Annotated in this window: 59 protein-coding genes and 1 riboswitch (2 of these 60 running past the window's edge); of the genes, 21 read left to right on the forward strand and 38 right to left on the reverse strand. The window is 69.7% G+C overall.

What is annotated here, in order from left to right:
• Together AB0F44_RS13355 and AB0F44_RS13360 are read right to left on the reverse strand one after the other, a co-directional pair.
• Window positions 1–353: the 5' portion of an ArsA family ATPase gene (locus AB0F44_RS13355; RefSeq protein WP_357356076.1), read on the reverse strand. The gene continues 859 nt to the left of window position 1, outside the view; the window shows 353 of its 1212 coding nt (coding positions 1–353); the start codon lies at window positions 351–353; its stop codon lies beyond the left edge, outside the window.
• Window positions 350–796, reverse strand: coding sequence for an SRPBCC family protein (locus tag AB0F44_RS13360; protein ID WP_357356078.1), 447 nt, complete (start codon window positions 794–796; stop codon window positions 350–352). Before AB0F44_RS13360 ends, AB0F44_RS13355 begins: the two co-directional genes overlap by 4 nt.
• Window positions 797–928: 132 nt before the next feature.
• Here AB0F44_RS13360 and AB0F44_RS13365 point away from each other — a divergent pair, with 132 nt between their 5' ends.
• On the forward strand, window positions 929–2722 hold the full coding sequence (locus AB0F44_RS13365; protein ID WP_357356080.1) for an AMP-dependent synthetase/ligase: 1794 nt from the start codon (window positions 929–931) through the stop codon (window positions 2720–2722).
• A gap of 107 nt (window positions 2723–2829) precedes the next feature.
• On the opposite strand, the gene AB0F44_RS13370 is transcribed toward AB0F44_RS13365, so the two are convergent.
• The 4 genes from AB0F44_RS13370 to AB0F44_RS13385 all read right to left on the reverse strand — a co-directional run bounded on the left by AB0F44_RS13370 (window position 2830) and on the right by AB0F44_RS13385 (window position 6808).
• On the reverse strand, window positions 2830–4083 hold the full coding sequence (locus tag AB0F44_RS13370; protein WP_357356082.1) for a M48 family metalloprotease: 1254 nt from the start codon (window positions 4081–4083) through the stop codon (window positions 2830–2832).
• Complete coding sequence (locus AB0F44_RS13375; protein ID WP_357356084.1) at window positions 4080–5282, reverse strand: hypothetical protein; 1203 nt, start codon at window positions 5280–5282, stop codon at window positions 4080–4082. Before AB0F44_RS13375 ends, AB0F44_RS13370 begins: the two co-directional genes overlap by 4 nt.
• Window positions 5283–5322: 40 nt before the next feature.
• Entirely contained in the window at window positions 5323–6309 is a 987-nt protein-coding gene (locus tag AB0F44_RS13380; protein WP_357356086.1) for an NlpC/P60 family protein, read from the reverse strand.
• Window positions 6310–6324: 15 nt separating this feature from the next.
• A riboswitch (cyclic di-AMP (ydaO/yuaA leader) is annotated at window positions 6325–6529 on the reverse strand.
• A 96-nt stretch (window positions 6530–6625) separates the two neighbouring features.
• Window positions 6626–6808: a hypothetical protein gene (locus AB0F44_RS13385; protein ID WP_091049976.1), complete on the reverse strand. Its 183-nt coding sequence runs from the start codon at window positions 6806–6808 to the stop codon at window positions 6626–6628.
• 122 nt (window positions 6809–6930) lie between these two features.
• Between AB0F44_RS13385 and AB0F44_RS13390 the strand changes: the two genes are divergently transcribed.
• Window positions 6931–8196 carry an NYN domain-containing protein gene (locus AB0F44_RS13390; protein ID WP_357356088.1) on the forward strand — a complete coding sequence of 422 codons (1266 nt, stop codon included), beginning with the start codon at window positions 6931–6933 and terminating at the stop codon, window positions 8194–8196.
• 82 nt (window positions 8197–8278) lie between these two features.
• Window positions 8279–10183: an APC family permease gene (locus AB0F44_RS13395; RefSeq protein ID WP_357356090.1), complete on the forward strand. Its 1905-nt coding sequence runs from the start codon at window positions 8279–8281 to the stop codon at window positions 10181–10183.
• Here the strand turns inward: AB0F44_RS13395 and AB0F44_RS13400 are convergent.
• Window positions 10164–12041, reverse strand: coding sequence for a hypothetical protein (locus tag AB0F44_RS13400; RefSeq protein ID WP_357356092.1), 1878 nt, complete (start codon window positions 12039–12041; stop codon window positions 10164–10166). The genes AB0F44_RS13395 and AB0F44_RS13400 overlap by 20 nt on opposite strands.
• 65 nt (window positions 12042–12106) lie before the next feature.
• On the opposite strand from AB0F44_RS13400, the gene AB0F44_RS13405 reads away from it, so the two are divergent.
• Together AB0F44_RS13405 and AB0F44_RS13410 are read left to right on the forward strand one after the other, a co-directional pair.
• The gene (locus tag AB0F44_RS13405; protein ID WP_357356094.1) at window positions 12107–13870 is read left to right on the forward strand and encodes a DEDD exonuclease domain-containing protein; all 1764 of its coding nucleotides are present in this window, start codon (window positions 12107–12109) and stop codon (window positions 13868–13870) included.
• A 174-nt stretch (window positions 13871–14044) separates the two neighbouring features.
• Window positions 14045–14323 (forward strand): Lrp/AsnC ligand binding domain-containing protein, encoded by a 279-nt coding sequence (locus AB0F44_RS13410; RefSeq protein ID WP_141803873.1) that lies wholly within the window; start codon window positions 14045–14047, stop codon window positions 14321–14323.
• A 111-nt stretch (window positions 14324–14434) separates the two neighbouring features.
• Here AB0F44_RS13410 and trpD read toward each other — a convergent pair whose 3' ends face one another.
• Both trpD and AB0F44_RS13420 read right to left on the reverse strand, forming a co-directional pair.
• Window positions 14435–15472, reverse strand: a complete 1038-nt coding sequence (gene trpD, locus AB0F44_RS13415; protein WP_357356096.1) for an anthranilate phosphoribosyltransferase — start codon at window positions 15470–15472, stop codon at window positions 14435–14437.
• A complete protein-coding gene (locus AB0F44_RS13420; RefSeq protein WP_141803871.1) occupies window positions 15469–15879 on the reverse strand; it encodes a hypothetical protein in 411 nt (136 codons plus the stop codon). Before AB0F44_RS13420 ends, trpD begins: the two co-directional genes overlap by 4 nt.
• Window positions 15880–16017: 138 nt before the next feature.
• Between AB0F44_RS13420 and AB0F44_RS13425 the strand changes: the two genes are divergently transcribed.
• From AB0F44_RS13425 to AB0F44_RS13445, 5 genes are all read left to right on the forward strand, one after another.
• A complete protein-coding gene (locus AB0F44_RS13425; RefSeq protein ID WP_357356098.1) occupies window positions 16018–16683 on the forward strand; it encodes a heme-copper oxidase subunit III in 666 nt (221 codons plus the stop codon).
• 13 nt (window positions 16684–16696) lie between these two features.
• Complete coding sequence (locus AB0F44_RS13430; RefSeq protein ID WP_350661527.1) at window positions 16697–17578, forward strand: c-type cytochrome; 882 nt, start codon at window positions 16697–16699, stop codon at window positions 17576–17578.
• A complete protein-coding gene (locus AB0F44_RS13435) occupies window positions 17575–18738 on the forward strand; it encodes a Rieske 2Fe-2S domain-containing protein (protein WP_357356100.1) in 1164 nt (387 codons plus the stop codon). Before AB0F44_RS13430 ends, AB0F44_RS13435 begins: the two co-directional genes overlap by 4 nt.
• A complete protein-coding gene (locus tag AB0F44_RS13440) occupies window positions 18735–20462 on the forward strand; it encodes a ubiquinol-cytochrome c reductase cytochrome b subunit (protein ID WP_357356102.1) in 1728 nt (575 codons plus the stop codon). The genes AB0F44_RS13435 and AB0F44_RS13440 overlap by 4 nt, the downstream gene beginning before the upstream one ends.
• Before the next feature lie 226 nt (window positions 20463–20688).
• On the forward strand, window positions 20689–21039 hold the full coding sequence (locus tag AB0F44_RS13445) for a hypothetical protein (RefSeq protein ID WP_357356104.1): 351 nt from the start codon (window positions 20689–20691) through the stop codon (window positions 21037–21039).
• A 5-nt stretch (window positions 21040–21044) separates the two neighbouring features.
• Here AB0F44_RS13445 and AB0F44_RS13450 read toward each other — a convergent pair whose 3' ends face one another.
• From AB0F44_RS13450 to AB0F44_RS13495, 10 genes are all read right to left on the reverse strand, one after another.
• Complete coding sequence (locus AB0F44_RS13450) at window positions 21045–21896, reverse strand: MurR/RpiR family transcriptional regulator (protein ID WP_091049949.1); 852 nt, start codon at window positions 21894–21896, stop codon at window positions 21045–21047.
• Window positions 21893–22768 carry a phosphonate ABC transporter, permease protein PhnE gene (gene phnE, locus AB0F44_RS13455; RefSeq protein WP_357356106.1) on the reverse strand — a complete coding sequence of 292 codons (876 nt, stop codon included), beginning with the start codon at window positions 22766–22768 and terminating at the stop codon, window positions 21893–21895. The genes AB0F44_RS13450 and phnE (AB0F44_RS13455) overlap by 4 nt, the downstream gene beginning before the upstream one ends.
• Window positions 22765–23592: a phosphonate ABC transporter, permease protein PhnE gene (gene phnE, locus AB0F44_RS13460; RefSeq protein WP_357356108.1), complete on the reverse strand. Its 828-nt coding sequence runs from the start codon at window positions 23590–23592 to the stop codon at window positions 22765–22767. Before phnE (AB0F44_RS13460) ends, phnE (AB0F44_RS13455) begins: the two co-directional genes overlap by 4 nt.
• Window positions 23589–24392 (reverse strand): phosphonate ABC transporter ATP-binding protein, encoded by an 804-nt coding sequence (phnC, locus tag AB0F44_RS13465; protein WP_357356110.1) that lies wholly within the window; start codon window positions 24390–24392, stop codon window positions 23589–23591. Before phnC ends, phnE (AB0F44_RS13460) begins: the two co-directional genes overlap by 4 nt.
• The gene (gene phnD, locus AB0F44_RS13470) at window positions 24389–25366 is read right to left on the reverse strand and encodes a phosphate/phosphite/phosphonate ABC transporter substrate-binding protein (RefSeq protein ID WP_357356112.1); all 978 of its coding nucleotides are present in this window, start codon (window positions 25364–25366) and stop codon (window positions 24389–24391) included. Before phnD ends, phnC begins: the two co-directional genes overlap by 4 nt.
• On the reverse strand, window positions 25360–26097 hold the full coding sequence (locus AB0F44_RS13475) for a hypothetical protein (RefSeq protein ID WP_357356114.1): 738 nt from the start codon (window positions 26095–26097) through the stop codon (window positions 25360–25362). The genes phnD and AB0F44_RS13475 overlap by 7 nt, the downstream gene beginning before the upstream one ends.
• A 147-nt stretch (window positions 26098–26244) precedes the next feature.
• On the reverse strand, window positions 26245–27453 hold the full coding sequence (locus AB0F44_RS13480) for an Ig-like domain-containing protein (RefSeq protein ID WP_357356116.1): 1209 nt from the start codon (window positions 27451–27453) through the stop codon (window positions 26245–26247).
• 150 nt (window positions 27454–27603) lie between these two features.
• Entirely contained in the window at window positions 27604–28020 is a 417-nt protein-coding gene (locus AB0F44_RS13485; RefSeq protein WP_350661547.1) for a cytochrome c oxidase subunit 4, read from the reverse strand.
• A 5-nt stretch (window positions 28021–28025) separates the two neighbouring features.
• Complete coding sequence (ctaD, locus tag AB0F44_RS13490; protein WP_350661549.1) at window positions 28026–29708, reverse strand: cytochrome c oxidase subunit I; 1683 nt, start codon at window positions 29706–29708, stop codon at window positions 28026–28028.
• Window positions 29705–30595, reverse strand: a complete 891-nt coding sequence (locus tag AB0F44_RS13495; protein ID WP_350661551.1) for a cytochrome c oxidase subunit II — start codon at window positions 30593–30595, stop codon at window positions 29705–29707. The genes ctaD and AB0F44_RS13495 overlap by 4 nt, the downstream gene beginning before the upstream one ends.
• Window positions 30596–30770: 175 nt before the next feature.
• Between AB0F44_RS13495 and AB0F44_RS13500 the strand changes: the two genes are divergently transcribed.
• Both AB0F44_RS13500 and AB0F44_RS13505 read left to right on the forward strand, forming a co-directional pair.
• The gene (locus tag AB0F44_RS13500; RefSeq protein WP_357356119.1) at window positions 30771–31880 is read left to right on the forward strand and encodes an aminotransferase class V-fold PLP-dependent enzyme; all 1110 of its coding nucleotides are present in this window, start codon (window positions 30771–30773) and stop codon (window positions 31878–31880) included.
• Window positions 31877–32113 (forward strand): sulfurtransferase TusA family protein, encoded by a 237-nt coding sequence (locus AB0F44_RS13505; protein WP_350718914.1) that lies wholly within the window; start codon window positions 31877–31879, stop codon window positions 32111–32113. The genes AB0F44_RS13500 and AB0F44_RS13505 overlap by 4 nt, the downstream gene beginning before the upstream one ends.
• A 99-nt stretch (window positions 32114–32212) precedes the next feature.
• Here the strand turns inward: AB0F44_RS13505 and AB0F44_RS13510 are convergent, their stop codons facing one another.
• A complete protein-coding gene (locus tag AB0F44_RS13510) occupies window positions 32213–33196 on the reverse strand; it encodes a carbohydrate kinase family protein (protein WP_357356121.1) in 984 nt (327 codons plus the stop codon).
• Between the two features lie 119 nt (window positions 33197–33315).
• Here AB0F44_RS13510 and AB0F44_RS13515 point away from each other — a divergent pair, with 119 nt between their 5' ends.
• On the forward strand, window positions 33316–33531 hold the full coding sequence (locus tag AB0F44_RS13515; protein ID WP_357356123.1) for a hypothetical protein: 216 nt from the start codon (window positions 33316–33318) through the stop codon (window positions 33529–33531).
• A gap of 91 nt (window positions 33532–33622) precedes the next feature.
• Here AB0F44_RS13515 and AB0F44_RS13520 read toward each other — a convergent pair whose 3' ends face one another.
• A complete protein-coding gene (locus tag AB0F44_RS13520) occupies window positions 33623–34219 on the reverse strand; it encodes a TetR/AcrR family transcriptional regulator (protein WP_357356125.1) in 597 nt (198 codons plus the stop codon).
• An 86-nt stretch (window positions 34220–34305) separates the two neighbouring features.
• On the opposite strand from AB0F44_RS13520, the gene AB0F44_RS13525 reads away from it, so the two are divergent.
• A complete protein-coding gene (locus tag AB0F44_RS13525; protein WP_357356127.1) occupies window positions 34306–35733 on the forward strand; it encodes an MFS transporter in 1428 nt (475 codons plus the stop codon).
• A 76-nt stretch (window positions 35734–35809) separates the two neighbouring features.
• On the opposite strand, the gene erpA is transcribed toward AB0F44_RS13525, so the two are convergent.
• Window positions 35810–36163, reverse strand: coding sequence for an iron-sulfur cluster insertion protein ErpA (gene erpA, locus AB0F44_RS13530; RefSeq protein WP_350661565.1), 354 nt, complete (start codon window positions 36161–36163; stop codon window positions 35810–35812).
• A 64-nt stretch (window positions 36164–36227) separates the two neighbouring features.
• On the reverse strand, window positions 36228–37313 hold the full coding sequence (locus tag AB0F44_RS13535) for a glycerate kinase (RefSeq protein ID WP_357356129.1): 1086 nt from the start codon (window positions 37311–37313) through the stop codon (window positions 36228–36230).
• 94 nt (window positions 37314–37407) lie between these two features.
• Here AB0F44_RS13535 and AB0F44_RS13540 point away from each other — a divergent pair, with 94 nt between their 5' ends.
• Both AB0F44_RS13540 and nadA read left to right on the forward strand, forming a co-directional pair.
• On the forward strand, window positions 37408–38457 hold the full coding sequence (locus tag AB0F44_RS13540) for a DUF695 domain-containing protein (protein WP_357356131.1): 1050 nt from the start codon (window positions 37408–37410) through the stop codon (window positions 38455–38457).
• A gap of 63 nt (window positions 38458–38520) precedes the next feature.
• Window positions 38521–39693, forward strand: a complete 1173-nt coding sequence (gene nadA / locus AB0F44_RS13545; protein WP_357356133.1) for a quinolinate synthase NadA — start codon at window positions 38521–38523, stop codon at window positions 39691–39693.
• A 33-nt stretch (window positions 39694–39726) separates the two neighbouring features.
• Here nadA and AB0F44_RS13550 read toward each other — a convergent pair whose 3' ends face one another.
• The 11 genes from AB0F44_RS13550 to AB0F44_RS13600 form a co-directional block, all read right to left on the reverse strand.
• Window positions 39727–40368: a response regulator transcription factor gene (locus tag AB0F44_RS13550; RefSeq protein ID WP_357356178.1), complete on the reverse strand. Its 642-nt coding sequence runs from the start codon at window positions 40366–40368 to the stop codon at window positions 39727–39729.
• Window positions 40365–41597, reverse strand: coding sequence for a histidine kinase (locus tag AB0F44_RS13555; protein WP_357356135.1), 1233 nt, complete (start codon window positions 41595–41597; stop codon window positions 40365–40367). The genes AB0F44_RS13550 and AB0F44_RS13555 overlap by 4 nt, the downstream gene beginning before the upstream one ends.
• 17 nt (window positions 41598–41614) lie before the next feature.
• Window positions 41615–42964, reverse strand: coding sequence for an FtsX-like permease family protein (locus tag AB0F44_RS13560; protein ID WP_357356137.1), 1350 nt, complete (start codon window positions 42962–42964; stop codon window positions 41615–41617).
• Window positions 42964–43731, reverse strand: a complete 768-nt coding sequence (locus tag AB0F44_RS13565; RefSeq protein ID WP_357356139.1) for an ABC transporter ATP-binding protein — start codon at window positions 43729–43731, stop codon at window positions 42964–42966. The genes AB0F44_RS13560 and AB0F44_RS13565 overlap by 1 nt, the downstream gene beginning before the upstream one ends.
• 110 nt (window positions 43732–43841) lie before the next feature.
• Window positions 43842–45263, reverse strand: coding sequence for an ATP-binding protein (locus tag AB0F44_RS13570; protein ID WP_357356140.1), 1422 nt, complete (start codon window positions 45261–45263; stop codon window positions 43842–43844).
• Entirely contained in the window at window positions 45260–45985 is a 726-nt protein-coding gene (locus tag AB0F44_RS13575; RefSeq protein ID WP_350661580.1) for a response regulator transcription factor, read from the reverse strand. The genes AB0F44_RS13570 and AB0F44_RS13575 overlap by 4 nt, the downstream gene beginning before the upstream one ends.
• Before the next feature lie 60 nt (window positions 45986–46045).
• Window positions 46046–46819 (reverse strand): class I SAM-dependent methyltransferase, encoded by a 774-nt coding sequence (locus tag AB0F44_RS13580; protein ID WP_357356142.1) that lies wholly within the window; start codon window positions 46817–46819, stop codon window positions 46046–46048.
• Between the two features lie 17 nt (window positions 46820–46836).
• Window positions 46837–47436, reverse strand: coding sequence for a hypothetical protein (locus AB0F44_RS13585; protein ID WP_357356144.1), 600 nt, complete (start codon window positions 47434–47436; stop codon window positions 46837–46839).
• A 10-nt stretch (window positions 47437–47446) separates the two neighbouring features.
• On the reverse strand, window positions 47447–48355 hold the full coding sequence (gene htpX, locus AB0F44_RS13590) for a zinc metalloprotease HtpX (RefSeq protein ID WP_357356146.1): 909 nt from the start codon (window positions 48353–48355) through the stop codon (window positions 47447–47449).
• Window positions 48355–48633: a hypothetical protein gene (locus tag AB0F44_RS13595; protein ID WP_357356148.1), complete on the reverse strand. Its 279-nt coding sequence runs from the start codon at window positions 48631–48633 to the stop codon at window positions 48355–48357. The genes htpX and AB0F44_RS13595 overlap by 1 nt, the downstream gene beginning before the upstream one ends.
• Window positions 48630–49412, reverse strand: coding sequence for a PspA/IM30 family protein (locus AB0F44_RS13600; RefSeq protein WP_357356150.1), 783 nt, complete (start codon window positions 49410–49412; stop codon window positions 48630–48632). Before AB0F44_RS13600 ends, AB0F44_RS13595 begins: the two co-directional genes overlap by 4 nt.
• 185 nt (window positions 49413–49597) lie before the next feature.
• Here AB0F44_RS13600 and AB0F44_RS13605 point away from each other — a divergent pair, with 185 nt between their 5' ends.
• Complete coding sequence (locus AB0F44_RS13605; RefSeq protein ID WP_355017994.1) at window positions 49598–50182, forward strand: DUF3043 domain-containing protein; 585 nt, start codon at window positions 49598–49600, stop codon at window positions 50180–50182.
• On the opposite strand, the gene AB0F44_RS13610 is transcribed toward AB0F44_RS13605, so the two are convergent.
• Both AB0F44_RS13610 and AB0F44_RS13615 read right to left on the reverse strand, forming a co-directional pair.
• Window positions 50173–50565, reverse strand: a complete 393-nt coding sequence (locus AB0F44_RS13610; protein ID WP_357356152.1) for a hypothetical protein — start codon at window positions 50563–50565, stop codon at window positions 50173–50175. The genes AB0F44_RS13605 and AB0F44_RS13610 overlap by 10 nt on opposite strands.
• Complete coding sequence (locus AB0F44_RS13615) at window positions 50565–50909, reverse strand: STAS domain-containing protein (RefSeq protein ID WP_357356153.1); 345 nt, start codon at window positions 50907–50909, stop codon at window positions 50565–50567. The genes AB0F44_RS13610 and AB0F44_RS13615 overlap by 1 nt, the downstream gene beginning before the upstream one ends.
• Before the next feature lie 115 nt (window positions 50910–51024).
• Here AB0F44_RS13615 and AB0F44_RS13620 point away from each other — a divergent pair, with 115 nt between their 5' ends.
• The 3 genes from AB0F44_RS13620 to AB0F44_RS13630 are packed head-to-tail and all read left to right on the forward strand — an operon-like array spanning window position 51025 to window position 53803.
• Complete coding sequence (locus AB0F44_RS13620; protein ID WP_357356155.1) at window positions 51025–51759, forward strand: response regulator transcription factor; 735 nt, start codon at window positions 51025–51027, stop codon at window positions 51757–51759.
• Complete coding sequence (locus tag AB0F44_RS13625) at window positions 51756–53147, forward strand: ATP-binding protein (protein ID WP_357356157.1); 1392 nt, start codon at window positions 51756–51758, stop codon at window positions 53145–53147. Before AB0F44_RS13620 ends, AB0F44_RS13625 begins: the two co-directional genes overlap by 4 nt.
• 5 nt (window positions 53148–53152) lie before the next feature.
• Window positions 53153–53803, forward strand: a complete 651-nt coding sequence (locus tag AB0F44_RS13630) for a GerMN domain-containing protein (RefSeq protein ID WP_357356159.1) — start codon at window positions 53153–53155, stop codon at window positions 53801–53803.
• An 11-nt stretch (window positions 53804–53814) separates the two neighbouring features.
• On the opposite strand, the gene dapB is transcribed toward AB0F44_RS13630, so the two are convergent.
• Window positions 53815–54561 (reverse strand): 4-hydroxy-tetrahydrodipicolinate reductase, encoded by a 747-nt coding sequence (gene dapB / locus AB0F44_RS13635; protein ID WP_357356161.1) that lies wholly within the window; start codon window positions 54559–54561, stop codon window positions 53815–53817.
• Between the two features lie 179 nt (window positions 54562–54740).
• On the opposite strand from dapB, the gene AB0F44_RS13640 reads away from it, so the two are divergent.
• Complete coding sequence (locus AB0F44_RS13640) at window positions 54741–55208, forward strand: class I SAM-dependent methyltransferase (protein ID WP_229788274.1); 468 nt, start codon at window positions 54741–54743, stop codon at window positions 55206–55208.
• A gap of 123 nt (window positions 55209–55331) precedes the next feature.
• Here the strand turns inward: AB0F44_RS13640 and AB0F44_RS13645 are convergent, their stop codons facing one another.
• On the reverse strand, window positions 55332–55542 hold the 3' portion of the coding sequence (locus AB0F44_RS13645) for a pitrilysin family protein (RefSeq protein WP_357356163.1). It continues 1151 nt past the right edge of the window; the window shows 211 of its 1362 coding nt (coding positions 1152–1362); its start codon lies beyond the right edge, outside the window; the stop codon is at window positions 55332–55334.

Raw genomic sequence — 55542 nt, forward strand, 5'->3', positions numbered from 1 at the left:
AGCTCCAGGAGCGCGAAGACCTCCTCGGCACCGGGGATGATGGTCAGCTCCTCGGCCGCGATCCGGTCCACGCCGATCGTGTCCAGGACGCTCAGCAGGTAGCCCTGCACCTCCGCCCACGACTCCTCGAAGCGGCGCTGGGCGTCGACGTGCTGGACGTAGAGGTGCTCGGTGACCTGGACCGGCTCCGAACCCAGCGCCCCTTCGACCCCGAAGGCGTCGCCAAGGGAGTGGGCGGCATCGGTCGAGAGGACCAGGGTGCGCAGGCCGCGGGCCGCGGACATCGCCGCGGTGCCGGCCGAGACGGTCGACTTGCCGACGCCGCCCTTGCCGGTGAAGAGAAGGATTCTCACGAAGGCATGCCCTGCTTCTCGACTCTCTGCTTGAGGCCTCGCAGCGCGGTGTCGATCAGGACCTTCTCGCCCTTGCGCTTGAGCATGCCGATCAGCGGGATGCTCAGGTCGAGCGCGAGCCGGTAGGTGACCTCGGTGCGACCGCCGAGGTCGCGCAGCACGTAGGCGCCGTCCATCGACCGCAGCAGGTTGCCCTTGACCAGCGACCAGGTCACCTGGCGGTCGTCGTCCCAGTCGTACGCCAGGGTGTATTCGTCCTTGATCGGCGCGACGTCGAGCACGAAACGGACCTGCTCGGCCCGCCCGTCGACGCCGGTCTCAAGGACGCTGACCTCCTGCATGCCCTTGGCCCAGGCCGGATAGGACTTGAAGTCCGCGATCACCCTCATCACTGCCGAGGGCGCGGCCTCGATCACGATCGTCGAGGTGGTCTGATCGGCCATCGGTGGTGTCCTCACTCCCTGACTTGCTAGGTGCCATGGAGCGTACCGGATAGCATCCCGGTGAAATGGTCGGGCTGTGACGGGGGTAACCTCCGGTTCGTACCCACCTACCATCAGTATGCGGAGGCCCTAGTGCGCGAGTTCTCCACGCCCGCGACGTACGTTGTTCCCCCCACCGGCAGTCTGAGCGACGACGTCGTGCGCAACGCCGCCGAGGCACCCGATGCCGCCGTCCTCAGCCGGCCAGGCGCCGACGGCTCCTGGGTCGACGTGACGTCGTCCGAGTTCCTCGCTGAGGTCTCCGCGGTCGCCAAGGGACTGATCGCGGCGGGTGTCGGCGCTGGGGACCGGGTCGCGCTGCTCTCGAAGACGCGCTACGAGTGGACGCTGATCGACTACGCGATCTGGTTCGCCGGCGCGACGACGGTGCCGATCTACGAGACCTCCTCGGCCGAGCAGATCGAGTGGATCCTCCAGGACTCCGCCGCCGTGGCGATCATCGCCGAGGACGCCGGCCACATGAGCCGGATCAGCGAGGTCCGCGCGAGCTGCGCAGCGCTCAACAGCGTGTGGTCGATCAACGACAACGCCATCGACCTGCTGGTCAAGCTCGGCGCCGACATCACCGACGAGCAACTCGAGGCCCGCCGCAGCGCGGTCACCCCCGACGACGCCGCGACGCTGATCTACACCTCCGGCACCACCGGCCGCCCGAAGGGCTGTGTGCTGACCCACGGCAACTTCATGTTCGAGCTCGGCGTCGTCGTCGACTCGCTCGACGGCCTGTTCAACATCGAGGGCCGCAGCACGCTGCTGTTCCTGCCGCTCGCGCACGTCTTCGCGCGGATCATCCAGATCGGCTGCATCACGTCCCGCACCCGTCTGGGTCACACCCCCGACATCAAGAACCTCGTCGCCGACCTCGGCACCTTCCAGCCGACCTTCGTGCTGGCCGTGCCGCGGGTGTTCGAGAAGGTCTACAACACCGCCTCGCAGAAGGCCGTCGCGGACGGCAAGGGCAAGATCTTCGATATGGCCACCGAGGTCGCGATCGACTACTCCCGCGCCACCGAGACCGGCAAGGCGCCGTTCCTGCTGGCCGCCAAGCACAAGCTGTTCTCCAAGCTCGTCTACGGCAAGCTGCTCGCCGCGCTCGGCGGCAACTGCTCCTACGCGATCTCCGGCGGGGCGCCGCTCGGCGACCGCCTGGGCCACTTCTACCGCGGCATCGGCGTCACCGTCCTGGAGGGCTACGGCCTCACCGAGACGACCGGCGCGCTCACCGTCAACCTGCCCGAGGCGTTCAAGATCGGCACCGTCGGCCGACCGATTCCCGGCACCTCGGTGCGTGTCGCCGATGACGGCGAACTGCTCTTCAAGGGTGGTCAGGTGCTGAAGGAGTACTGGCAGAACCCGGCCGCCACCGCGGACGCGAAGACCGATGACGACTGGTTCCACTCCGGCGACCTCGGCGAGGTCGACGACGAGGGCTTCGTCAAGATCACCGGTCGCAAGAAGGAGATCCTGGTCACCGCCGGCGGCAAGAACGTCGCTCCGGCCGTCCTCGAGGACCGCCTGCGCGCCCACGTGCTCGTCGACCAGTGCATCGTCGTCGGCGACGGCCAGCCGTTCATCGGCGCGATCGTCACCATCGACCCCGAGGCCCTGCCCACCTGGGCCGAGGCCAACGGCAAGTCCGGCAACATCGAGGACCTCGTCGAGGACGAGGACCTGCTCGCCGTGATCCAGAGCGCCGTCGACGACGCCAACAAGGCGGTCTCGAAGGCCGAGTCGATCCGCAAGTTCGTGATCATCCCCGACTCCTGGACCGAGGAGGGTGGCCAGCTCACCCCCAGCCTCAAGCTCAAGCGCAACGTGGTCATGCGCGAGTTCAGCCACGAGGTCGACGCGCTCTACGCAAAGTAGTTTCTGGTGGCGCCGAGTCGGCGCATCCTGACCGAGATCCCCGCCGAGTCGGCTCGTTAGAACGAGCCGACTCGGCGGTGCTTTTGGTCAGTTTGAGCCGACTCGGCCTATTTTCCGTCGAGCACGCGATGCGCGATCGCGATGCGCTGCAGGGTGGTCGGGTGGGAGCCGAACCACCACTGCGACCAGGCCTGCGGAGACGGGTCGGAGAGCGAGCGGGCGCCGAGGTCGTGCTGCAGGCGAGTGAACGACTCCAGGTCGCCGGTGGCGTGGAGCGCGTCGACGTCCGCGCGGGCCTCGACGTGCCGGCTGAGGCCGTTCTGGATGGGCATCGCCAGTACGCTCGCCAGCGCGAAGACCGCCATCAGCATCGGGACGGCTTCGGGGGTGGCGTACTCGTCACGGCGGCGGTAGGACAGCAGCAGGCCCAGCAGACCGACGCCGGCGACCGCGCCGGCGGCGCCGATGACCGTGCCGACCAGGACGTCGTCGTGCTTGGCATGGGCGAGCTCGTGGGCGACGACGGAGAGGACCGCCCCGCGCGCGGCCGCGCCCCGCTGCGAGTCGACGAGGTTGTCGTAGAGGACGACGCGGCGGGTGGAGCCGAAGCCGGTGACGTACGCATTGAGCGAGGTCGTGCGCCGGGAGGCGTCGACCACCAGGACGTCGTCGAGGTCGACGCCTTCACGCTCGGCGATCGCCATCACCTCGGTGCGGAACTGGCCACGCGGCAGCGGCTCGAAGTCGTTGAACAGCGGCTCGATGACGACCGGGTAGACGAACGAGCCGACCACCACCAGGGCGGCGACCAGGGCGGCGGCGACAGCCGGCCACCACCGCCGGCCGAGGCGGATGCAGGCGAAGAGGGCGAGCAACGCAACGCAGGTGGTCACGATGCCGACGACCTGGTTCAGCAGCGAGTCGCCCAGCCAGGGTCCCCACGCCTGCCGGGAGAGCCCGTAGCGCATCTGCAGCCGGTGGATCGCCACCGCGAACGGCAGCGTCGCGATCCAGCCGAGGAGGGTGACGACGGCGACCGCGAGCACCACCCGGAGCAGCCAGGGTCCGCGTATCCGTGCCACCAGACGCCGGCCCAGCGGGGTGAACCCGAGCACGCAGGCGACCACCAGCGAGACGACGAGCGAGGCCCGGCTGATCCAGCGAGCGGTGCCGGAGTAGGCCAGCATCCGCTCGAGCTCCTCGGGCGTGAACACGTCACGCTCGTCGGGCAGGTCGAGCGCGCCGCCCGGGTAGGGATGCCACGGGATCAGCAGCCAGGCGAGCACCACGAATGCGACCGCCCCGAGGACGAGAACCACCCAGGACGTACGCCGCGTTGCATTCACTTCTGCCCCCGTCATCGAGCCGAGTGTGACAGATGGGTCCGCCAGCGCGCGGTCAGTTCGTCCTCCCCGAAGCCGAAGTTGGCCTGCAGCGCCTTCTCCAGGCCGATGCCGCGCCCGGTCTCCTCGTAGAGGTCGACCAGGGCCTGCTCGCCGCCGGCCTCGGCGAGCACCTCGCAGGCGAGCCAGGCGGCTTCGTACTCGGCGCCGAAGTGCTCCGAGCGGGTGTTGAACTCGGCCTTGCCCGGCAGGTGGTCAGGGGCGCCGTTCTCGCGGACCTGGGCGAGGATCTGGCCGGCGGTCTTGGACAGCGGGAGCTTGGTGTCGCGGAGCGCGACGTAGTCGGCGAAGCCCTCGACCAGCCACATCGGCCGGCGGGTGTTGGTCGCGGCGTCGGTGGCCGCGTGGGTGGCCTCATGGCTGATGACGATCTGGGCGCCGGGGGCGTCGAGGTCGCCGATGACGCCCTGGTTGACCCACACGTGCAGCGGGGTCCCGACCTTCGTGGAGCCGTCGACGGTCGCCGTGACCGCCGCGACGGCGGCGTAGGTGCCCGGCTGCGCGCCGAGCGCGGAGTCGAGGCCGGTCGCGGGCACCTCGAGAACCAGGCGCGGGTCCTTCCAGGGGATCACCTTGCGGACCCCGGCGACCGCGGTGGTGGCCAGCTCGGCGTAGCGGTCGGCGACCTCGGCGGAGGCCTGGACGACGACGAGGGTGGAGCCGGTGCGGCGCACCTCGACCGGGCCGCTGAGCCACAGCGGCAGCCGGGTGCCCTGGGCCGCCGAGAACCCGGTGATCGCGCCGTCGGCGTCGAAGCCGACCTTCAGCTCCTCGGTCAGCGCGGGATCGCCGGGCATGCGCCACGACATCTCGACGTCGGCCGTCCAGGAGCCGTCCTGCTCCACGTTGTCCGCCTCGGCGACGTATCTCGCGGTGACGTCCCCGAGGCCGATGGCCTGGGCGTTGCGCACCGCCACCGAGGCGGCGTCATCGCCCTCGGGCTTCGCCCCCTCACGTACGCCGTCGACCAGCTCCGCCAGCGAGGCCCGGGCGCCTTCGGTGTCGGCGCGCACGACCGGCGCGGTGCTCGGTGTCGGCGCGACGTACTCGCCCCCGCCGGTCAGCCGCCAGCCGACGAACCCGGCGAGCAGCATCACCAGCACCAGCCCGGTCCCGATCAGGACCGGGCGGGAAAGAAGAGAGCCGATCGTTCGCACCTGCGAACGATCGGCCCCTTCGGGGTGCTGGGTCAAACTCTCAGCCCGGGCGGACGGCGCCCGTGTAGGGCATCTCGTCCATCGGGGAGACCTTCACACCGGTGCTCGGGTTGGAGGCGTGCACGATCATGCCGTTGCCGATGTAGATGCCGACGTGGCTGATCGGGCTGTAGTAGAAGACCAGGTCACCGGGGGCGAGCTGGTCGCGCGAGACCTGGGGTCCGCTGCTGTACTGCGCCGAGGAGGAGTGCGGGAGCGAGACGCCGGCCTGGCCCCAGGCACCCATGGTGAGACCGGAGCAGTCCCACGACTCGGTGCCGGTGGCGCCGTAGACGTAGGCGTCGCCGACCTGGGCGAGGGCGTAGTCGACGGCCACCTTGGCGCGGCCAGAGGGCGGCGGCAGGTTGGAGGGGATGCTGGTGTCGGTGGACTGGAACTCCTCCAGCTCATCGGCCTCCAGCTCGTCGAGCTCGGCCTGGGCCGCCTCGTACTTCTTGTCGATCTCGCTCTTCTTCTGCTGCATGGTCGACTTGACCTTGGCCATCTGGGACTTGGCGTCCTCGGTGGCCTCGCGGCGAACCTGAAGGGCCTCCGCCTCGGTGTTGTACCGAGCCAGCAGGTCGGCCTGCAGCGCGTTGTAGGACGAGACGGTGGAGAGACCGGCGAGGAACTCCTGCGGGTCCTCGGAGGTGATCACCTGGCCGACGGCAGAGACGTCGGAGCCCTCGAACTGCCGCAGCACGGAGTCACGGAGCTCGGCGCGGATCTTGTCGAGCTCCTTGCTCTGACGCTTCTCGTCGGAGCTGAGGTCGTCGAGCTGGTCCCTGAGGTCCTGAAGCCGCAGCTTGGCGTTGCTGTAGTCCTCGTTGGCCGCCTCGGCCTGGGTGTAGAGCTTGTCGACCTTCTTGCGAACGTCGTCGATGTCGGGCTCTGCCTGGGCGGGGGTCGCTGCGGGAATGATCCCGGCGACACCGATGGCGGCGATGCCGGCTACTCCGGCAATGAGTCGCTTCCGGTCGCGTGTCACGAGCGGACGGTCTCCTTGTGTAGTCGTTGACGCCTACCGGGTGAGCTGACGGGTTCAGGCACGACCTGCCTTACCACCGCTCCTCGATCTGGTCTCCCAGATCGCCCTTGCGGCGGATGCACCCCAGGTGATCGCACTCCGTTTTCGCGGCGTACGACCGGTGTGGTTCCCCGGCTCCTGGCCCGCCCCGAAGCGGGCCTGGACTAAGCGCGACACTCGCGTGGGCCGGTTGACCCACTCCCACGAGCGCCAAGTTCCTGCGCACACTAGCCGACGGCATCCCCCACCTGCCAACCACCCACGCCCAAAAGTTCGGCTACATCCCTTCCACCATGCGCAGCGGCGGGACCAGTCCACCTTCGGCCAGCACGTCGAGCGCCCGGCGCTCGTCGTCCTCGATGGTCAGCTCCGGAGGCGGCCCCAGAAGCACGGTGACCACGCAGTCGTGGCACGCCAGTCCCCGCACGAGGCAGGTGTCACAGTCGATTCTCGTCGTCATGCTGTGACGGTCTCACCGAGCACCGACATTTTTGCTTTCGTCCGGTTGCGTGCGGCGTGTCATCACCATCGCAGCACGGTATTCGAGGCGGCGATCGCGGACCGGGTCCCTACACTTGGAACATGGAGGTCTCCGCGTACGCGACGCTCCCCGACACGGTCCGGGGGCGCATCGTCGCGCTCACGGCCGGGGTGCTTCCCGACGTGGTGCGGCTCCCGCCCGCGCTCAAGCGGATCGCCGACTTCGCGCCCGCCCGGCGCGCCAAGGCCGGCGGCGCGATGATCGCCTCGGTGCTCGAGAGTGACGACGAGGTCCGGGAGAAGGTCGGCAGCCAGCTGCGCCCGGCGTACGTCCCCCAGGGCTCCTCCGACGACGTGGTCCTGCCCGAGGACCCGGCCGAGGCGGCCGCCGTCGTCTGGCTCATCCGCCCCGACGGCTGGGAGGTCTCGCTCAAGGAGGCCCTGGACCGGCTCGACGCCGCCGCGGTGCCCGTGGTCGACGCCGAGGTCGCCCGCCTGCGCAGCAAGCTCGCCGCGGCCGAGGACGAGATCCGCGAGGTCCGTGCCGACCGCAAGGCCCGCCTCGACGACCTCAAGGCCGACAACACCGCCCTGCGACGCAAGCTCGGCGAGGCCCGGGCCGCCGCCCGCGAGGCCGGCACAGGACTGGACGCGGCTCTGACCGAGACCCGCGCGGCGCTCGCCCGTGCCGAGGACGAGCTCGCCGCGCGTGACCGCCAGCTGCGTCAGCTCCGCAGCCAGATCGACAAGCTGGAGCGCGAGGCCGCCGCCGAGCGGCGTACGTCCAAGACGGACCGCGAGGACGCCTCGCTGCGCGCCCGGTTCCTGCTCGACACGCTGCTCGACGCGGCCGGAGGCCTCCGTCGCGAGCTGGCGCTGCCACCGGTCACCGGCACCCCGGGCGAGCGGGTGGAGGCCGAGCTGGCCTCCGCGGACGCCGCCGCCGGTGCCGGGGTCACCAGCAGCGCCCACCTCGAGCAGTTCCTGGCCATGCCACGGGTCCGGCTGATCGTGGACGGCTACAACGTCTCCAAGGCGCTGTGGCCCGACTCGGCGCTCGATGCCCAGCGGCTGCGGCTGCTGCGGGCGATCGCGCCCATCGCCGCCCGCACCGGCGCCGAGACGACCGTCGTCTTCGACGCCCACTCCGCATCCGTACGTCCCACCGCCGTGCCTCCGCGCGGCGTCAAGGTGCTCTTCTCCCCCGAGGGCGTCATCGCCGACGACGTCATCCGCGACCTCGTCGACGCCGAGCCCGCCGGCCGCGTCATCCTGGTCGCCACCGACGACGCCGAGGTCGTCAAGGATGTACGCCGCGCCGGCGCCCGCACCGTCCCGCTCTCCTCGCTCTCGCCGCTGCTGGGTTGATCCAGCAGGCTTCCTGCGCCATACCGCCCTGATTCGATAGGTTCTCTCGACGTTCGAATCATCGGGAGTGGGAGACCAGCGCGTGCGGCACACCCTCAGCGCGATCGGCAGGATGATCCTGTGCGCCGCGGGATTCGTGATGTCCATCTACGGCAGCGTCCAGCTCAACGCTCTCAAGTCGCCGGGATTTCGCGAGCTGCTGCACGAGTCGAGCTTCTGGGTCGCCGCCATCGGTGGCCTGATGACCGCGATCGCTTTCGAGGCGATGCGACGGGCGCAGGTGCCCGCGGCGGCGCCTGCCCAGCCCGTCGAGCCGGCCGAGCCCGTCAAGCCGGTCGAGCCCGCCCCGGCTGAGCCCGAGAAGGACGAGCGACCCGCCGAGGACGGCGACAAGCTGAGCCTGGTCGAGGTCGTCGGTCTCGCCGCGGGCGGCGTCATCGGATCCGGCTGGCTCCTGGCCGTGCCCGGCCTCCACGAGAGCCTGGGCGAGGCCGCGCTCCTCGGCTGGGCGGCCGGCGGCGTACTCATGCTCACCATCGCGGTCGTGATGGTCGAGTTCGGGCTCATCTCCCAGCGCACCGGCGGGCTGCTGTTCCACCCGCACGACGCCTTCGGGCCGCTGGTGGTGATCATCCTGGCGGCATCCCTGTGGATCTCGTACGCCATCAACCCGGCCGCCCAGGCGGCGGCCGCGGTCAACGGGCTGGCCGAGGTCGTCCCCGCCCTGGCCGGCGAGGGCGGGCTCACCGGGGTCGGCTCCGCCCTGGCGGTGGCGGTGACCGCCGCGATCATCGCCTTCGTGCTGCTGCCCCGGCGGTTCGTGCTCCGTACGAACGCGGCCCTGACCCTGCTCAAGATCGCCATCCCGGTGATCTTCGTGGTGTTCCTGGTGCTCGCGGTTCCCGGACGCCCCACGGGCGCAGGACCGGCGCCCGGGCCGACGTCGACCGGCGTGCTGAGCGCCCTCATCACCAGCGGCGTGATCTACGCCTACATCGGCTTCCAGGCGCCCCTGGACGTGACCGGCGAGGTCCGGGGCGGCCGCCGCGAGGTGGCCAGACGCGTGCGCTGGGCGGTCTACGGCACGGTCGTCGGCTCGTTCCTGCTCTACTCCGCCCTCCAACTGGTCTACGCCGAGCACATGTCCGCCTCCGGGGCCGAGCACGGCACCTCCTACGCCCGCCTGACCGACGCAGCCACGCTGGCCGGGGCGCCGATCGACTGGCTGGTCGTGCTGATCCGCATCGCCGCGATCATCGCCCCGATCGGGTCCGGCATCGTGTTCACCTACGCCCTCAGCCGCGAGGTCTACGCGCTCAGCGCGGAGAGGTACGTCCCCAGCGGCCTGCACGAGCCGCGGGCATCACGGCTCCCCGGCCGCACCAGCGACTCCTTCTGGCTGATCCTGCTCGTGAACCTGGTCCTCGCGCTGGTCGTCCTGGTGGCGGTGGGCGGCGACTGGCAGACCCTGGCCGTGCTCAACACGATCCCGATCCTGATCCTGTACGCGGTCACCTGCGTCGTCCTGGCCGTGCGCTCCGACCTGCTCGGGACAGGTGCCCAGCGGCTCCTCCCGTTCGCGGCGTACGCGGCCTTCGTCGTCATCGCGCTGGTCGTCAACGAGTCCGCGTGGGACCGGGTGTGGAAGGGCGTGGCGGTCATCGGCTGGGGATCGCTCGTCCTGCTCGTGCTCCCCTGGCTCCATCATCTCCGGGTTCCCGGCCTGGGCTGGTACGACGCGAAGAACCACGGCGCGCGCCTCGTCTCTCGCGACCCGGCGAACCGCCCGTTCGTCGTGCTCGCGCTGTACCTGGTCGCGCTGACGCTGCTGAGCGCCGTCCGTCACCGGATCGACGACGCCTCCGTGTGGAGCGTGTGGAGCCTGCGTGCCCTGGTGATGATCGTCGCCTCGGGCGCGTTCGTCCTCCTCGTCGGTGCGGGGCGTCGCTACCTCAGGCAGACCCGGCTCACGACGACCCGGCCCTGACCCACTCGGCCTCCTCCTCCTGGCCGGCGGCGACCAGGGCTTCCACGACGGCATCGACCCGGGCCCGGTCCTGCCACCGCCCCACCGAGCGGCGCAGGACGCCGGCGCGGCTCGCCTCCGGGTAGCGGTGCAGGCGCAGCCGCGTGGTGATGCCGACGATGTCGGTGGGCGTGACGCTCTGCGCCTGGTCGAGGTAGCGGATCAGCAGCCTGTCGGCCGTGCCGGCGAGCTCCTTGCGAAGGAGCTGGTGGGCGGTCTCGGCGATCGTGGGTCCGGCGCCCCGGCGGTTGATCGCCTCGTCGGCGAGGTGATGCCAGGACGTACGCACGGCGTCGGTGAAGCCGGCCGCCTCGAGGGCGGCGAGGCACTCGGCGTACCAGGCGACGTACGTCTCCTCGGTCGGCGCCGGATAGACGAGCAGATCCTCGGCCAGCCTCCAGCCGACGTCGGCTGCGACGGCCGATCGGCCGCGTCTCCCGACCCGGGAGGGTACGTGCCCGAGCAGGCCCACGATCTCCTCGGCGGGGCGGAGCCTGACCAGGGTCGCGGCCTGTCGGCGAAGGTCCTCGCCCAGCGTCCGGCCGTGGCCGTCGGCGAGATAGCCGGCGATGCCCTCCACGACAGCGGATCCCATCGGCTCGCGGTCCGCGCCCTCCGGGGTGAGCACCCAGTGGAGCAGGTTCCGCATGGTCTCGGCGGGCGGCTGCGCCCACGACCACCGGTCGAGGAAGTCGCCGAGCCGCTCGATGTGGCCGCCGTGGGCGAGCGCGCGAACCAGCATCGCGGCCTGGGCCTCGTTGCCCTCCTCGATGAGGGTCTCGCAGATGCGCTTCAGGTTCATCGGCGTCGCGTCGCCGGCCATGGCTGCCAGGAGGCTGTCGCGGCCGGGTCCCCGGCTGCCGCGCAGCAGCAGCACCACGTGCTCGCGCGCCTCCTCGGCGTTCTCGCTGCCGTCGAGGCGCACCTTGAACCAGTCCTCGAGCACGCGGCCGCCCGGGCACAGCTCCCAGAACGCCGCGACGAGATCCTGCTGCTGGGCGGGACCGGGTGCCCGGCCGAGGTCACCGATCGAGCCGAGGGTGCGCCAGAGCAGGTCCAGCGCGATCTCGCGCAGCCTCGGACTGGCGTCGAGCGCGACGTACAGCAGGGCCTTGTCGAGGTTCGAGCGACCGCTGGACGGGGCCGCGAACTGCTTCACGGTGTCGTTGACCAGATCCGGCGCGCCGAGCAGGTGCAGCGCGCGGAGGAACCGGGCGATGTCGGGGACGGTCCGCTGACGGAGTACGTCGTGGATGACGGCGTACGCGATGGAGGCGTCGTGCTCGGTCTCGATCGCGAGCCGGGCCGCGTCCTCGGGCGGGCGGTGCAGCGCGGCGGCCGCGATCAGGATCACCCGGTCCGCGGCGGACTCCAGCGAGGTCGCCACGGCAGCCAGGTCACCGTCCGCGAGCCTGCCGTAGGCGTGCAGCGCCTGGACCGCGATCGCCGGATGGCCCTGCGTACGCAGCTCCGCGAGCCAGGCGACGAACCGGTCGACACCTTGGCCGGAGACCCGGGCGAAGGCGTGGTCGATCAGCTTCTGAGTGTTGAGGACCTCGTCGGCCTTGGCGCCGTCGAGCACCGTGACGTACTCGACCAGGCCCGCCAGATCGCCGGTCAGCGTGTCGAGCACGCGTTCGTTGAACCGCAGCGCGGCGGTCTGTCCGTCCTCGCTCAGCAGCGTCCGGGCCTGCTCGCCGGCCTCGGCCGGCTCGACCTGCAACGAGCCCGAGCGAGCGAACCACCTGGCCCAGGGCCGGTCCTCGCTCCCGGACGTCGATCCCTCGGTGCCGCTGTTTCTCGCAGCGATCGCCCACACCTCCCCTGTCGGTGGCCACACCCTAGTGGCGAAGGACTGTCGGCGGCACTCGCTAATGTGTTCGCATGAGCAGTGCGGCGGTGACAGAGGCGCGGAAGGAGATGCGAGCCCGTGCCGTGGCCCGCCGCCAGCGCGAGCAGGCCACCGGAGGCTGGGAGGCCCAGCGCGGCTTCGACGAGCTCGGCAGGCCGCTGCGCGACCTGACCTTCTGCGTGGTGGACCTGGAGACCACCGGCAACAGCCCCGACAACGGCGGCATGATCACCGAGATCGGCGCGGTGAAGGTGCGTGGCGGCGAGGTGCTGGGCGAGTTCCAGACCCTCGTCAACCCCCACACCGGCATCCCGCCCTCGATCGCCGTGCTGACCGGGATCACCAACTCCATGGTCGCCTCCTCCCCCACGATCGAGTCGGTGCTCCCGGCGTTCCTCGAGTTCGCCGAGGGCTGTGTGCTGGTCGCTCACAACGCCCCCTTCGACGTGGGCTTCCTCAAGCACTTCGCCGCGAAGCAGGAGCGGCCCTGGCCACGTTTCGAGGTGCTCGACACGGTGAAGATCGCCCGGCGGGTGGTCACCCGGGACGAGGCGCCCAACCACAAGCTCGGCTCGCTGGCCCGGGTCTTCGGCTCGCCCACGACCCCCAACCACCGAGCCCTCTCCGACGCCCGGGCAACGGTCGACGTGCTCCACGGCATGATGGAGCGCCTCGGCAACATCGGCGTGCAGACGCTGGAGGACCTGGCCGTCTTCTCGGCCAAGGTCACCACCGCCCAGCGCAAGAAGCGTCACCTGGCCGAGGACCTGCCCCACGCCCCCGGCGTCTACCTGTTCAAGGATGACAAGGGCCGGGCGCTCTACATCGGCACCTCCAAGGACCTCCGCACCCGCGTACGCACCTACTTCACCGCCTCCGAGACTCGCTCCCGGATGGGCGAGATGGTGGGGCTGGCCGCGACCGTGCAGGGCATCGAGTGCGCGACGGCGCTGGAGGCGGCGGTGCGCGAGCTGCGGCTCATCGCCGAGCACAAGCCGCCCTACAACCGCCGCTCGCGACGCCCGGAGAAGATGCACTTCGTCAAGCTCACCCAGGAGCCGTGGCCCAGGCTGTCGCTGGTCAAGCAGGTGCTCGACGACGACGCGGACTATCTCGGCCCGTTCGGCTCCAGGAAGGTCGCCGAGAAGGCGCTCCAGGCGCTGCACGACACCTTCCCGATCCGGCAGTGCGCCGACCGGCTCCCGCTGCTGCCGCGCAAGACCCCATGCGTCCTCGCCGAGCTCCACCGCTGCCTGAGCCCGTGCGACCAGAGCGTCCCCGCCGAGACGTACGCGACCCTGGTCTCACGGGTCCGCGAGTCGCTGCTCCACCGGCCCGACGAGGTGGTCGAGACGGTCACCGAGCGGCTCACCGGCCTGGCCGAGCAGGAGCGGTTCGAGGAGGCGGCCGTCCACCGCGACCGGCTCACCTCCTACCTGCGCGCCGCCGCGCGCACCCAGCGGCTCACCGCCCTGACCCGGCTGCCCGATCTCACCGCGATCCGGCGCGAGGACGACGGTCGCTGGGCGGTCCACGTGGTCCGTCACGGGCGCCTCGCCGCGGCCGGAGTGATCCCGCGCGAGGCCAACGCGCACGCCTACGTCGCCGACCTCCAGCTCAGCGCCGAGACGGTCCTGGACGCCCCCGGCCCGGTGCCGGCCGCGAGCGCCGAGGAGACCGAGCTGGTGCTGCGCTGGCTGGAGTCCCCGGGCGTACGCCTCGCCCATGTCGAGGGCGAGTGGACCTGTCCGATCGGCGGTGCGGGCCGGCGGGCAGCGGCGCTCGAGCGGGTTTGAGGACGTGGCATCGAGCTCCGCGTCGTCCAGCGCGTGCTCTCGCAAGGCGACGCTTCGAAGGACTACCGGGCGTAATTCGAGAAGCGTCAACGCCGCGAGAGTGCGTGCTGGGCGGCGCGGAGCCGATGGCGGGTCCTCGAACGCGCTCCAGGACGATCCGCTAACGTGACCTGCGTGATCACAGCGATCGTCTTCATCAATGCCGAGGTCTCCCAGATCCCCGAGGTGGCCGAGGCCGTCGCCGCCATCGACGGCGTCAGCGAGGTCTACTCCGTCACCGGCCAGATCGACCTGATCGCCCTGGTGCGCGTCCGTGCCCACGAGGACGTGGCCAACGTCGTCGCCGACAAGGTCAACAAGGTCCCCGGCGTGCTCGAGACCGAGACCCACATCGCCTTCCGCACCTACTCCCAGGTCGACCTGGAAGCCGCATTCTCCATCGGGCTGGACTAGCCCGGCGTGTAGCCGAGTCGGCGCATCTGCACGCCTTGGAGCGAAGCGAAGCGAGCGAGGCGTGCGGATGCGCCGACTCGGCGCGCAATCATCTACAGCCCCAGGCAACCCTCAGCGAGAAGTAGCCGCCACCCACCGGTCAAGCACAGCCTGAGCAGCCCCGGAGTCGATCGCGTCGGCCGCACGAGCGATCCCGCCCGCAAGCCGCTCGTCCACGCTGCCCGACCCGGCGTCGTGGACGGCAAGAGCAGCACCGGCGTTGAGCACGACAGCGTCACGTACGGCGCCCTTCTCCCCGGCGAGCAGACGGCGGACGACAGCGGCGTTGTAGGCGGCGTCGTCGCCGCGCAGGTCCTCGGCGGTGGCCCGGCCGATGCCGTGGTCGAGGGGCTCGACGGTCGCCTCGGTCACGACGCCCTGCGAGACCATCCACACACGGGAGGTCGTGGTGGTGGTGAGCTCGTCGAGGCCGTCGTCGCCGCGGAAGACCCAGGCGTCGACGCCACGGCGGGCGAAGACGCCGGCCATGACCGGCGCGGCGGAGGCGTCGGCGCAGCCGATCGCCGAGGACGCGGGACGCGCCGGGTTGGTGAGCGGGCCGAGCAGGTTGAAGACGGTCGCGATGCCGATCTCGCGCCGCGCGGCGGCGGCGTGGCGCATCGCAGGGTGGAAGGCCGCGGCGAAGAGGAAGGTGATCCCGGCCTCCTCGGCCACCTCGCCGACCCGGGAGACGTCGAGGTCGAGCCGGATGCCGAGGGCCTCGAGCACGTCGGCCGATCCCGACTTGGAGGAGGCGGACCGGTTGCCGTGCTTGACGATCTTGGCCCCGGCGCCAGCCGCGACGATCGCCGACATCGTGGAGATGTTGACCGAGAAGGACCGGTCACCACCGGTGCCGACGATGTCGAGCACCCGCCCGGGCACGAAGATCGGGTTGGCCTTGGCCAGCATCCCGTCGGCGACCCCGGCGAGCTCGTCCACGGTCTCGCCCTTGGCACGCAGCGCCACCGCGAAGGCGGCGACCTGCGCGGGCGTCGCCTCTCCCGAGAGGATCTCCCCCATCGCCCACGCCGCCTGGTGCGCGGACAGGGACTGTCTCGCGACCAGCGTGGTGAGGACCTCGGGCCAGGAGTGGGGCGCGGACGTCATGCGCCAACGTTAACGGGCCGCAGCAGTCCCACGACCGTCCGGGCCAGCTCGAACGGGTCGAGCGGGTGCGGCACGGTGGCTTCCGCACGCGACCAGGTGCCGAGCCATGCGTCCTGAGGACGACCGATGAGGACCACGATGGGCGGAGCGTCCTTCACCTCGTCCTTGACCGCCTTCGCGATCCCCAGCCCGCCGGCCGGAGCGGCCTCGCCGTCGAGCACGGCCAGCGCCAGGCCGCCGGCGTCGAGCTGAGCGCGGACGGCCGGCTCAGTGGCCACCTCGACGTACTCCACCTCCGGCAGAGACGGGTGCGGGCGGCGCCCCAGAGCGAGGATCACCTGCTTGCGTACGTCGACGTCGTCGCTGTAGACGAGGATCTTCAGTGAATTCGAGGTGGTATCGGTCACACCCCGATGCTAGCGCCAACACCAGGCTCTGAGGCCACATGTCACAACCCGAACCTGAGCGGTGTCTATGGGTGTAGCAGCACCCTGAAACACGACACACAGGGTCCCAAGAAGACTCTGGAAAGGGGGCAGGACATAATGGCGGGCGTGGCGACAGTATCGACTCTTCCAACAGCCCGCCTGCACGGGCATCACGACCGTCCGAGCATGGTCAGCGTGGGGACGATCATCTGGCTCGCAAGCGAGCTGATGTTCTTCGCGGCGCTGTTCGCGGCCTACTTCACGATCCGCGCGGTCAGCCCCGAGGTGTGGGAAGCCAACACCGCTGGGCTCAACATCCCGTTCGCGGCGGTCAACACGACCATCCTCGTGCTGTCGTCGTTCACCTGCCAGTTCGGCGTCTTCGCCGCCGAGCGCGGCCAGGTCGGACGTAAGGGCTCCCTGCTCGCGGTCCGCCTGTGGGGCCTGCGTGAGTGGTTCATCCTCACCTACCTCATGGGCGCGGTCTTCATCGCCGGTCAGGCGACCGAGTACGCAGCCCTGGTGCAGGAGGGCATCGCCCTCAACCGCGGCATCACCGGTCCCGACGACCCCTACGGCTCGGTCTTCTACCTGACGACGGGCTTCCACGGTCTGCACGTCACCGGCGGCCTGATCGCCTTCCTGTTCGTGCTCGGCCGGACGTACGTCGCCAAGCGCTTCACCCACGAGCAGGCCGTCTCCGCGATCGTCGTGTCCTACTACTGGCACTTCGTCGACGTGGTGTGGATCGGCCTGTTCGCGACCATCTACCTCCTCAAGTGACCAAGGACTGAATGTGCGTCTACTGAACCGCTCCGTCGGTCGACTGTCGCGGCACCGTCGCCGCCCGTTGGCCGGTGCCGCCGTGCTCCTGGTCGCCCTGTTGAGCACCGGCGGCGCGTACGCCGCGCTCGCCCCGGCCTCCCAGGCCGAGCAGGAGAAGGACAACGCTGCTCTCGTCGCCGAGGGCAAAGAGCTCTTCATGATCAACTGCTCCACCTGCCACGGCTCCAACGGTGAGGGCATCACCACCCAGAACGGGAAGCTCTACGGGCCCTCCCTGATCGGTGTCGGTGCCGCCTCCGTCGACTTCCAGGTCGGCACCGGCCGGATGCCGATGGCCCAGCCCGGCGCCCAGGTCGAGGTCAAGGACCCCAGCTTCAACCAGGACGAGATCGACGCCTTGGCCGCGTACGTCGCCAGCCTCGGCCCCGGCCCGGCCGTCCCGGACCGGGAGCAGTACGACCCGGAGACCTTCGCCTCGGAGAAGGAGCGGGAGGAGGCGGTCGCCCTCGGTGGCCAGATCTTCCTGACCAACTGCACCGCCTGCCACAACTTCACCGGTGCCGGCGGCGCCATGCCGCGCGGCGGCGAGGCTCCGAGCATCCTCAACACCGACCCGAAGCACATCTATCAGGCGATGCTGACCGGTCCGCAGTCCATGGACACCTTCTCCGACGGCAACATCAGCCCGGAGGAGAAGAAGGCTGTCATCGCCTACGTCGAGTCGATGAAGGAACAGCCCGACTACGGCGGCTTCAACAATGGTTCGCTCGGTCCGGTGACCGAGGGCATCGTCGCCTGGGTCGTCGGTCTCGGCGTCCTGGTGGCCTTCGCCTTCTGGATCGCCGCGCACACCACGCGCACCAACCAGACCAAGAAGGGATCTGCCAAGTGAGCAGCGACCTCAGCGAGATCGAGAAGCACGACGACTCGCACCCCGAGCTCAACGCGCACACGGACGCGCTGCTGCCCGACCCGGGCTTGCATGAGCATCACTGGCGTCCCACCGACGTCGACCCCAAGGCGGAGAAGCGCGCCGAGCGCCAGGTGAGCCTCTTCTTCGGTCTCTCTGCGCTCTGCTCGGTGCTGTTCGTGGTTGCGTACTTCGCCGTCGAGCCTGGCTACGACGGTGACGTCTGGGCCGGCTACGGCGCCTCCAACCTGGCGCTGGGATCGACCCTGGGCTTCGCCCTGCTCTTCCTCGGCATCGGCGTCATCCAGTGGGCCCGCAAGCTCGTCGTCGACATCGAGCACACCGAGGACCGCCACCCGGCGGCCTCCTCCCCCGCGACCCGCGAGGTCGCGGTCGCCGAGCTCAAGGCCGCGCTCCACGAGTCCGGCATGGCCCGCCGCCCCTTCATCCGCAACGCGATGATCGGCTCGGCCGCCCTGCTCGGTCTGCCCGCGATCGTGATGCTCAAGGACCTGGGCCAGACCAACGCCCAGATCACCGCGGAGCAGCCCTACCCCGGTGCCGGCCTCGAGCACACCGTCTGGGACGCCGGCGTGCGCGTCGTACGCGACGTGGTCGGCACCCCGATCCGCCCGGGCGACCTGGAGATCGGTGACCTGGTCAACGCCGAGCCCTCGACGATCTTCGACGGCAGCCTGCACGGCGCGCCGCTGCAGATCGCCAAGTCGAAGGCGGCGACGATCCTGCTGCGGATGGACCCCAACGACATCGCCAACGACGTGACCCGCAACTGGTCGGTCAACGGCATCGTGGCCTACTCCAAGATCTGCACCCACGTCGGTTGCCCGATCTCGCTGAACGAGCGCACCACGCACCACCTGCTGTGCCCGTGCCACCAGTCGACCTTCGACCTCGCCGACCACGGCAAGGTCATCTTCGGCCCGGCCGGCCGGCACCTCCCGCAGCTGCCCCTGGGCGTCGACGCGGACGGCTTCCTCGTTGCCCTCTCGGACTACCCTGAGCCTGTGGGCGTCAGCTACTGGGAGCGCAACACTCACGACATCGACACGATCTTCGACGACTGGTCCAAGGACCACGCCGCCGATGCTGAGCAGTACGGCTACAAGGAGGGCGGACAGTGAGCACCGACACGTCCAAGGTTGCCGCCAGCAACGGCACCAACGCCGCTGCCCCGGCGGGCAAGCCGACCAAGGCCGGCGCAGCCGCGAACTGGGCCGACGAGCGCCTCGGCCTCGGTGGCCTGAGCAAGTTCCTCTCCCGCAAGATCTTCCCCGACCACTGGTCGTTCATGCTGGGTGAGATCGCGCTGTGGAGCTTCGTGGTCCTGCTCGTCACCGGCACCTTCCTGACCCTGTGGTTCAAGCCCTCGATGGCCGAGATCACCTACCAGGGCTCCTACGCGCCGCTGCGCGGCATCGACATGTCCGAGGCGATGGCCTCGACGCTGGACATCTCCTTCGACGTACGCGGCGGCCTGCTGCTGCGTCAGGTCCACCACTGGGCGGCGATGCTGTTCATCGCCTCGATGATGATCCACATGATGCGCGTGTTCTTCACCGGCGCGCACCGCAAGCCTCGCGAGATCAACTGGGTCATCGGCGCGACGCTGCTGCTCCTCGGCACGCTCGAGGGCTTCACCGGCTACTCGCTCCCCGACGACCTGCTCTCCGGCACCGGCATCAGGGCCGCGGACGGGTTCATGATGGCGATCCCGATCGTGGGGACGTACCTCTCGTTCTTCCTGTTCGGAGGCGAGTTCCCAGGCGACGACATCATCCCGCGTCTGTTCACGATCCACGTGCTGCTCATCCCAGCGATCCTGCTGGCGCTGATCGGTGCCCACCTGATCCTGCTGATCTACCACAAGCACACCCAGTGGCCTGGACCCGGACGCACCGAGAAGAACGTCGTCGGCTACCCGATGGTGCCGAACTACATCTCCAAGATGACCGGCTTCTTCTTCATCACCTTCGGTGTGACCGCCCTGCTCGGCGCGTTCTTCTCGCTCAACCCGGTGTGGAAGTTCGGCCCCTACGACCCGACCAAGGTCACCGCGGGCTCGCAGCCTGACTGGTACATGGGTTGGCCCGACGGCGCGCTGCGCATCATGCCGGGCTGGGAGTCCCACTTCTGGGGCTCGACCTGGTCGTGGAACATCTTCTTCCCGGTCATCGTGCTGCCGATGGCGGCCTGGATGGTCGTGCTGATGCTCCCGTTCATCGAGGCCTGGATCACCGGCGACAAGCGCGAGCACCACCTGCTCCAGCGCCCGCGCAACGCTCCGACCCGCACCGCCACGTTCGTCGCGCTGATGACGTTCTACGCGGGCTTCTGGGCCGCGGGCGGCAACGACATCATCGCGATCAAGTTCGACCTCTCGATCAACCAGATCACCTACTTCCTGCGGGCGTTCGTGTTCCTGGGTCCGATCGCGGCGTTCATCATCACGCGTCGTTGGTGCATCTCGCTGCAGCGTCACGACAACGAGAAGCTGCTGCACGGCTACGAGACCGGCACGGTCATCCGTACGCCGGAGGGCGCCTACCACGAGAAGCACCTGCCGCTTCCCGAGGCCGAGGCCTACGCCATGACCGTCCGCGACCGCGGCCGGGCCGGCGAGGAGCCGGAGCTGAAGAAGAACGGCAAGCCGACGTTCCGCGCGAAGCTCCGGGCCTTCTACTACGACCACGACGTGGACAAGCCGACCCCCGAGGAGCTCAGCGAGGCGCACCACCACGCCGAGCACGAGGCCCACGAGCTGGCTGCCCACGAGGGTCACCAGGTCGACGGTCACGACTTCGACGATCACCGTCACTCGGCGATCGAGGAGCCCCTCAGCCACTGATGTCCGACGCATCGGTGGGCGAGCTTGCTCGCCCACCGATGACCGGAGGAGATCGAGCGAGCCCCGCCCGCGAGCTTGCGAGCGGGCGACGGGCGGGTCGAGATCCACATCAAGAGCGCACGTGGCGCCGTTTCCCTCCGGGGGACGGCGCCACGTGCGTTTCTGAGCGTTCTATCGGCCGAAACCCAGTTGCCCGCGACCGGACGCGGACCCTAGGGTCCAGCACATGACCGGCCTCCAGGCTCGACTCCGAGCCGACCTCCTCACCGCCCGCAAGGCTCGCGACACCACGGCGACATCCGTGCTCCGCTCGACCCTGTCTGCCATCTCCAACGCCGAGGCGCTGCCGGTGGCAGAGGCGGCCCTCTCAGCCGAGGGTCCGATCGCGGGCGCAGCTAGCGGCGTCGGTGCCACCGAGGCCGCCAGGCGCGACCTCACCGATGACGACGTACGAGGCATCATCACCGACGAGCAGGCCGAGCGTCTGAGCGCCGCCGCGGACCTGGAGTCTCACGGCGCGGGCGAAAAAGCAGAGCAGCTCCGCGCCGAGGCGGAGCTGCTCGCGGCGTACCTCTAGGAGACCTAGCCCTGCGGGTCGAGCTCGCCGCCGACGACCTCGAGCACCCGGGCGCGTACGTTGGCGGCGGCCTCGGGGTCGCGGGCCGCGACGGCGGCAACGAGCGCGTTGCCGAGGATGAGCTGCGGGATCCGGATGATCGAGTCGAGCTCCTGTCGGAACCCGGCGCGACCGCCCTGCGGGGTGACCAGCTCGACCTCGGCGAGCTTGGTCAGCTGGGTGCCGGTGAAGGAGGTCAGCGCGATGACGGCCGCTCCCCCGGCGACGGCCGCCTGAGCGACCTGGATGGTGGGCGCGGTGGCGCCGGTGCCGCTGACGACGACGCAGACGTCGCCCGGCTGGAGCAGACGGGCCCGGATGAGCTGGTCGAGGTGATCGCTGGGAGCGACCGTGCTGAGCCCCTGGGAGCCCAGTCTCATCGCGATGTCCTGGGCGACCGGCGAGGAGACCCCCGTGCCGGCGACCAGGATCGAGCGGGCCTCGGCGAGCAGCTCGACGGCCCGGGTGACCTGCTCCTCGGAGAGGAGCCCGACCATGTCGGAGGCGGAGTCGGCGATGTCGGCGAAGAAGGAGCGCACCACCGTCAGCGGGCTGCCTCCCTCGGTCGTCTCGGTCTTGGCCGTGCCCAGGTCACGCGCCAGCAGCACCTTGAGGTGCGGGAAGCCGCGGAACCCGAGTCTCTGCGCGGCTCTGACCACGGTCGCGGTCGAGACGGATGCCTCGGCGGCGATCTCGGCGGTGGTCGCCTCGATGGCCCACTCCGAACGGGTCAGCACGACCTCGGCTACCGCGCGCTCGGAAGGGTTGAGCCGCGGCATCGCGGCCCTGATGGCGGGAAGGACCGGCGCACTCGTCATGCCGCCACCGCAGTGGCTTCGGCGCCGTGCAGGATCCGGTGACGCAGCGCTGCTGACAGCTGGTCGACCAGGATCGTCACGATGATGATCACAGCTAGCATGATTCCACCCCACTCCCACTCACGGCCCCGAAGGACACGGTTTAATAACGCACCAATTCCACCAGCGCTCACGACGCCGAGGATCGCGCTTGCCCTGATGTTCACCTCGAAGCGGTAGAGCCAGAACGCCACGGTCTCCGGCATCATCTGCGGGATGACCGCCGTGCGGAGGCGCTGCCACCACGTCGCGCCGGCCGCGGTGACGGCCTCGACGGGCCGCGGGTCGACCGCCTCGATGTTCTCCAAGGTCAGCTTTCCGAGCGAGCCGATCGAGTGGATCCCGATCGCCATCGCTCCTGCCATCGGGTTGAGCCCGAACAGCGGCAGCATCACGATCACCGCGAGCAGGATCTCCGGGACGGCACGGATGGCGTTGAAGAAGAGCCGCACCGGGAGACGTAGGACCAGCGGCGCGGTGTTGGAGGCGGCCAGGAACGCCAGCGGGAACGAGAACAGCGCACCGACGCAGGTGCCGATCCAGGCGAGCGCCACCGACTCCCCCATCAGCTTCAGCGACTGCAGCCACCAGTCCCCGTAAGTGAGCTCCGGGTCGGCCTGGCCCTCGGGATGCGCTCCCGGCCAGGTGAGCACTCCGTCGAGCATCTGGCCGGCGTACTGCAGGATCTCCCCGGGGAACTGCGGCAGCCGCTCCCACTTGGCATCGTCCAGCGACCAGCCGGCCACGAGCACGATGCCGATCAGCGCCAGGCCGGCCACGGTGTAGGGCCACTTCGGCGGCGGCTTCGGCCGCGCCACGGTCGCGGGGCTCATACCAGCCTCCGGCGCAGGAACTGGGAGAACAGGTCGATCGCGATGACCACCACGAAGATGACGATCACGACCGACGCCAGCCGGGGATAGTCGGCGCGGTTGAAGTAGAGCATGATCAGCTGCCCGATCCCGCCGGCCCCGACCGCACCCAGCACCACGGAGGCGCGGATGTTGAGCTCGAAGACATAGAGGGCGTACGAGGCGTAGTTGGGCAGCACGGCGGGCACGATCGCGACGCGGGCACGCTGCCAGCGGGTGGCCCCGGCGGCGTCGAGCGCCTCCAAGGGGCCGGGATCGACGGCGTCGATGCTCTCCGCGGTCAGCTTGGCGACGATGCCGATGTTGAAGATGGTCAGCGCCAGGATCCCCGGAAGCGGGCCCGTGACGACGGCGACGAAGACCAGTGCGTACGCCATGTCGGGCAGCGACCGGATCACCGCCATCACCGACTTGGTGACCCGGTAGACCGCGGGCGGCGCGCTCACCTTGGAGCCCAGCAGAGCCACCCCGAGGGCGATCAGAGAGCCGACGAAGGTCGCGATGATCGCGATGGCCGCGGTCTCCTTCAGCGCGGTCCACAGCCGCGAGGACGGGTCGGTGATCTCCGCCCACTCGGGGTGAACGACCTCCCCGAGGATCATCGTCAGCATCGGCCACTGCTCGATGACCGGCGCGAGCGAGAAGTCGATCGCCCAACCCGCCACCACGGTGACGGCGACAGCGCCGAGAACACCCCCGATGAGCAGCGGGCTCGGCGGCGGCTGCGCCGGGCGTACCTGCCTCGGCGAGCCGCCGCCGGGGCGGTCGAGGGTGGCCTGACTCATGCCAAAACGTCCTCGGCGGTCAGTGAGCGGCCGTAGATCCTCTCGAAGACGGCGTCGTCGGCCTCGGCGGCAGGGCCGTCGAAGACCACCTCACCCGCGCGCATACCGATGATCCGGTCGGCGTAGCGCCGGGCGAGGTCGAGGAAGTGCAGGTTGACCACAGTGGTGATACCGAGATCACGGTTGATCCGTTGCAGGTCTCGCATCACCAGGTTGGCCGTCGGCGGGTCCAGGGAGGCGACCGGCTCGTCGGCGAGCACCACCGACGGCTGCTGCGCGAGCGCACGAGCGATCGCGACCCGCTGCTGCTGCCCGCCGGAGAGCTGGGAGGCGCGTACCCATGCCTTCTCGACGATCCCGACGCGCTCGAGCGCCTCGAAGGCGATCTCCTTGTCGGCCTTGGTGTGCAGTCCGAGGGCCGACCGCACCCACGACTGGGCATGCAGTCGTCCGGTGAGCACGTTGCCCATCACCGAGCGGCGGGTCACCAGGTTGAACCCCTGGAAGATCATCCCGATCTCAGCGCGCAGGCGCCGCAGCTGCCGTCCGCGCGCCGTGGCCACCTCGGTCCCGCCCACGGACAGCGATCCCGAGGTGACCGGCACCAGGCCGTTGATCGTGCGGACGAGCGTCGACTTGCCGGCCCCGGAGAGTCCGACGACCACGACGAACTCACCCGCCGGGATGGTCAAGGAGACCTTGTCCAGGCCGCGGGTGCCGTTCGGGTAGACCACCGAGACGTCGTCGAAGACGATGCTCTGCCCACCACTGGTCCGACCCCCGGGATCCGAGCCGCTCATTCGCCGAAGTTCTCCTCCACGGACTTCGCCTTCTTCAGCGCGGCCGTGTCGACCTTCTCGAGACCCTCGATCTCGTAGACCGCCTTCAGCGTCTTGAGCCCCTTGGGGTCCTTCGCCATCGCGGTGAAGGCGTTGGTCACCTTCGTACGCAGCTCCTTGGAGAGACCGGCGGCAACGACGATGCCGTCGTTGGGGATCTCGGTGGAGTAGGCGAACACCACGACGTCGGAGGCGACCTTCGGCTCGTCGTCCGCGACCTCCTCGCGGGCGTCGTCGAAGCTCACCCCGATCGGGTAGTCACCGCGCGCCACGGCCAGGACCGCGGCGTCGTGGTCGCCGGCGAACTGCGCGTCGAGGTCGACCAGGGCATCGCCACCGGTGACCTGTCCCCACTGGGTGGCCGGGTAGTAGTAGCCAGAGGCGGAGCCCTGGTCGACGAAGGCGATCGAGGTGCCGGGCTTGATCTTGGCGAGCGCCTCCTCGCCGGCGGGACCGGTCTTGGCGGCGTCGGTGCCGTTGCAGTACTTGAACCCCTCGACCACCTTGACCTCGTCGGCGCAGTAGGTCTCGGGGTCGTTGGTGAACCACTGGGTGTGGTAGGTCCCCGAGCCGAAGCGCACCGACTGCAGGACCGGCACGGCGCCGGCCTGGTCCTCGGCCTGGACCATGCCGATCGGGCCGAGCATCGCGACCTGGGCCTGGTCGGCCTTCATCGCCACGATTGCGGCGGCATAGCTCTCGGTCACCTCGGCGCGTACGGGGATCCCGATCTTGTCGCTGAGGAACGACTCCAGGCCCTTCGCGCTCTCGGTGATCGAGTCGACGTCGCCGGAGGGCACCAGCGACAGCACGATCTCCTCGGGATCCTCCGCGGGCGCGGCGCTGTCCTCGCCGCCGCCGCAGGCGGCGAGCGCGAGGGCGAGCGATGCGGCGGCACCGACCGCCAGCAACCGGTTCCTGGGGGTTCTCAACATTGGACAGACTCCTTGAGGGGGTGAGCTGCTATGAAGGATGACGGGTCATTCGACCAGTCCGAGACTGCGGGGTACAGGTCCACGAACGATCCTGCACGAACATGGGCCGGTCCCTGCCGGCGGTCGAAGGCGTCAACGTATGCAGCAACACAACCACGCTCGACGGCGGGAGCAAGGTCATTGCGCCAGATGTCGCCGACCGACATCAACCACTCCGGCGTGTCGGCGGCGCCGACGTGGTCGAGGAAGCCGTCCAGGTGCCCCTTCATCCGGGTCGGCTTGAGCGCGTCGGTGCACACCTCGTCGACCACGTCGCGTACGCCGAGGTGCTCCAGGATCGCGTCCAGCCCGCTGCCGCCGGGCGAGTTGGTCAGGATCACCCGGTGCGCGTCGATCCCGTCGAGCAGGTCGATCAGCCCGTCGGGCGTGCGGATGTCCCCCGGCTGCTCGCTGATCGCCGCCCGGCTCGCGACGTACGCAGCGCTGAGCTGCTCCTCGGTCACTCCGGCCGCCAGGCCCAGGATCTTGACCGCCTCATAGCCGTCCTGAGCGCCCGTCAGCGTCTTCGGAGCGGTCTCGGGGAGTCTCTGTCCAAGGAAGGCCGCTGCGGTCTCCAGGAGGGCCTCAGGAGCATCGGTGAGGTCCGCCACCCGGGTGGCGTAGAGAAGTGCCGGTGTGTCTCCGAGACACACCGTGCCGTCCAGGTCGAGCACCAGCACAGGCCGAGGCAACGAATCCACCTTCCAGGGCGCGGGCCGTCGGGGTCAGCCCTGCGCAACGCGATTACGTGTTAGGTGGAAAGTAAGTAAAGGCGCTGACGGAAGCAAGCATCAACCGCATGATGTCGCACGCTAATTGCTGCAATGCACAACATCGACTCAGGCGAGTGCAGACCCCGCCTGGTATTCCTCGTAGGAGGTGTTCCAGTCGCCCCAACCGTTGCTGAAGGTCATCTCGCGGTTGGTGCCGACGGTCTCGACGACGTCACCGCGGCGGGTCATGTCGTAGAGGAACTTGGCGTTCTCGTCGCTCATCCCGGTGCACCCGTGGGAGACGTTGGCGTTGCCCTGCTGCGCGACCGACCACGGCGCGCCGTGGATGAACTCACCGGAGAACGTCAGCCGCATGGCCCACTTCACGCCCTCCATGTTGTAGTACTCCCGGTCGCCCTGGTTGATACCGATGGTCTCGGAGTTCATGGTCTTGCGCTTGAACTTCTCGATGATCACCTTCACGCCGCTGCGGGTGATGAACCCTTCCTTGCCGGTCGTGATCGGGATGGTCCTGATCTTCTGCCCGTTCTTGAAGACTTCCATCTGGTGGGTCTGCGCGTTGGCCTTGTAGATGTGCGCGTCACCGGTCTTGAACGTGATCTCGCGGTCCTTCTGGCCGAAGATCCCGCCACCGGCGGGGACGGAGTTGATCTTGAGCTTCACGTTGATCGTGGAGTTGGCCTGCCAGTAGGTGCGCGGGCGGTAGTGAACTTCCTTGTCGCTCACCCAGTACCACGACCCCTCCTGCTTCGGGGTCGACTCGACGATCATCTTCTTCTCGAAGGCGGCCTTGTTCTTCACCGGCAGGTCGTACGTCACGATGATCGGCATCCCGACGCCGACCGTCTCACCGTTGAGCGGCGCGATCGACGGGTAGGTCTGGCGGTCCAGGCCGAGATCCTCGGTGGAGAACTTGATCTCGCTCGTCTGCTCCAGCCCGTCGTCACCGGTGGCGGTGACCGCGAGGGTGTAGGAGGCGGTCGGCTCGAGCACCTCCCCCGCGCTCCAGCTGAGCCCGTCCTCGGTGATCGTGCCCCGCACCTTGGTGCCCTTGGCCCCGGTCAGCATGACCTCGTCGAGCCGCCCCTTGGCCACATCGACCTTCACGACCTTGTCGACCGCGACGCCGGTGGCGTTGTTCTCGATGTTGGGCGTGATCTGCACCGTGGGCTCGGCGGGCTTCTTGGGCTCCTTCGAGGCCGAGTCGGCCCCGCACGCGGTGAGCACCGGCGCGACGACGGCTGCCGCGGTGGTCAACAGCACCCGGCGGCGGGCAAACACGGACGGGCGGCGAAACGGTGACTGCGTTGACACGGTGAGACTGCTCCAGACCTGATTCATTTACCCCGACGCCCGGAACCGGGACGTGGGCGCGATAACCCTACCGGGCATCACCAAGAGCTTCCCCAAGAAGGGAAGCGGGGCCCGATCCATCTCGGATCGGGCCCCGCGTACGTTCTCTGCTCAGTGCTTGAACTCGCCTCGGTAGTACTCAAAGTTCCAGCCGGCGAGGGCCAGCAGGCCGAGCACGGCGGCGATGATGAGGAGCCACCAAGCGGCCATCGCGACGGCGAGGACCACCAGACCGAAGGTGAGACCGGCCCACAGCGGCCACCAGGAGAACGGCGGGAAGAAGCCGTACTCCCCGGCGCCCTCGGCGATCTCGCCGTCCTCACGGTCCTCGGGACGCGGGTCCATCTTGATGGCGTGGAAGCCGAGGTAGACGGTGATCATCGCGAACAGCAGCGTGCACATCACCAGCGCCGAGGTGCCGGTCCAGTCGCCGCCCTCCTCGGAGGCCGCGGTGACGAACCAGTAGGCCGGCGTGACCAGCACCATGAAGGCGGTGCAGACCACGAAGATCCAGGCTTCAGACTTCATCGGGCTCAGCCTTCCTTGTTGGAGCTGGTGGAGGCGAGATCGTCCTCATCGTGTTCCAGCGCGGCGATCTCCGGGTGGTGGAGGTCGAAGGCCGGGGACTCCGAGCGGATCTTCGGGATGGAGACGAAGTTGTGGCGCGGCGCGGGGCAGGCGGTGGCCCACTCCAGCGAGCGGCCCCAACCCCAGGGGTCATCCACCTCGACCTTGGGGGCGTTGCGGGAGATGTAGAGGTTGTAGAAGAAGGGCAGCATCGACAGGCTCAGCAGGAAGGCACCCACCGTCGAGAACTGGTTCAGGAAGGTGAACCCGTCGCTGGGCAGGTAGTCGGCGATGCGTCGCTGCATGCCCTCGACACCGAGCCAGTGCTGGACCAGGAAGGTCGCGTGGAAGCCGACGAACAGCAGCCAGAAGTGGACCTTGCCGAGGCGCTCGTCGAGCATCCGGCCGGTCATCTTCGGCCACCAGAAGTAGAAGCCGGCGAACATCGCGAACACGACGGTTCCGAAGACCACGTAGTGGAAGTGCGCGACCACGAAGTAGGAGTCGGAGACCTGGAAGTCGAGCGGCGGGCTCGCCAGGATGATGCCGGTCAGACCACCGAAGAGGAAGGTCGTCAGGAAGCCGATCGACCAGAGCATCGGGGTGTCGAAACTGACCGATCCACCCCACATCGTGCCGATCCAGTTGAAGAACTTCACGCCTGTGGGCACCGCGATCAGGAAGGTCATGCCTGAGAAGAACGGCAGGTTGACCGCGCCGGTGACGAACATGTGGTGCGCCCACACCGCCACCGAGAGGATCGCGATACCGAGGGTCGCGGCGACCAGACCGACGTAGCCGAAGATCGGCTTGCGGCTGAAGACCGGGAGGATCTCGGAGATGATGCCGAAGAACGGCAGCGCGATGATGTAGACCTCGGGGTGACCGAAGAACCAGAACAGGTGCTGCCACAGGATCGGGCCACCATGGGCGGCGTCGAAGACGTGGGAGCCGAACTGGCGGTCGGACTCGAGCATCAGCAGCGCGGCCGCGAGGATCGGGAAGGCGATCAGCGCGAGGAGCGCGGTGACCAGGGTGTTCCAGGTGAAGATCGGCATCCGGAACATGGTCATGCCCGGCGCCCGCATGCAGATGATCGTGGTGATGAAGTTGACCGAGCCGAGGATCGTGCCCAGACCGGCCATGTAGAGACCCATGATCCACAGGTCGCCACCGACACCCGGCGAGTACTGCGCGCTGGAGAGCGGCGTGTAGGCGAACCAGCCGAAGTCGGCCGCACCGGTCGGGGTGAGGAAGCCGCTGGCCGCGATCAGGCTGCCGAAGAGGTAGAGCCAGTAGCTGAACATGTTGAGCCGCGGGAAGGCGACGTCAGGCGCGCCGATCTGCAGCGGCATGATCACGTTGGAGAAGCCGAAGAACAGCGGCGTCGCGAAGAGCAGCAGCATGATCGTGCCGTGCATCGTGAACAGCTGGTTGAACAGCTCGTCGTTGACGACCTGCTGTCCCGGGAAGGCCAGCTCCGAGCGCATCAGCAGCGCCATCAGGCCGCCGATCAGGAACCAGACGAACGACGTGACCAGGTACATCTTGCCGATCAGTTTGTGATCGGTGGTGGTCAGCAGCTGGTAGATCTGCGTTCCGAGCGGCTTGCGGCCCTCGGTGACCGGGCGCGCAGCGGTGGCGGTCACTCGCCCTCCTCCTCGTGGGTGGGGATGTCGTCGGCGGGGCGGGTGGACTTGCCACCACCGAGCAGCGGGCGCTCGGCCTCGAAGCCGTTCTGCGCCAGCGTGTCGACGTAGGACTTGTAGTCGCTCTCGGAGACGATCGCGACCTTGAAGATCATCCGGGCGTGGTAGACGCCGCAGAGCTCGTAGCAGGCGCCGCGGAACGTGGTGCCCTCGATGAGGTCCTCCGCGCTCGGGTCGAAGGTGGCCGTGGCCTCCTTCGTGGTGATCGAGTAGTGGTTCACCCGACCCGGGATGACGTCCATCTTCATGCCGAAGTCCGGGACACCGAAGTTGTGGATGACGTCGGCCGAGCGCAGGTTGAACCGCGTGGTGGTCTTCTCCGGGAGGACCAGCGTCGGGATGTGCGAGCCGGTGCCCACGACGTAGCCGTAGCTGTCGTAGGCGAACTCGTCGTCGACGAGGTTCTCGTCCGCGCTCACGTCGGGCTCACCGATGCCGTGGTTGAAGGTCCACTGCCACTGCTGGCCGGTCACCTCGATCACGTTGGTCGGGTTGCCGTTGTCCAGCATCTCGTTCTGGACCTTGACGGTGTGGTCGAAGAACACGATCACCATCAGGACCGGGGCGATCGTGTAGAAGATCTCCAACGGCAGGTTGTAACGCGTCTGGACCGGGACGTCGGCGTCGCTGCGGCGCCGGTAGCGCCAGATCGCCCAGAAGATGAGCCCCCAGGTCAGGACACCCGTGATCAACGCGGCGATCCATGCGCCCTGCCACAGGGCGAGGTTGTGATCCCCCTGCTCAGAACGTGGCTCGGGGAAGCCGAAACGCGCCGCCTCGTCCGAACAGCCACTCAGCAGGAGGGCGCCGGCCGTCAGCGTCGCCACCAGCGCACCACGTCGGGCGCGGGCGTGGGACGGAGTCGTTCCGGCCCCTGGCAAGTGCAGACCCACTACGAGCCTCTCTCTCATGCGAACACTCAGATGTCGGCAGACTACCGCGAGCGCCTCCGGATTCATCTTCAGGGGTTCCTCATGTCGCGTATGGCTACCGTTGGGTTCTGTGACCGACCGCTTCACCTACCTCGACGCCGCATCGGCCGAACCGCTCCATCCCGCCGCGCGGGAAGTGCTGCTCGCCGCGACGGAGCAGGGGTACGCCGACCCCCGCCGCCTCCACCGGCCGGCGCGTAACGCCGGGCTGCTGCTCTCGAACGCCCGCGAGGTCGTCGCCGAGGCGTTGGGGGTGCGTCGAGATGAGGTGCTTTTCACATCGTCGGGGACCGCCGCCGTGCATTCTGGCCTGCTTGGGCTCGGGTCACGTGGCATCGGTCACACTGCTGTCGAGCACCAGGCAGTCATCGACGCCGCCCGATGGTCGCAGCGCTCCCCCGTCACCGAGCTGGCCGTCGACGGCGAGGCCCGGGTCGAGGTGGCCGCCGTAGGTGACGCGGTGCTGTCCGGAGCCGTCGACGTGATCGCCGTCCAGCAGGCCAACCACGAGGTCGGCACGCTCCAGCCCCTCGACGAGGTCGCCTCCGCCGCCGGCCCGGCTGCACTCTTCGTCGATGCCGGCGCCGCCATGGGGCGGCTGCCGCTGCCCTCGGTCGGAGACGCGATCGCCGGCTCCGCCCGCAAGTGGGGTGGCCCCGGCGGCGTGGGAGTGCTGGTCGTACGCCGGTCCGCCCGGTGGCGCTGGCCGTTCCCGGGCGATGAGTGGTCGCGTACGGATCAGGGGTTCACGAACATCCCCGGGGCCCTGGCGGCCGCGGCGGCGCTCCAGGCGGTCGTCGCCGAGCGCGAGGAGGTCAACGCTCGCCAGCACGAGCTGGTCGCGCTGGTCAGGGAACGCGTCAGGACGGAGATCCCTGACGTTGACGTCGCCGGGCCCGCCGAGGACCGGCTCCCCCACCTGGTGACCTTCTCGGCGCTGTACGTCGACGGCGAGGCGCTGGTGACCGCGCTGGACCGCATCGGCGCCGGCGTTGCCAGCGGCTCGGCCTGCACCTCCGACACCCGCGAGCCCTCTCGCGTGCTTGCTGCCATGGGAGCGCTGACACACGGTAACGTTCGGCTATCGCTGACCCGCGACACGACGCGAGAGGATGTGGAGCGCGTGCTCGACGCACTGCCCGGGATCGTCAAGGACCTACGCGCCGAGGCCGGGCTGTGAGCGCGCCGACCGTCACCCTCGACTGCCGCGGCCAGGCCTGCCCGCGCCCGATCATCGAGCTCGGCCGCCACCTCGGCGACGTCGAGGTCGGCGAGGTCATCGCCGTCGCGGCCGACGACGTGGCAGCCCACCACGACGTACCCGCCTGGGCCCGCATGCGCGGCCAGGAGTTCGTCGGCGAGGTGGAAGCAGAAGACGGCGTACCCGTCTATCGGATACGCCGTCTGAGCTGAGCGGTAGGAATACCCGGTTAACCGGGCCTCTACAAATTTCTCAGGCTGAACTTCTCAGGCGTTGCATTGCCAGAGAAGTGCAGGAATTGCCTGAGAAGTTCAGGCCTTGATGTGCGGCGCGATCTGGTCCGCGGCGGTGTCGCCGTAGGACTCGCGGACCCGGGCGACGAACTCCTCGGCGGTGAAGGAGTACTCCTGCGGGCCGACGGTCTCGACGCAGTAGGCGGCGAGGACGCAGCCGACCTCGGCGGCCTGCTCGAGCTCGCAGTCCCAGGCCAGCGCGGCCAGGAAGCCGGCCCGGAAGGCGTCGCCGACTCCGGTGGGCTCGACGGCGTTGACGTTCTTCGCGGCCGGCAGCTCGATCGCGTCCTCGCCCTTGCGCTGGATGCGTACGCCGTCCTTGCCGAGGGTGGTGACCTGGGTGCCGACGCGCGCCAGGACCTCGTCGGCGGACCAGCCGGTCTTCTGCTGGAGGACGTGCGACTCGTACTCGTTGGTGAACAGGTACGCGGCACCGTCGACGAGCTCGCGGATGAGCTCGCCGTCGCCGAAGGCGAGCTGCTGGCTCGGGTCGGAGATGAAGATGTAGCCGCGCTGGCGCGCCTCCTGGGTGTGGCGCTTCATCGCGTCGGGGTCGTCCGGCGCGATCAGCACGAACGACGGCTCGCCGACCTTGTCGGCGATCGGGCCGAGCTCGATCTCGCGCGCCTCGGCCATCGCACCCGGGTAGAAGCTGGCGAACTGCGCCATCGCGGTGTCGGTGGTGCACACGAACCGCGCGGTGTGCAGCGTCTCGGAGACGTGCAGGTGGTCGCAGTTGACGCCGTGGCGCTCGAGCCAGGAGCGGTAGTCGGCGAAGTCCTCGCCGACCGCGCCCACGAGCACCGGCGCCAGGCCGAGGTTGGCCAGGCCGAAGGAGATGTTGGCGCCGACGCCACCGCGGCGGATCTCGAGGTCGTTGACCAGGAAGCTCACCGAGAGCTTGTCGAGCTGGTCGGCGACCAGCGAATCGGCGAACTTTCCGCCGAAGCTCATCAGGTGGTCAGTGGCGATGGAGCCTGCGATCAGGAGTGAACCGGACATGCGCGGAACCCTACCGGCGAGACCTCGGGCGACGTTAAGGCTCGACCGTAGACAGAAGATGAAATATTACCGCTGAGTCGGCCTTCTGCTACCCGTTGGTAGTGCTTACCGTCGTTTGCATGACAGCCATGCGCGTTCCGTACGACGACCTCGACAGCACCGCGCAGCTCTGCGCCGACTGCGCCGCCGCCGACAGCGCGCTTCGTCTGCCCGCGCCACGGGTGCGCGAAGCAGCCCGACCGGCCCCCGCCGTACGGATGCAGGCCCGCGAGCCTGGCCACACCGCGATGCTCGAGGCCTGCGGACACGTCGCCGACGACCTCGCCCTGACCTGAGTCGGACGCCGCCGCGACCGCGTGTCGTGGCTGCCCGAAGACATGAGAGCCCCTGTCACGCACAGGGGCTCTCGTCATGTCCAAGACCCGGTCAGTCCCTCGTGGTCACCCCGTCCAGGGCGAGGTCGAGAAGCCTCGCGGCGCGGTCTGGGCCGGCAGCCCGGTCACGGCTGACGACCCAGGCGATCCCGGCGGCGAGATCGAAGACCTCGTCCATGCGTACGTCCGGCCGGATGTCTCCGGACTCCTGCGCCCGGGCGAGCAGTGTCCGGGTCGTCTCCTGCATGTGGTCACAGGTCACCCCGAGCAGCGACCCCTCCCGGCCGGCAGCGTCGAGCACGCTGCCCGGGAGTCCCCCGTAGGTGCTGATCTGCGCGATCGTCGCCAGCAGCCACTCCCGCAGGGCCGTCAGCGGCTCATCGGCCCCGGCGAGCTCGGTGCCCCGCTTGTGCACCGCCGCCATGTTCTCCGCGAGCGCCGCGGAGATGAGCTCGTCGCGCGTCGGGAAGTGCCGATAGAGCGTCGCGTTCCCGACCCCCGCGGAACGGGCGATCTCGTCGATCGAGGTGTCGACGCCGTAGCGCGCGAAAGCCGCTCGCGCCGCCTCGATGACGGCGTCGTAGTTGCGGCGCGCATCCGCCCGCTTCGGCCGCCTGCTCTCCCAGTCGGTGATCTCGGTCGCAGTCATCATTACCCCTTGACAATAACCGGGGACTATCCCCACATTTGAAATGGGGAGTCCCCCTGGTTCCGATGATAGCGAGGTACGAAGACATGACAGAGCTTCACGAGGCACGGACCGGAAACAGAGCCGGAAGCAGAGCCGGTGCCCGCGGCGGAGGTTGGGCGGTGGCGGCGGTGGTGACGTGTCAGCTGATGCTGATGGTCGACGGCGTGATCGTCACCGTCGCCCTGCCCTACATCCGGGAGGAGTTCGGGCTCAGCGCGGTCGGCCTGTCGTGGGTCGTCTCCGCCTATGCCCTGGCGTTCGCGGGGTTCCTCCTGGTCAGCGGACGGCTCGGGATGATGTTCGGACCCCGCCGCGTACTCCTGGCGGGCGCGGCGGTCTTCGTGGTGGCCTCCGCAGCCGGAGGGCTCGCCCCGTCCGGGGAGCTGCTGATCGCAGCTCGCGCCGTGCAGGGCGTCGGCGCCGCGCTGGCCGGGCCGGCGATCATGGTGCTGCTGGTCGCGAACACCGAGGAAGGGCCGCAACGACTTCGCGGGATGTCGTGGTTCATCATCGGCTCCAGCCTGGGCAGCTGCCTCGGCCTCGTCGCCGGGGGCGTACTGACCGTGGCCCTCGACTGGCGCTGGGTGATGCTGATCAACGTGCCCGTCGGGGCCGCGGTCATCGTGGGGACCGTGGCCTTCGTCCGAGAGGCCGACCGGACACCCGGACGCCTGGACGTCCCCGGCGCGCTCGCCTCCGCAGTCACCATGGTCGCCCTGGTGCACGGGCTCACCCGAGCGGGCCAGGAGGGTTGGGGCGACCCGGTCGTGCTCGGCTCGCTGGCTCTCGCGCTGCTCGCCCTGGTCGTCCTGGTCGCTGTGGAATCACGCGCGGCACACCCCGTCGTACCGCTCCGGCTTCTCCGCGGCGCTCGCCGCGCCGTGCCCTATGCGGGCATGCTCCTGGTGCCGGCGATGATGATCGGGTTCTTCACGTTCTCGGTGCTCTTCCTGCAGGACGTACGCCACTTCGACGCCCTCGAGGCCGGGTTGGCCTACCTCCCGTGGGGAGCGTCGGTGATCATCGGTGCCCGGCTGGTGCCGGCGCTGGTGGCCCGCATCGGCGACCGCGGCACGATCGTTCTCGGGATCGCCCTCGGCCTGGCCGGGCTGGTCGCGTTCGTACTGCTCGCCGCCGATGCCCCGCTGTGGGCCGGCGTCCTGCTGCCGTGCTTCGTCTTCGGCTTCACCGCGCCGTTCTTCTTCACCCCGGCCAGCGCCGCGATCATGGCGGCCGCCGAGGGTGAGGACTCCGGTGCCGCCGCCGGGATGTTCCAGGCGATGCAGCAGCTCGGCGGGGCGATCGGCGTCGCGACGCTCACCGCCGTGTTCACCAGCCGCTCCGCAGCGGGCGTCGAACCGGCGATGGAGACCGCGATGCTCGCCTCCACCGCCTTCGGGATCGTGCTCCTCGTGCTGGCCCTGGCGACGCCCGCGTTCGCCGGTCGCCGGCCCGTACCGGTCGCTGCCTGATCGTCACCGAACGCGCGAGCGCCCCTGTCCGAGTCGGACAGGGGCGCTCGCGCTGATGCTCAGTGGCTGTGCTGACTCAGTGGAACGAGTCGCCGCAGGCGCAGGAGCCGGTGGCGTTGGGGTTGTCGATGGTGAACCCCTGCTTCTCGATGCTGTCCACGAAGTCGATCATGGCGCCGTTGAGGTAGGGAACGCTCATCCGGTCGACGACGACGGAGACACCGTCGAAGTCGGTGACGACGTCACCATCGAGGGTGCGCTCGTCGAAGAAGAGCTGGTAGCGCAGGCCGGAGCAGCCACCGGGCTGCACCGAGATGCGCAGGCTGAGGTCGTCTCGGCCTTCCTGCTCCAGGAGGCTCTTCACCTTCGAAGCGGCAACGTCGCTCACGTTGATGGAGTCTTCGCGGCGTTCGGTCGTCTGCTCGGTCATGTAGCTGGGCTCCCTGTGCGTGGGTGCGGGTGTGTCTTAAGGCTCAATCGTCGCACATCATCGGTTATTCCCGCTGGTCGGCGGACCACGTCCGGGCCACCCTGGCGGCGACCTGGACCAGGGAGTCGTACGCCTGGCCGAGCGCCTGCTCCTCGCCGACGATGTCCACGAGCGAATAGGCGGCGTCGATCCCGAGCGTACGCATCTCCCGCCCGCTCATGCTGACCTTGCCCGCCAGCACGATGCAGGGCCGCAGCGCCTGCTCGGCCAGCTTCGCCACCCCGGCCGGCACCTTCCCGGCCGCGCTCTGCGGGTCGAAGGACCCCTCACCGGTGATCACCAGGTCGGTCCGGGAGGCCAGCTCGGGCAGCCCCAGCAGGTCGGCGACGACGTCGAACCCCGGCCGCCGGGTGGCGCCGAGCAGCAGCAGCGCGAACCCGATCCCGCCGGCCGCTCCCGCGCCCTTCTCGGTCGCGGTCTTGCGCGACGTGGCGGCGGCCAGGTCCTGGAGCGCACCGTCCCAGCGGGGCATCGTCTCCTCGGCCAGCCCCTTCTGCGCGCCGTAGACCTTGATCGCGCCGAAGAGTCCGGTCAGCGGGTTGTCCACGTCGCTGGCGATCACGATCTCGAGGCCCAGCGGCTCAGGGAGCGTGACCTCGGTGATGCCCTCGAGCCCGGCGACACCGGCATCGAGCGGCCGGTCCGCGGTGGCGCCGAGCGCGGCGAGCAGGCCCGCTCCCCCGTCACTTGTGCCCGAGCCGCCGAGGCCGACCACGACTCTGCTCGCTCCGGCGTCACGGGCAGCGAGGAGCAGCTGGCCCACTCCGTACGAGCTCGCCTGCTCGGCCCCCTTCCCGCCGGTCAGGTGCAGGCCGGCGGCCTGGGCCGACTCGACGTAGGCGGTCTCGCCGTCGACCAGCACCTGCGCGGTCACCGGCTCACCGTGCGGGCCCCTGACCTCGACCTCGTGGAGGTCGCCGCCGAGGACCTCGTGCAGCAGCTCGAGGAAGCCCGGTCCGCCGTCCGCCATCGGCGCGAGCGAGAGCTCGTCGCGGGGCGCCGTACGCCGCCAGCCCTCCGCGATCGCGGCGGCCGCCTGGGCGGCGGTGAGCGTGCCTGCGTACTTGTCGGGGGCGATCAGCACTCGCATGGCCGAAACCTACCCGCGCCCGGAAGGTCCAGGTGTCCCGCCTGACGTTTTCGGAGTCGTAACCATTCCGCATGCGTCGCGTTAAGGTCGTTTCGTGCGGATCTTCGGGCGGCGCGGGGCCGGCGACTCAGAGACCAGGCGGATCAATGGCTTCTGGACCTGGTGGGCCCAGAAGGGCGCTCTGGCCTGTGGTGCTGCGCTCGACGCCGACGACCAGGAGGCTCTCGTCACGCTGCTGGCCAGGCGGGTCGACGCGATCGAGGCGGGCCTGAGCTGGGAGGTCGGACCCGGGCCATTGGGCGGCCGACTGCTGGTCGTCTCGGCCGGCGGCAACCCGGACCATCGCGCGCTGGCACGCCGCTGGCTGCTCGCCGCCCCCGAGCCCGACGGCGTCTCGCCCTGGGAGTTCAGCGACCAGCGCCCACCCGTCGACGACCCGGTCGAGGCGGTCCTCACCACGCCTTCGGGTGACGCGATCCGGCTCGCCGACGTGCTGGTCGCCGCCCGGCAGAACGGCGCCCACTTCGACCTCGACCTCTTCCACCCGGCCTTCCCCGACCTCGCTGACGACGCTCGCCTCCAGGTCGCGTTCCACGCCCTCGACACGACGCTGGGCGAGTCCAGCACGGAGCTGTGGATCGGCGAGGTCGAGACCACCACCGCCCGCCCCCGCGACGGCTTCGGCCTCGACGGGCTGCGCGTCGCCGTACGCAACCTCCGCAAGGAGTACGTCGACCCCGACGGCAACCCGGCCTGGGTGCTGCTCCACGGGGAGAGCCCCCAGGGGCCGGTGATCGCGAGCGCGGTCGTGCCGCTACACCCGGTCACCGCACCCAATCTGACCCATCACGTCGGCGTGATGGTCCCCTACGTCGGCTTCGCCGAGCGTGGCCTCCCCTCGCCCGACGCCCTGCGCGAGCTCGGCCAGCTCGAGGACCGGCTCGCCTCGACCCTCGGCCCCGACGGCCGCGTCGTGGCTCACGAGACGACCAACGGCGTACGCCTTCTCCACGCCTACGTCGACCCCACCACCTCCGCCCCACAACGGCTCGAGGAGACGGTCGGCGGCTGGGTCCACGGAGACGTCGTCACCCGGGTCGACACCGACCCGGGGTGGGATGCCGTGCGCCCGCTGCGTGCTTGATCCGTACCACCATGTGACCCATGCCACCGGGCCGCCGAGCCCTCGACATGTATTATCGTCATCATGACGACTGTCGACCTCCCGCTGCTCCCCCTGGGGCGCGGCACCGACCTGAACTCCGAGCGTGGCGTCGAGTGTCCCGGCGATCTGCCGGCCGCCTCCGACCCCGACCTGGTTGCACGCGCGCTCGCCGCCAAGGAGAAGCTGGGCGAGAAGGTGTTCATCCTCGGGCACCACTACCAGCGCGACGAGGTCGTCCAGTTCGCTGACGTGATGGGCGACTCCTTCAAGCTCGCCCGCGACGCGGCCGCGCGGCCGGACGCGGAGTACATCGTCTTCTGCGGCGTACACTTCATGGCCGAGTCGGCCGACATCCTCACCTCGCCGTCGCAGGCGGTCATCCTCCCCGACCTCGCGGCCGGGTGCTCGATGGCCGACATGGCGCGGCTGGGCCAGGTCGAGAAGGCCTGGGAGGCGCTCTCGGAGGCCGGCGTGGCCGAGCAGGTCGTGCCGGTGACGTACATGAACTCCTCCGCCGACATCAAGGCGTTCTGCGGACGTCACGACGGCGTCGTGTGCACCTCCTCCAACGCGCAGGCCGTGCTGGAGTGGGCCTTCGACCAGAAGGAGAACGCCAAGGTCCTCTTCTTCCCCGACCAGCACCTCGGCCGCAACACCGCCGTGCTCAAGCTCGGTATGTCCCTGGGCGACTGCGTGGTCTGGGACCCGCTCAAGCCCGGTGGCGGCCTCAGCGCCGAGGAGCTGCGGGCGGCGAAGGTGATCCTGTGGAAGGGCCACTGCTCGGTCCACGGCCGCTTCTCCCCCGACACCATCGACGACCTGCGCGCCGAGATCCCGGGTGTGCAGATTCTGGTCCACCCCGAGTGCCAGCACGAGGTCGTCCTCAAGGCCGACCTGGTCGGCTCGACCGAGTTCATCATCTCGACCATCGAGGCCGCTCCCGCCGGGTCGGCCTGGGCGATCGGCACCGAGCTCAACCTGGTCAAGCGCCTCGCCAACGCCCACCCCGACAAGCGGATCGTCTTCCTCGACCGCACCGTCTGCTACTGCTCGACGATGAACCGCATCGACCTCCCCCACCTCGTCTGGGCCCTCGAGTCCCTCGTCGAGGGTCAGGTCGTCAACCGCATCGAGGTCGACCCCGACACCGAGCGCTACGCCAAGCTCGCCCTGCAGCGCATGCTCGACCTCCCTGGCAAGACGCAGGAGGACTGACACTGTCCGCCCGGCGCCGAAGTGGGCGCCGGGTCAGGTGTCGTTGAGCCAGGCCAGGACGGCGAGCACGCGACGGTTGTCGTCGCTCGCCTGGGGCAGGTCGAGCTTGGTGAAGATCGAGCTGATGTGCTTGCCGACCGCCTTCTCGGTGACGAAGAGCCGGGCGGCGATGGCGGCGTTGGAGCGCCCCTCGGCGATCAGCGTCATCACCTCCCGCTCACGCTCGGTGAGCCGGTCGAGCGGGCGTTCCCGGCGGGTGAGGAGCGCGGCGACGACCTCCGGGTCGAGGACGGTCCCGCCGCCGGCGACCTGGCGCACCGCCCCGAGGAAGGCGTCGACGTCGGCGACGCGGTCCTTGAGCAGGTAGCCGACCGCGCCCTCTCCCCCGGCGAGCAGGTCGCGCGCGTAGAGCGGCTCGACGTACTGGCTCAGCACCAGCACCGGAAACCCCGACCGCGCCTGTCTGACCTCGATCGCGGCGGAGATGCCCTCGGTGGTGAACGACGGCGGAAGACGTACGTCGACCACCGCCGCGTCCACATCCGGCCGGAGCAGGGCCCGGGCCAGGGCGGGCGCGTTGTCGACGGCCTCGACGACCTCGATCCCGCCCGCCTCGAGGATCCGGGTGAGGCCGACGCGGAGCAGCGCCTGGTCCTCGGCCAGGACCACCCTCAGATCCGGCAAGGCACCTCCAGCGTGATCAGGGTCGGTCCGCCGGAGGGGCTCTCGACCTCGACGGTGCCGTCGAAGGCGGCCAGTCTGGATGCGACCCCGGCGAGCCCCTGTCCGGTCGCGTCGGCGCCGCCGCGGCCGTTGTCGCCTACCACGATCCGCAGCCGCTGCCCGTTGTGGCTGCCGCGTACGAATGCCCGGTCGGCACCAGAGTGCTTGACCGCGTTGGCCAGACACTCGGCCACCGCGAAGTAGGCCGCCGACTCGACCGGGTCGGGCAGGCGCCCGGGCAGCTCGATGGCGACGGTGACCGGCAGCGGCAGCCCGGCGGTGATGGCCTGGACTGCTCCCACGAGGCCACGGTCGGCGAGCACCGGCGGCAGGATGCCGCGTACGACTCCACGCAGGTCCTCCAGCGCGGACACCGTGGTCTCGCGGGCCTCGCGCAGCAGCGCGGCGGCGGCGTCCGGGTCGCTCGCCATCAGCTTCTCGGCGAGCCCGACGCTCATTCCGACGGCGGCGATCCTGGCCTGGGCACCGTCGTGGAGGTCACGCTCGATGCGGCGCAGCTCGGCCGCCGAGTGATCCAGCGTCTCGGCACGGGTCGACTCGACCTTCTCCACCCTGGCGGCCAGCGTTGCGACGTCCCCCTGACCGAAGATGCCACGCTCGGCCAGAGCCCGTGCCCGGACGAGGCCCGGGGTCGTCACCCACCAGACCAGCAGCAGCGGGCCGGTGAGCAGGAGCAGCATCCAGGCCACCCAGGTGATGCCGGTCAACGCCAGGATCAGCCAGGTCAGCGGTACGGTCAGGAACGCCGCTGGCAGCAGGGAGAGCACGAAGCCCCCGGTCGCCGAGAAGCAGCAGAAGGCGAAGTCGCGCCACCGCGCCTTGTCCCGGAGCCACCGGAACGGCCGGGTGAGGACCGGCAGCGCACTCAGGTCCGCGTACGTCTCCGGGATGGTCTCCCCGAGGAGCATCCCGCTCACCCGGCGATGCACCCCGGCGACGGCCTGGGTGGCCGGCACCGCGCCCAGGGCGATCGCGATGCCGACCCCGAACACCAGCCCGAGCGGGATCGAGAGCACGGTGAGGATCGCCAGCACCAGGGCTGGCGCCATCATCAGGGCATAGCCCAGCGACACTCCGGTCAGCCGGAGCCGCTCGACCAGCGCCTGCCCGCTGAACGGCTCCGGTCGCACGGTCCGGATCGGTGCATCCCACTCGGTCATCAGGAGTGAGTGTGACATCAGCGGGCGCCGGACGTCGTGCGTAATGCCCGGCTCGTCGCGCCGGCCGCGGAGGCCAGCGTGAGCGCCACGGCACCGGCGATCAGCAGAGGCGGCAGCCAGAGCTGTGCGTCGGGGACCAGACCCTCACCCCGGACGTAGGCGAACGGGACGATCGTCGCCTGAGCGGCGAGCAGACCGATGACGGTGCCGACAGCGGCGACCACACCGGCCTCGGCGAGGATCGAGCCGCGCACCTGACCGGGAGTGGCGCCGAGCAACCGCAGCCTGTGCAGCTCCAGGCGCCGGTCGGCGAGGAGGGCGGCGAAGGCGTTGACGACCATGATCGCGGCGAACGCGCAGATCATCGCGGTGACCACGTTGTTGAGCAGGTTGATCGTCTCGTAGCCCTCGGTGACCTCCGGCGGCAGGCCGGTGGGCAGCGTACGCTGGTCGATCCCGACCAGCATCAGGATGCTGACCGCGGCCGCGGAGAGCACCATCACCGGGGCGAGCACCCCGGCGAGCAGGTGGGACCTCCGTGAGGTGTTGTACGCCGCCAGGTGCCCGCTCGTGCCGCCCAGCAGCGGCCGCAGCACCCAGCTCCCAGCCCGCAGCAGGAGCGGTGCCAGGGCAGCGAGACCCACCGCGACCAGCAGTCCGAGGGAGCCGGTCATCGCCATCGCGTCGTACGGGTCGGCGGCATCCTTGCCCGCGACCATGGTCATCACGACCATGCTCGTGGCGTGGCCGACGGCGACCACGGCCACCACCCAACGCCACCAGGCGATCCGCCCCGTGCCCGACCTGGCCTCGGAGAGGGCGACCGTCGCCGGCCCCCGGGAGGCACGTGACCCGGCCAGGCCGGAGGCGGCCAGGGAGACGAGCAGGAGCAGGACGACGGTCGCAGCGAGCGCGATCCAGCCGCCCGAGTGGGCGACCTGCTCGCTGACGACGCCACCGGACTGCAGCAGGTCGAGGAGCGCCCGGCTGGTCAGGCTCGCCACGACGGCGCCGAGGACTGCGGCGACGAGCGCGACCACGAGCGTCTCCGCCCGGACCAGCGTGCGGACCTGGCGAGGCTCGGCGCCGACGGTGCGCAGCAGGCCGATCTCGACCTCGCGCTGGCGGACGGTGATCCCGACGGTGGAGACGATCGAGAAGAGCGCGATGACGGTGCCCCACGCACCGACCACTCCCCCAAGGACGAGCAAGGTCTCCCGCTCGGCGCTCGGCGTGCCGGAGTCGAGCGCGATCTGGATCAACGGGGTGAACGAACCCATCACTGCCGTGCCCAGCAGGATCGCGAGGAAGGTCGCGGTCATGGCGGTCGCGCGGTGGCGCAGCGAGCGCAGTGCCAAGGTCAACATCACACCATCTCCCGCTCGGCCCGGGCGGTGAGCTCGTCGAGATGCGCCATCTGGCCGGCGACGGCCTCGGCGGCGGGGTTGTCCATCCGCCCCACGGCGCGGCCGTCGACGAGGAAGACCACGCTGTCCGCGTACGCGGCGGCGACCGGGTCGTGGGTCACCATCACCACGGTCGCCCCGAGCTCGCGGACGAGACTGCGGAGCAGGGCGAGCACCGAGGCGGCGGTGTGGGAGTCGAGGGCTCCGGTGGGCTCGTCGGCGAGCACGATGTCGGGACCGGTCACCAGCGCCCGGGCGATCGCGACCCGCTGCTGCTGACCGCCGGAGAGCTGTGCCGGCAGGTGACCGGTGCGATCGCCCAGGCCGACGCGGTCGAGCAGCTCGCTGATCCGGCGGCGGGCGGCCGCGTCGATCCGGCCGCCGGCCAGCCGCAGCGGCAGCGCGACGTTCTGCTCGGCGGTGAGGTAGGGCAGCAGGTTGAAGCCCTGGAAGACGAACCCGATCCGCTCACGGCGCAGCCTGGTCCGGCGTGCCTCGGTCAGCTCGGTGACGTCCTGGCCGGCGATGACGACCCGGCCGCCTGTCGGCTGCTCCAGCGCTCCGGCGCAGGTCAGGAAGGTGGACTTGCCGGAGCCCGAGGGGCCCATCACGGCGGTGAACGTGCCCGGCGCGCAGGCCAGGTCGAGCCCGTTGAGTGCGGCCACAGCGGCCGCGCCGGTGCCGTAGGTCCTGGTGAGGCCGGTGACCTCGAGGGCGGGTGTGGTCATTGGGATGGCTCCTGGGTTTCGGGTGGCTGATGTCACCCTTCGACGCTAAGGAACCCGCCGCTCACCGACGATGGGCTCAAGGAGCCGACCCGGGTGGGGAAAACCCCACCTCATCCCTTCGACCGAGGGAGGCGTACGGCGATGGTGGTGTCGCCCGGGGCGCTGGTGAGGGTCACGGTGCCGCCGTGGGAGGTGACGATGGCGTGGACGATCGCGAGGCCGAGACCGGCGCCGCCGTCGCGCTGACGAGCCTCGTCGGCGCGGGTGAAGCGCTCGAAGGCGTGCGGGACCAGGGCCGGCGGGAAGCCGGGGCCGTCGTCGTGGACGTCGAAGCCGTCAGGACGTACGCGGACGGTGACCGTGGTGCCGGCGGGCGTGTGCCGGCGCTCGTTGGTGAGCAGGTTGCTGATCACCTGGTGGAGGCGCTGGGCGTCGCCGGTGACGATCACCTCGACGTCACCGGAGTCGGCCTCGGCAGGCAGCTCGAGCCGCCAGGTGTGCGACGGGGCGACGACGCGGGCGTCGTCGACGGCCTCCAGGAGCAGCCGGGTGAGGTCGACCAAGTCGCGGGCGAGCGGGCGGCCCTGGTCGAGGCGCGCGAGCAGGAGCAGGTCCTCGACCAGCGCGGTCATCCGCAGCGACTCCTCCTCGACCTTGCCCAGGGCCGTCGGGACCGCTTCGGGCCGCTGCTGGGCCAGCTCGGTGTAGCCGCGGATGGTGGTCAGCGGGGTGCGCAGCTCGTGGGAGGCGTCGGCGACGAACTGGCGTACCTGCTGCTCGCTGCGGTGACGCTCGGCCAGCGAGGTCTCGACGTGGTCGAGCAGCGAGTTGAGCGCGGCGCCCACCTGCCCGACCTCGGTGTCCTCGTCGGTGAGCCGCTCGGGCACCCGTTGGGTCACCGAGACCTCCCCGGAGGAGAGCGGTAGCGCGGCGACGGTGTGCGCGGTCGCGGCGACCTCGCGCAGCGGGCTGAGCTGGCGGCGTACGACGACGTAGCCGGCGCCCGCGGCGGCCAGGACGCCCAGCAGGGTCAGCAGCGCCTCCCAGAAGACGAGGCTCTCGATCGTGTTGTCGACCTCGGCGGTCGAACGGCCGGTGACGACGACCACCGCCTGACCAGTGTTCTTGTTCAGGACGGCCTGTGCGATCACCCGGTAGGTGCCACGACCGGGCAGGTCGACGTCGTGGGCACGGGCGTCGACGCTCACCGCGAGCAGCGCATCCAGGTCGGCGCTGGTGAGCTGCTCCTCCTCGTCCGGGTCGAAGTCACCGAGAGTGCCACGGGGCTCACCGTTCTCCGGAAACTCCGCGAAGACCGAGTTCGGCACCATGTTCAGGCGGACGCCAGGACCTGGGCCGGCGACACCATGAGCCATGTCGCGTACGTCTCGGTCGAGACGGTCCATCAACGTCTCGCGCAGCGCGAGCGTGGCGAAGGTGGCGATCAGGAGCGAGACGACCAGCACCAGGGAGACCGCGGTGATGACCAGGCGCGAGCTCAGCGGCGCGACCAGTCGCTGCAGCCGGATCACTCAGCTGCCTTCAGCACGTACCCCGCGCCGCGCATCGTGTGGATCATCGGGTCCCGGCCGGCGTCGATCTTCTTGCGCAGGTAGGAGATGTAGAGCTCGACGACGTTGGCCTGGCCGCCGAAGTCGTAGGACCAGACCCGGTCGAGGATCTGGGCCTTGGACAGCACCCGGCGCGGGTTGCGCATCAGGAACCGGAGCAGCTCGAACTCGGTGGCGGTGAGGGTGATCTCCTCCTCGCCACGGTGCACCTCGCGCGAGTCCTCGTCCATCGTCAGGTCGCCGACACGGATCACCGAGTGCTCCTCGACCCGGGTCGCGCCGGCCCGCCGCATCAGCCCACGCAGCCGGGCGACGAGCTCCTCGAGCGAGAACGGCTTGGTCACGTAGTCGTCACCGCCCGCGGTCAGCCCGGCGACCCGGTCCTCGACCGCGTCCTTGGCGGTGAGGAAGAGGACGGGTACGGACGGGTTGGTGGACCGGACCCGGCGCATGACCTCGAGCCCGTCGAAGTCGGGGAGCATCCAGTCGAGCACGATCGCGTCGGGAGCGGTCTCCTTCGCGGCGGCCACGGCCTTGGAGCCGGAGTGGGCCATGGTGATCTCCCAGCCCTCGAACCGCAGCGCCATCGCGATCAGCTCGGCGATGTTCACCTCGTCGTCCACGACGAGCACCCGCAGCGGCGAACCGTCGGCGCGGGTCAGGTCCTTTCCTCCAGCAGTCATGACCCCATCATGCGACTGTTTGCTGTGTGGTGCCTGTGAGGTCACTGTGGTGTGTTGATGTCACCGCTGACCGACGGCTCGGCGGGCCGTGTGGACCATCAGATCCGCACGCACCTCCACCTGCTCGGGAAGGACCGCGGACAGGTCGGCGAAGAGCGCGGACCTGTCGGCGGCCGGAAGGATCCGGATCGCGGAGATGGTGTCGAGGTGGCGCACGTAGTCCGCTCGAGCCAGGGTGAACCGGCGCGGCACTGCCCGCTGACGTACGTCGCTCAGCCGGCCGTCGGCCAGCATCTCGTCGCCGGGGAAGAGCATCAGCGCGTCCACCGCGGACGGCGGCGGCAGGTGCCGGCCCTCCGGGGCGTACGCCGCGATCGTCTCCTCCTCGACCGCCGCGACCTCGGCGTCCGCCAGCACGAACGGGCCGCCGAAGAAGGCCACCGCTCCCCCGTCGCGGACCAGGGCGGTGGCGAGGTCCCACCGCGTCGCCGGCGCCGTCCAGTGCCACGAGGCTGCCGCGTAGAGCAGGTCGAAGGGCTCGTAGGTCGCCGGGTCGATATCCTCCAGGGCGGCGCGCGCGGTGGTCACCGGCAGGCCGGCGCACTCGCGCCGGAGCACTTCGAGCATGTCGGCGTCGGGTTCGGTGGCGACCACCTCGATCCCGGCGGCCGCGAACGTCCGGGTCGCCTTTCCGGTGCCGGCGCCGATCTCGATCGCCCGTCGCACCGGGCCGTCGGCGACGTCGCTCACCAGCGCCACCAGATCGTCGGGGTAGCCGGGGCGGAATCGCTCGTAGTCCTCCGCGACCGCTCCGAAGCTCCGTGCCCGTTCCATGTCAGCCTCGGAACCGGTCACAGCCCGGGAGCTCCCCAGACGGCGAGCCAGCGGGAGAGGTCCTTCTCGACCGGTAGATCGCCCTCGATCGCGCTGCGGACGTTGATCTCGAGCAGGTTGTCGCGCTGCTGCGGGCCGGTCGGGACGAAGGGGTAGAAGGTGCCCTGCTTGTAGAGGTAGATCAGGCCGACGCTGCGCCCGTCGGCGCCCGCGCTGCTGTCACGGAAGGCGATCAGCGAGCACAGCAGCCCGGGGCCGAAGCCGTTCATCTCCAGGGTGGTGTTGACCGCGTGCAGGTCGGTGACCAGACCGGTGATGTCGGGGTTCTCCGGGTCCAGCGGCTCGTGGTCGACGCTGAGCCAGGTGAAGCCGAACTCGTCGACGCTGGTGGTCACCGTCGGCGCGCCCTCGGAGGCGCCGAGCAGCTCGACGATGTCGTTCTGCGTGCCGGCGAACCCTGACCCGGCCGCGGCTCGGTAGCAGACCGCGCCGTCGCCGGTCGGGACCAGCCCGAGCGAGGTCTGCATGGTGAGTGCGGCGGTCGGCACCGCGAACAGTGCGTCGAGATTGGCCTGCTTCGGTCGCGTACGACCCGTGATGACATCCCAGAAGCCCACGTCGCCGACCCTACTGCGTCGGGCGACCGAGCTCGGCCTCGATCCTGGCGAGCTGCTCCAGGCGTTGCTCCAGCGAGGGGTGGGTCGAGGTGAGCGTACGCAGCGACTGGCCGCTGATCGCCGGCGCGATGAAGAACGCGTTCATCGCCTGCGACGACCGCAGGTCGCGGCTCGGGATCGCGGAGATCTCACCGGTGATCTTCTGCAGCGCGCTGGCCAGCGCGCCCGGCTTCATGGTCAGCTGCGCGCCGGCGCGGTCGGCGGCCAGCTCGCGGTAGCGCGACAGCATCCGCAGCAGCAGCCAGGAGACGGCGTAGACGGCCAGCGAGACCAGCAGCACCACCAGCCACACCGGGAGACCGTTGTTGTTGTCGCGGCGGCCACCACCTGCGTACGCACCGTACTGGGAGCCGCGGCTCAGCATCCCGGCCACGATGCCGGCCGAGGAGGCGACCGTCATCACCAGCACGTCGCGGTGGGCGACGTGGGAGAGCTCGTGGGCGAGCACGCCCTCCAGCTCCTCGGCGGTGAGGCGCTGCATGATGCCGGTGGTCACCACGACCGCGGACCGCTTCGGCGAGCGGCCGGTGGCGAAGGCGTTGGGCATGTCGGTGTGCGCGATCCCGACCCGTGGCTTCGGCATGTCGGCCAGGGTGCACAGCCGGTCGATCATCGCGTGCAGCTCAGGCGCCTCCTGGGCCGACACCTCGCGCGCGCCCATGGCGCGCATCGCGAGGGTGTCGGAGGCGTACCACTGCCACCAGGCGATGCCGAGCCCGACGATGCCGATGATCGGCGCCCACTGCGCGGGCATGACGAACATCAGCGCCACGATGAGCCCGACGAACAGCGCGCCGAGCAGGAATATCACCGTGGTCATCCGGACGGTCAGCCCGGCATCACCCTGGAAGCGGGACATCAGCCGGGGATGAGGCCCTCGTCGCCAAGCATCTCGGAGACCTCGGCGAGCGTGGAGCCGGGTCCGGGAAGGATCAGGTCGGAGGAGTCGATCGCGTCGACCGGGTGGGCGGTGCCCATTGACCGTACGCCATCGAGCAGCGCCTCCAGGGCCGCGTCGAAGACGGCCTCGTCGGTGCCCTTGCAGGCGGTCTCGACCGCGGCGTCGAGCTCGTTGAGCTTGTCCACGGCGGCCTCGTCGAGGTCGTACTGCCCCTCGCCCAGGATGCGTACGATCACTGCTCGGCCTTCTTCTCGGTCGACTCCACGTCGATGACCGGCGCGTTGGCGTCGGCACCGGGCAGCGCCTGCGTCTGCTGCGGGGCGTTGAGGCCCTTGAGCGCGGCGAGCTCGGCCTCGACGTCGTTGGTCGAGCTGAGTGCGTCGAGCTGGCGGGTGATGTCGTCGGAGGGACCGGCGGTCAGGTCGTCGAGAGCACCGGAGGCGAGCAGCTCGTCGACGGCACCGGCGCGAGCCTGCATCTCGAGGGTCTTGTCCTCGGCACGCTGCATGGCCATGCCGACGTCGCCCATCTCCTCACCGATGCCGGAGATCGCCTCGTTGATGCGGGTCTGCGCCTCGGCGGCGGTGTAGGTCGCCTTGATGGTCTCCTTCTTGGTGCGGAAGGACTCCACCTTGGCCTGCAGCCGCTGCTGCGCGAGGGTGAGCTTCTCCTCCTCGCCCTGGAGGGTGCCCAGCTGGGTGTTGAGGTCGTTCATCTGCTGGGTGAGACCGCTCTTGCGCGTGAGGGCCTCGCGGGCGAGATCCTCACGGTTCATCTCGATGGCCTTCTGGGCCTGCTGGGTGAGCTTGTCGGACTGCTGCTTGAGCCCGTTGATCTGCAGCTCGACGCGTTTGCGGCTGGTCGCGACGTCCGCGACACCGCGGCGCACCTGCTGCAGCATCTGAAGCTGCTTCTGGTAGCTGTAGTCGAGCACCTCCCGTGGGTCCTCGGCCTTGTCGAGCGCCTTGTTTGCCTTCGCCTTGAAGACCAGGCTCAGCCGCTTCATCACACTCATCGGTTCCCTTTACGCCTCTCATATGCGGCCGACCGCCGGCCGCCCCGCGTCGTCGCTTGCCGCTGGACTCTCGTCGTCCTAGGACAAGTGTTGCCTCTCACCTTAGGCCGGGTCCACAAAACTCGCTGTCAGGGTCCTTCGGGATATCCTGTATGTGTCCCAGCCAACAGTAAGAGGTCCCTCCGTTGTTCGGTCGCAAGTCCCCCGCCCCGCAGGTCGTCGAGCCCGAGAACCCGGTCAAAGAGACCGGTAAGGGTCGTCCGACCCCTTCGCGCAAGGAAGCGGAGGCTGCCCGCAAGGCGCGCCTCAAGCAGCCGCGCTCTCGCAAGGAGATCAACGCCGCCAACCGCGCCCAGCGCTCCGAGCAGGGCGACAAGATGCGCCAGGCGATGAAGACTGGCGACGAGCGCTACCTTCCGCTGCGCGACAAGGGCCCGGTCAAGCGCTTCATCCGCGACTGGATCGACGCTCGGTTCACCTTCGCCGAGATCGTGCTCCCGGTGCTGATCATCGCGCTCGTGGTGCCCTACATCAGCCTCGAGCTGGCGATGTACTCCCAGCTCTTCACCCTCGTCGTGATGGCCACCGTGATCATCAACCTGATCGCGCTGCGCTTCCTGCTCCGCAAGGAGCTCAAGCGCCGCTTCCCCGACAACGACCTCAAGGGCACCACCTACTACGCGATCATGCGCTCGATCCAGATCCGCCCCCTGCGCCTGCCCAAGCCGCAGGTCAAGATCGGCACACAGCTCCCCGACGACTACCGCTGAGTCTCTGACCCGGGAGGGTCTTCGACCTCGCAGATCAAGCTGGCGCCGCCGGCGTGGCTCTGGAAGCTCCACCCGCTGGCCAGATCGGTGAGCTTGTCGGCGATGAAGGGCTCCGGTGCCGCCGCCGGCATCGAGGTGAGGGTCCAGACCGTGGAGAGCTCGACCCGGGTCGGCGTACGCCACGCCAGCTTGACCCAGATCTCGCCGGGCAGGTTCGAGATGGCCACATGGACGCCGAAGGCGGCGAGCACCTCGAGCCGGTTGGCGGCGCGGTCGCCGACGACCCGTGAGTCGGTCCACGCCCGTACCTGGCTCATCGCCTGATCCGGCGTCAGCAGATCGGCCGCATCCTCGCGGTCCGTCTCGTGGACGTGGTTGCTCATCAAGTGACCTTTCGGGTGGGGGCTGGAGCGGTCGGAGCCGTCCGGATGTCCCAGATGGTGTCGAGGCCGGCTCGTCGGAGCCGGCCGGCGAGCGCGGGATCGGCGTTGCGGAGGCGAAGGGGCACGCCCCGCGTCCCGCAGCGCCGCTTGGCCCAGAGCAGCGCCGCGACGGTCGTCGAGGAGAACCTGGTCAGACCTGCCAGGTCGACCACGACCGCCTCCGGACCGCCCGCGAGCATCTCCGCCAGGCGCCAGCGCAGGAGGTGGATCGCACGCAGGCAGGTGGCGTCCGAGAACGGGACGACGACGGTCTCGTCGACCGGGTAGAAGTCCCCCTCGCTCATGCCGTCCACAGTGCCCGCGGCGTATGGAGGGCCCTTCGCAGTTTCGTGTCAGTTTCGTGTCACTTGCGGCGGGTAGGCCGCGACAGGTCGGCCTCCTGACCGCTCGGATGAGACGATGCGAGACGTGCAAGAGGCAGCCAAGCGAGTGCTCATCCTGGAGGACGACTACGGGCTGCGTACCTCCCTCCGGCTCTTCCTCGAGCAGGAGGGATACGCGGTCGGTGAGGCCGACGATGCCGAGATCGCCCTCGACCTGGACGCCCTCGAGCCATTCGACGTGATGCTCGTCGACCTGATGCTCGGCGGCATCGACGGATTCACCTTCATCCGCAGCGTCCGCCCGCGGACGACCGCTCCGATCATCGTGATCAGCGCTCGCGACGGGTCCAAGGACGTGGTCGCGGCGCTGGAGGCAGGAGCAGACGACTACGTACGCAAGCCGTTCGACGTCGCCGAGGTCAGGGCCCGGATCAAGGCCGCGCTCCGGCGCCCCGACTACCCGCTCGTGTCCTCCCCGAGTGGCTACACCCCGGTCGGGGGCATCGTCCTCGACTCGACCGACGGACCGCTGGTCTTCGACCCGGCGGCCGCCACCCTGCGCCGCGGGGCCGAGGACCTGCACCTCACCAGCACGGAGTTCAAGCTCCTGCTCGCGCTGACGGCCAGCCCCGGCCGGGTGATGACCCGCGAGAACCTGGTCAGCCAGATGTGGCCCGAGGGCCACCACGGCGACGTCCGGGTCGTCGACGTGCACGTCAGCCGGTTGCGCAACAAGGTGGACAGCGACCCGGCGGCCGGCGGCGTCATCTCGACGGTCCGTGGGCTGGGCTACCGGCTGGATCCGCGATGATCCGGTGGCCGGCCCGGAGCGGGCTGCGCGCCAACGTCGTGGCGGCGTTCGCTGCCGGCGCACTGCTGATCAGCCTGATCCTCGCCTTCAGCACCTACTTCTCGGCACGGCACTACCTGATCGTCCAGCGCGAGCGGAACGCCCTGCAGCAGGCCTACATCGACGCTGCCCTGGTCAAGGAGCGGCTGCGCACGAACGGCGTGAACGTCGCCGAGGTCCTCTCCGAGATCGCCCCGCCGAGGCGCACCACGGTGTTCGTCCACCAGGACGGCCAGTGGTACTCCTCCGATCTCACCACGCAGGTCCACGACGCCACCAGCAACGTCGCGACCAGCGTCGAGGCCGGAGACGTGGCGCTGTCCTGGACCGATACGAACGACCGACCCAACATCGTGGTCGGCGTCCCGCTCGAGGGCGTGGACGCCGACTACTACGAGGTCACCCACGCCAAGGAGCTCAGCGAGACCCTCGACACGATGGGCTACGCGGTCACGATCTCCGCGGCCATCACGACCCTCGCCGGCGGACTCCTGGGCTGGTACGCCGCCCGGCGGGTGCTGCGGCCGCTGCGCCAGGTCGCGCTGGCCGCCGCCCGGATCTCCGCCGGAGAGCTCGACACCAGGGTCGAGGCGACCGACGACCCCGACCTGGCCACGCTCACCGGGTCGTTCAACACCATGGTCGACACCGTCGTCGAGCGCCTCGACCACGACGCCCGCTTCGCGGCCGACGTCAGCCACGAGCTCCGTACGCCGGTCGCGACCCTCACCACCAGCCTCGGTGTCCTGCAGGGCGACCCCACGCTCTCGCCCAGCTCGGCGACCGCCGTCGGGCTGATGGCCGGTGAGCTGGAGCGGTTCCGGGGTGCGCTCGAGGACCTGATCACGCTGGGACGGCTCGATGCGGGCGTGCGCGAGTCGGAGTGGGAGGTGCTGGGCGTCGCGGACCTGGTCGCTGCGACCCTCGCCGAGGCCGAGGTCGGCGGCAAGGCCAGCGTCGACGTCCCCGCGGACCTCGCGATCTATGCCGACCGGCTCCAGGTGCACCGAGCGCTGGCCAACCTGGTGCGCAACGCAGAGACACACGGCGGCGGCCTGACCTCGGTACGCGCGACCGCACGACGCGGCTACGCCGAGATCCATGTCGCCGACTCCGGCCCCGGGGTCCCCGCCGCCGAACGAGAACGCATCTTCGACAGGTTCGCCCGGATGGGCGCCCGCGGCGCGACCACCGGGAGCGGGCTGGGCCTGAGCATCGTCGAGCAGACGGCGCAGCTTCACGACGGCTCGGTCTGGTGTCGCGAGTCCGACTCCGGCGGTGCCGACTTCGTGCTCTCCTTCCCGCTGGCGCCCACGGCGAGGACCGCCTCGGGGCGAGAGGCGACATGAGGGCGGTGCGTACGTCCTGGGCGGCGGGCGCCGCCGGCCTCCTCCTGCTCGCGGTGGCCTCGTGCGGAGTCCCCGACGACGACCAGGTACGCACCGTCGACCCGTCAGAGGTGCCGTACCACCTGCTCGAGGACGTTGACGAGGTCCCCTCGGGCGCCGCGAGCGCTGTCGCCGGACCGCGGCTCTATTGGGTCGACGCCGAGGACCGGCTCGTCGGCCGGCCCGCGGGCAGCTTCTGCGCGAAGACCATCACCGGGGTCGCCAGGAACATCCTCGGCCAGCTCGGCGACGGGCCTTCGGCGCGCGACCTGGGCTCCGGCCTCGGCACGGCTCTGCCTCCGGACAGGTGGCTGAATCTCGTGGCGATCACCGATCGCACCGCCCACCTCCGCATCTCCACGGACGACGCGATCGCCACCAACCGGGTCGTGCTCGCGACGGCGCAGACCGTGCTGTCGCTGACCTCGATCCCCGGCGTGGACCAGGTGGAGATGGAGTACGACACCGGGCCGCTGCAGGTGCCGCGGTCCTCCGGTGAGCTCGCCGACGGACCTCTGCGGCACGACGACTACCGCAGCCTGCTCGCCGATCCCGACGATCCCGACGAGCAGCCCAAGGACGAGCTGCTCCGACGCGGCGACCTCTGCCCGGGCTGACTCCCCCGGCCTCAGACCAGCCCGAGGACTTCCTCCAGGCCGACCGTGAGCCCGGGCCGCGAGCCGATGCCGCGGATCGCGGCGAGTACGCCGTGGGCGAAGGAGGCGTGCGAGAGCGAGTCGTGGCGGATGGTCAGGAGCTCGCCGACACCGCCGAGGACGACCTCTTGGTGGGCGACCGATCCGGACATCCGCAGGGAGTGGACCGGGATGCCCTCCACAGAGGCCCCACGGGCCCCGTCGAGGGCCGAGGTGGTCGCGTCGGGCGCCGGGTCCACCCCGGCCTCCCGGCGCGCCGCAGCGACGAGCTCGGCGGTCCTGCGTGCCGTACCCGAAGGCGCGTCGGCCTTCCGCTCGTGGTGGGTCTCGACGATCTCCACGGACGGGAAGTGCGCAGCGGCGAGCTCAGCGAACCGCATCATCAGCACCGCGCCGACCGAGAAGTTGGGCACCACCATCGCGCCGACGCCCGGGTTCTTCGCCAGCCAGGTCTCGAGCTGCTCGACGCGGTCGGGGCCGAAGCCCGAAGTGCCGATCACGGTGTGCACGCCGTGGGACAGGCAGAACTCCGCGTTGCCCATCACCGCCTCGAGCGTGGTGACGTCGACCGCCACCTCGGCACCCGCGTCGGTGATCGCCGAGAGCTCGTCGTCGCGACCGATCCTGGCGACGAGCTCCAGGTCATCGGCGGACTCGACGGCCTCGCAGACCGCCGAACCGAGCTTGCCACGTGCACCGAGAACAGCCACCTTAGTCATGAGGCCACACCCTATAGATCACGCTCCAGCAACGATCGACCACCATCCGGTGAACAAATTGCGAGGCTTGTTCAGAGCTTGTCGAAGGGGCTGTGAGCGGAACCGTATGAGGATCTGGCAGTCTTGGACCCATGGTGGTGCAGACGATCCCTGCTCGGATCCGTTGGGCCGTTGATTTCATGGACATTCAACCGAACGATCATGTCCTTGAGATCGGCTGTGGCCCGGGGGCTGGTGCCGAGCTGATCTGTAGCCGGCTGGAGACCGGAAAGCTATTTGCGATCGATCGCTCGGAGTCGGGTGTCGATCGTACGAAGCGACGCTGCGCGAAGTACCTGGAGGCAGGACGCCTCACCGTCCGCCAGATCGACCTCGCGACGCTGCGGGTCCCGGTCAAGCGGCTGACGAAGGTATTCGCGTTCAACGTCAACCTGTTCTGGGTGCGTGACGCATCCGCCGAGATCGCGCTGCTCCATGAGCGCGTGCTCCCCGGCGGCACGGTCAACCTCTTCTACGAGGCCACCCAGCGCGAGCAGGTCCCCGAGATCGTCGAGAAGGCGAGCAAGGCCCTGGCCGACGCCGGCTTCCGCGTCTCCATCGTCGACTCCAAGGTCCCCGCCGCCGTCGGAATCATCGGCAAGCGGTAGTTCTCTGCGTCCACATAGCGAGACGCCTCCCCGAACTGGGCGGGCAGTTCTTGGGGTTGTGGGGTGTTTCAGTGCCCGTCAACCCCAGGAATACCCGGTCGACCGGGTATTCCTGGGGCGACGTCAGGCCGGTCCGACGACCGCGAGGATCTCCGGGCGCGTCAGAATCTCAGCCGCGACCTCACGGCACTCCTCGAGAGTGACCGCGTCGATCCGTGCCAGCACCTCGTCGATCGAGTAGAGCTCGCGGTGGACCAGCTCGGCGCGGCCGATGCGGGACATCCGGGAGGCCGAGTCCTCCAGGCCCAGCACGAGGCCGCCACGCAACTGGCCC

Source organism: Nocardioides sp. NPDC023903 (assembly GCF_040639295.1).
GTDB lineage: Bacteria > Actinomycetota > Actinomycetes > Propionibacteriales > Nocardioidaceae > Nocardioides.

Excerpts from the sequence above, each read along its gene's own strand:
- AB0F44_RS13390 (WP_357356088.1), top strand. The coding sequence starts at position 6,931 with ATGGAGGTCTCCGCGTACGCGACGCTCCCCGACACGGTCCGGGGGCGC.
- dapB (WP_357356161.1), bottom strand. The coding sequence starts at position 54,561 with ATGACTAAGGTGGCTGTTCTCGGTGCACGTGGCAAGCTCGGTTCGGCG.
- AB0F44_RS13600 (WP_357356150.1), bottom strand. The coding sequence starts at position 49,412 with ATGAGTGTGATGAAGCGGCTGAGCCTGGTCTTCAAGGCGAAGGCAAAC.
- AB0F44_RS13575 (WP_350661580.1), bottom strand. The coding sequence starts at position 45,985 with ATGACTGCTGGAGGAAAGGACCTGACCCGCGCCGACGGTTCGCCGCTG.
- phnE (WP_357356106.1), bottom strand. The coding sequence starts at position 22,768 with ATGAGCCCCGCGACCGTGGCGCGGCCGAAGCCGCCGCCGAAGTGGCCC.
- phnC (WP_357356110.1), bottom strand. The coding sequence starts at position 24,392 with ATGAGCGGCTCGGATCCCGGGGGTCGGACCAGTGGTGGGCAGAGCATC.
- AB0F44_RS13555 (WP_357356135.1), bottom strand. The coding sequence starts at position 41,597 with ATGACCGAGTGGGATGCACCGATCCGGACCGTGCGACCGGAGCCGTTC.
- AB0F44_RS13485 (WP_350661547.1), bottom strand. The coding sequence starts at position 28,020 with ATGAAGTCTGAAGCCTGGATCTTCGTGGTCTGCACCGCCTTCATGGTG.
- AB0F44_RS13560 (WP_357356137.1), bottom strand. The coding sequence starts at position 42,964 with ATGTTGACCTTGGCACTGCGCTCGCTGCGCCACCGCGCGACCGCCATG.
- AB0F44_RS13520 (WP_357356125.1), bottom strand. The coding sequence starts at position 34,219 with ATGACTGCGACCGAGATCACCGACTGGGAGAGCAGGCGGCCGAAGCGG.
- AB0F44_RS13535 (WP_357356129.1), bottom strand. The coding sequence starts at position 37,313 with ATGCGAGTGCTGATCGCCCCCGACAAGTACGCAGGCACGCTCACCGCC.
- phnE (WP_357356108.1), bottom strand. The coding sequence starts at position 23,592 with ATGAGTCAGGCCACCCTCGACCGCCCCGGCGGCGGCTCGCCGAGGCAG.
- AB0F44_RS13370 (WP_357356082.1), bottom strand. The coding sequence starts at position 4,083 with ATGACGGGGGCAGAAGTGAATGCAACGCGGCGTACGTCCTGGGTGGTT.
- AB0F44_RS13565 (WP_357356139.1), bottom strand. The coding sequence starts at position 43,731 with ATGACCACACCCGCCCTCGAGGTCACCGGCCTCACCAGGACCTACGGC.
- AB0F44_RS13525 (WP_357356127.1), top strand. The coding sequence starts at position 34,306 with ATGACAGAGCTTCACGAGGCACGGACCGGAAACAGAGCCGGAAGCAGA.
- AB0F44_RS13360 (WP_357356078.1), bottom strand. The coding sequence starts at position 796 with ATGGCCGATCAGACCACCTCGACGATCGTGATCGAGGCCGCGCCCTCG.
- AB0F44_RS13580 (WP_357356142.1), bottom strand. The coding sequence starts at position 46,819 with ATGGAACGGGCACGGAGCTTCGGAGCGGTCGCGGAGGACTACGAGCGA.
- AB0F44_RS13445 (WP_357356104.1), top strand. The coding sequence starts at position 20,689 with ATGACCGGCCTCCAGGCTCGACTCCGAGCCGACCTCCTCACCGCCCGC.
- AB0F44_RS13450 (WP_091049949.1), bottom strand. The coding sequence starts at position 21,896 with ATGACGAGTGCGCCGGTCCTTCCCGCCATCAGGGCCGCGATGCCGCGG.
- AB0F44_RS13640 (WP_229788274.1), top strand. The coding sequence starts at position 54,741 with ATGGACATTCAACCGAACGATCATGTCCTTGAGATCGGCTGTGGCCCG.
- nadA (WP_357356133.1), top strand. The coding sequence starts at position 38,521 with ATGACGACTGTCGACCTCCCGCTGCTCCCCCTGGGGCGCGGCACCGAC.
- AB0F44_RS13625 (WP_357356157.1), top strand. The coding sequence starts at position 51,756 with ATGATCCGGTGGCCGGCCCGGAGCGGGCTGCGCGCCAACGTCGTGGCG.
- erpA (WP_350661565.1), bottom strand. The coding sequence starts at position 36,163 with ATGACCGAGCAGACGACCGAACGCCGCGAAGACTCCATCAACGTGAGC.
- AB0F44_RS13620 (WP_357356155.1), top strand. The coding sequence starts at position 51,025 with ATGCGAGACGTGCAAGAGGCAGCCAAGCGAGTGCTCATCCTGGAGGAC.
- AB0F44_RS13610 (WP_357356152.1), bottom strand. The coding sequence starts at position 50,565 with ATGAGCAACCACGTCCACGAGACGGACCGCGAGGATGCGGCCGATCTG.
- trpD (WP_357356096.1), bottom strand. The coding sequence starts at position 15,472 with ATGACGTCCGCGCCCCACTCCTGGCCCGAGGTCCTCACCACGCTGGTC.
- AB0F44_RS13515 (WP_357356123.1), top strand. The coding sequence starts at position 33,316 with ATGACAGCCATGCGCGTTCCGTACGACGACCTCGACAGCACCGCGCAG.
- AB0F44_RS13510 (WP_357356121.1), bottom strand. The coding sequence starts at position 33,196 with ATGTCCGGTTCACTCCTGATCGCAGGCTCCATCGCCACTGACCACCTG.
- AB0F44_RS13385 (WP_091049976.1), bottom strand. The coding sequence starts at position 6,808 with ATGACGACGAGAATCGACTGTGACACCTGCCTCGTGCGGGGACTGGCG.
- htpX (WP_357356146.1), bottom strand. The coding sequence starts at position 48,355 with ATGTCCCGCTTCCAGGGTGATGCCGGGCTGACCGTCCGGATGACCACG.
- AB0F44_RS13425 (WP_357356098.1), top strand. The coding sequence starts at position 16,018 with ATGGCGGGCGTGGCGACAGTATCGACTCTTCCAACAGCCCGCCTGCAC.
- AB0F44_RS13405 (WP_357356094.1), top strand. The coding sequence starts at position 12,107 with ATGAGCAGTGCGGCGGTGACAGAGGCGCGGAAGGAGATGCGAGCCCGT.
- phnD (WP_357356112.1), bottom strand. The coding sequence starts at position 25,366 with ATGTTGAGAACCCCCAGGAACCGGTTGCTGGCGGTCGGTGCCGCCGCA.
- AB0F44_RS13615 (WP_357356153.1), bottom strand. The coding sequence starts at position 50,909 with ATGAGCGAGGGGGACTTCTACCCGGTCGACGAGACCGTCGTCGTCCCG.